At 72.4% G+C, this 57,325-nt stretch carries 48 protein-coding genes, 1 pseudogene and 1 riboswitch (2 of these 50 only partly in view); of the genes and pseudogenes, 21 read left to right on the top strand and 28 right to left on the bottom strand.

Annotated features, from left to right (window positions below; translation table 11 throughout):
• Positions 1-413 carry the 3' portion of an HAD-IA family hydrolase gene (locus QBL25_RS14590; RefSeq protein WP_409057470.1) on the top strand. It extends 253 nt beyond the left edge of the window, so the window shows 413 of its 666 coding nt (coding positions 254-666); its start codon lies off the left edge, out of view; the stop codon is at positions 411-413.
• A gap of 307 nt (positions 414-720) precedes the next feature.
• Here QBL25_RS14590 and QBL25_RS14585 read toward each other — a convergent pair whose 3' ends face one another.
• A complete protein-coding gene (locus QBL25_RS14585) occupies positions 721-1,302 on the bottom strand; it encodes a peptidoglycan-binding protein (protein ID WP_409057469.1) in 582 nt (193 codons plus the stop codon).
• Between the two features lie 946 nt (positions 1,303-2,248).
• Here QBL25_RS14585 and QBL25_RS14580 point away from each other — a divergent pair.
• Entirely contained in the window at positions 2,249-4,324 is a 2,076-nt protein-coding gene (locus QBL25_RS14580) for a DHA2 family efflux MFS transporter permease subunit (RefSeq protein WP_409057468.1), read from the top strand.
• 189 nt (positions 4,325-4,513) lie between these two features.
• On the opposite strand, the gene QBL25_RS14575 is transcribed toward QBL25_RS14580, so the two are convergent.
• The 6 genes from QBL25_RS14575 to QBL25_RS14550 form a co-directional block, all read right to left on the bottom strand.
• Positions 4,514-5,086 (bottom strand): GNAT family N-acetyltransferase, encoded by a 573-nt coding sequence (locus QBL25_RS14575; protein WP_409062650.1) that lies wholly within the window; start codon positions 5,084-5,086, stop codon positions 4,514-4,516.
• 46 nt (positions 5,087-5,132) lie between these two features.
• Positions 5,133-5,774, bottom strand: coding sequence for a LysE family translocator (locus QBL25_RS14570; protein ID WP_409057467.1), 642 nt, complete (start codon positions 5,772-5,774; stop codon positions 5,133-5,135).
• A 136-nt stretch (positions 5,775-5,910) separates the two neighbouring features.
• Positions 5,911-6,333, bottom strand: a complete 423-nt coding sequence (locus QBL25_RS14565) for a hypothetical protein (protein WP_409057466.1) — start codon at positions 6,331-6,333, stop codon at positions 5,911-5,913.
• Positions 6,334-6,530: 197 nt separating this feature from the next.
• Positions 6,531-6,860 carry an antibiotic biosynthesis monooxygenase family protein gene (locus QBL25_RS14560; protein ID WP_409057465.1) on the bottom strand — a complete coding sequence of 110 codons (330 nt, stop codon included), beginning with the start codon at positions 6,858-6,860 and terminating at the stop codon, positions 6,531-6,533.
• A gap of 92 nt (positions 6,861-6,952) precedes the next feature.
• Complete coding sequence (locus QBL25_RS14555) at positions 6,953-7,282, bottom strand: hypothetical protein (RefSeq protein ID WP_409057464.1); 330 nt, start codon at positions 7,280-7,282, stop codon at positions 6,953-6,955.
• Between the two features lie 150 nt (positions 7,283-7,432).
• Entirely contained in the window at positions 7,433-7,849 is a 417-nt protein-coding gene (locus QBL25_RS14550; protein ID WP_409057463.1) for a DUF1992 domain-containing protein, read from the bottom strand.
• A gap of 133 nt (positions 7,850-7,982) precedes the next feature.
• Here QBL25_RS14550 and QBL25_RS14545 point away from each other — a divergent pair, with 133 nt between their 5' ends.
• Positions 7,983-8,375 (top strand): hypothetical protein, encoded by a 393-nt coding sequence (locus QBL25_RS14545; RefSeq protein WP_409057462.1) that lies wholly within the window; start codon positions 7,983-7,985, stop codon positions 8,373-8,375.
• A 144-nt stretch (positions 8,376-8,519) separates the two neighbouring features.
• Here the strand turns inward: QBL25_RS14545 and QBL25_RS14540 are convergent, their stop codons facing one another.
• Positions 8,520-9,188, bottom strand: coding sequence for an O-methyltransferase (locus tag QBL25_RS14540; RefSeq protein ID WP_409057461.1), 669 nt, complete (start codon positions 9,186-9,188; stop codon positions 8,520-8,522).
• A 353-nt stretch (positions 9,189-9,541) separates the two neighbouring features.
• On the opposite strand from QBL25_RS14540, the gene QBL25_RS14535 reads away from it, so the two are divergent.
• Positions 9,542-10,642, top strand: coding sequence for a serpin family protein (locus QBL25_RS14535; RefSeq protein ID WP_409062649.1), 1,101 nt, complete (start codon positions 9,542-9,544; stop codon positions 10,640-10,642).
• Positions 10,643-11,183: 541 nt separating this feature from the next.
• Here QBL25_RS14535 and proP read toward each other — a convergent pair.
• The gene (gene proP / locus QBL25_RS14530) at positions 11,184-12,608 is read right to left on the bottom strand and encodes a glycine betaine/L-proline transporter ProP (protein WP_409057460.1); all 1,425 of its coding nucleotides are present in this window, start codon (positions 12,606-12,608) and stop codon (positions 11,184-11,186) included.
• Between the two features lie 504 nt (positions 12,609-13,112).
• Here proP and QBL25_RS14525 point away from each other — a divergent pair.
• The gene (locus tag QBL25_RS14525; RefSeq protein WP_409057459.1) at positions 13,113-15,179 is read left to right on the top strand and encodes a bifunctional glycosyltransferase 87/phosphatase PAP2 family protein; all 2,067 of its coding nucleotides are present in this window, start codon (positions 13,113-13,115) and stop codon (positions 15,177-15,179) included.
• Here QBL25_RS14525 and QBL25_RS14520 read toward each other — a convergent pair.
• Both QBL25_RS14520 and QBL25_RS14515 read right to left on the bottom strand, forming a co-directional pair.
• Entirely contained in the window at positions 15,133-16,758 is a 1,626-nt protein-coding gene (locus tag QBL25_RS14520; protein ID WP_409057458.1) for a hypothetical protein, read from the bottom strand. The genes QBL25_RS14525 and QBL25_RS14520 overlap by 47 nt on opposite strands.
• Positions 16,759-17,015: 257 nt before the next feature.
• Entirely contained in the window at positions 17,016-18,260 is a 1,245-nt protein-coding gene (locus QBL25_RS14515; protein ID WP_409057457.1) for a cytochrome P450, read from the bottom strand.
• Between the two features lie 284 nt (positions 18,261-18,544).
• On the opposite strand from QBL25_RS14515, the gene QBL25_RS14510 reads away from it, so the two are divergent.
• A complete protein-coding gene (locus QBL25_RS14510) occupies positions 18,545-19,714 on the top strand; it encodes a steroid 3-ketoacyl-CoA thiolase (RefSeq protein WP_409057456.1) in 1,170 nt (389 codons plus the stop codon).
• A gap of 114 nt (positions 19,715-19,828) precedes the next feature.
• Here the strand turns inward: QBL25_RS14510 and QBL25_RS14505 are convergent, their stop codons facing one another.
• From QBL25_RS14505 to QBL25_RS14475, 7 genes are all read right to left on the bottom strand, one after another.
• Positions 19,829-20,284, bottom strand: a complete 456-nt coding sequence (locus QBL25_RS14505; protein ID WP_409057455.1) for a transglycosylase SLT domain-containing protein — start codon at positions 20,282-20,284, stop codon at positions 19,829-19,831.
• A gap of 345 nt (positions 20,285-20,629) precedes the next feature.
• A complete protein-coding gene (locus QBL25_RS14500) occupies positions 20,630-21,478 on the bottom strand; it encodes an ECF transporter S component (RefSeq protein WP_409057454.1) in 849 nt (282 codons plus the stop codon).
• The gene (locus QBL25_RS14495; RefSeq protein WP_409057453.1) at positions 21,475-23,172 is read right to left on the bottom strand and encodes an ABC transporter ATP-binding protein; all 1,698 of its coding nucleotides are present in this window, start codon (positions 23,170-23,172) and stop codon (positions 21,475-21,477) included. Before QBL25_RS14495 ends, QBL25_RS14500 begins: the two co-directional genes overlap by 4 nt.
• Positions 23,169-24,350, bottom strand: coding sequence for an energy-coupling factor transporter transmembrane component T (locus QBL25_RS14490; RefSeq protein ID WP_409057452.1), 1,182 nt, complete (start codon positions 24,348-24,350; stop codon positions 23,169-23,171). The genes QBL25_RS14495 and QBL25_RS14490 overlap by 4 nt, the downstream gene beginning before the upstream one ends.
• A 7-nt stretch (positions 24,351-24,357) precedes the next feature.
• Positions 24,358-25,029 (bottom strand): SCO2322 family protein, encoded by a 672-nt coding sequence (locus QBL25_RS14485; protein WP_409057451.1) that lies wholly within the window; start codon positions 25,027-25,029, stop codon positions 24,358-24,360.
• A complete protein-coding gene (locus tag QBL25_RS14480; protein WP_409057450.1) occupies positions 25,026-26,243 on the bottom strand; it encodes a prenyltransferase/squalene oxidase repeat-containing protein in 1,218 nt (405 codons plus the stop codon). Before QBL25_RS14480 ends, QBL25_RS14485 begins: the two co-directional genes overlap by 4 nt.
• Before the next feature lie 144 nt (positions 26,244-26,387).
• A riboswitch (cobalamin riboswitch) is annotated at positions 26,388-26,469 on the bottom strand.
• 80 nt (positions 26,470-26,549) lie between these two features.
• Entirely contained in the window at positions 26,550-27,599 is a 1,050-nt protein-coding gene (locus tag QBL25_RS14475; protein WP_409057449.1) for an MBL fold metallo-hydrolase, read from the bottom strand.
• Between the two features lie 212 nt (positions 27,600-27,811).
• Between QBL25_RS14475 and QBL25_RS14470 the strand changes: the two genes are divergently transcribed.
• The 6 genes and pseudogenes from QBL25_RS14470 to QBL25_RS14445 all read left to right on the top strand — a co-directional run.
• Positions 27,812-29,278, top strand: coding sequence for an aldehyde dehydrogenase (locus tag QBL25_RS14470; RefSeq protein WP_409057448.1), 1,467 nt, complete (start codon positions 27,812-27,814; stop codon positions 29,276-29,278).
• Positions 29,278-29,511, top strand: coding sequence for a ferredoxin (locus QBL25_RS14465; RefSeq protein WP_409057447.1), 234 nt, complete (start codon positions 29,278-29,280; stop codon positions 29,509-29,511). The genes QBL25_RS14470 and QBL25_RS14465 overlap by 1 nt, the downstream gene beginning before the upstream one ends.
• A gap of 206 nt (positions 29,512-29,717) precedes the next feature.
• On the top strand, positions 29,718-32,399 hold the full coding sequence (lanKC, locus tag QBL25_RS14460) for a class III lanthionine synthetase LanKC (RefSeq protein ID WP_409057446.1): 2,682 nt from the start codon (positions 29,718-29,720) through the stop codon (positions 32,397-32,399).
• A gap of 44 nt (positions 32,400-32,443) precedes the next feature.
• A complete protein-coding gene (locus tag QBL25_RS14455) occupies positions 32,444-32,569 on the top strand; it encodes a SapB/AmfS family lanthipeptide (protein ID WP_383271570.1) in 126 nt (41 codons plus the stop codon).
• A gap of 177 nt (positions 32,570-32,746) precedes the next feature.
• Positions 32,747-34,516, top strand: a complete 1,770-nt coding sequence (locus QBL25_RS14450) for an ABC transporter ATP-binding protein (protein ID WP_409057445.1) — start codon at positions 32,747-32,749, stop codon at positions 34,514-34,516.
• Positions 34,429-36,066: pseudogene (locus QBL25_RS14445) on the top strand (ATP-binding cassette domain-containing protein); the annotation flags it as partial. The gene QBL25_RS14450 and the pseudogene QBL25_RS14445, both read left to right, overlap by 88 nt.
• Positions 36,067-36,351: 285 nt before the next feature.
• On the opposite strand, the gene QBL25_RS14440 reads toward QBL25_RS14445, so the two are convergent.
• On the bottom strand, positions 36,352-36,960 hold the full coding sequence (locus tag QBL25_RS14440; protein WP_409057444.1) for a LuxR C-terminal-related transcriptional regulator: 609 nt from the start codon (positions 36,958-36,960) through the stop codon (positions 36,352-36,354).
• Positions 36,961-37,171: 211 nt separating this feature from the next.
• On the bottom strand, positions 37,172-37,807 hold the full coding sequence (locus tag QBL25_RS14435; RefSeq protein WP_409057443.1) for a TetR family transcriptional regulator: 636 nt from the start codon (positions 37,805-37,807) through the stop codon (positions 37,172-37,174).
• Positions 37,808-38,028: 221 nt separating this feature from the next.
• Here QBL25_RS14435 and QBL25_RS14430 point away from each other — a divergent pair, with 221 nt between their 5' ends.
• Genes QBL25_RS14430 through QBL25_RS14420 form a run of 3 tightly spaced genes read left to right on the top strand, consistent with a single transcriptional unit; the run spans position 38,029 to position 41,206 of the window.
• Complete coding sequence (locus tag QBL25_RS14430) at positions 38,029-39,387, top strand: glycosyltransferase family 4 protein (protein WP_409057442.1); 1,359 nt, start codon at positions 38,029-38,031, stop codon at positions 39,385-39,387.
• On the top strand, positions 39,387-40,118 hold the full coding sequence (locus QBL25_RS14425; protein ID WP_409057441.1) for a methyltransferase domain-containing protein: 732 nt from the start codon (positions 39,387-39,389) through the stop codon (positions 40,116-40,118). Before QBL25_RS14430 ends, QBL25_RS14425 begins: the two co-directional genes overlap by 1 nt.
• Positions 40,115-41,206 (top strand): prenyltransferase, encoded by a 1,092-nt coding sequence (locus QBL25_RS14420; RefSeq protein ID WP_409057440.1) that lies wholly within the window; start codon positions 40,115-40,117, stop codon positions 41,204-41,206. The genes QBL25_RS14425 and QBL25_RS14420 overlap by 4 nt, the downstream gene beginning before the upstream one ends.
• A gap of 58 nt (positions 41,207-41,264) precedes the next feature.
• On the opposite strand, the gene QBL25_RS14415 is transcribed toward QBL25_RS14420, so the two are convergent.
• Positions 41,265-41,555 (bottom strand): hypothetical protein, encoded by a 291-nt coding sequence (locus QBL25_RS14415; RefSeq protein WP_409057439.1) that lies wholly within the window; start codon positions 41,553-41,555, stop codon positions 41,265-41,267.
• A gap of 114 nt (positions 41,556-41,669) precedes the next feature.
• On the opposite strand from QBL25_RS14415, the gene QBL25_RS14410 reads away from it, so the two are divergent.
• Positions 41,670-42,227, top strand: coding sequence for a hypothetical protein (locus QBL25_RS14410; RefSeq protein ID WP_409057438.1), 558 nt, complete (start codon positions 41,670-41,672; stop codon positions 42,225-42,227).
• 25 nt (positions 42,228-42,252) lie between these two features.
• Here QBL25_RS14410 and QBL25_RS14405 read toward each other — a convergent pair whose 3' ends face one another.
• The 5 genes from QBL25_RS14405 to QBL25_RS14385 all read right to left on the bottom strand — a co-directional run bounded on the left by QBL25_RS14405 (position 42,253) and on the right by QBL25_RS14385 (position 48,103).
• On the bottom strand, positions 42,253-43,263 hold the full coding sequence (locus QBL25_RS14405; protein WP_409057437.1) for an LLM class F420-dependent oxidoreductase: 1,011 nt from the start codon (positions 43,261-43,263) through the stop codon (positions 42,253-42,255).
• 109 nt (positions 43,264-43,372) lie between these two features.
• Positions 43,373-44,227, bottom strand: coding sequence for a hypothetical protein (locus QBL25_RS14400; protein WP_409057436.1), 855 nt, complete (start codon positions 44,225-44,227; stop codon positions 43,373-43,375).
• A 174-nt stretch (positions 44,228-44,401) separates the two neighbouring features.
• Complete coding sequence (locus QBL25_RS14395) at positions 44,402-45,406, bottom strand: N-acetylmuramoyl-L-alanine amidase (protein ID WP_409057435.1); 1,005 nt, start codon at positions 45,404-45,406, stop codon at positions 44,402-44,404.
• Positions 45,407-45,428: 22 nt separating this feature from the next.
• A complete protein-coding gene (locus tag QBL25_RS14390; protein ID WP_409057434.1) occupies positions 45,429-46,091 on the bottom strand; it encodes a class I SAM-dependent methyltransferase in 663 nt (220 codons plus the stop codon).
• A 278-nt stretch (positions 46,092-46,369) separates the two neighbouring features.
• Entirely contained in the window at positions 46,370-48,103 is a 1,734-nt protein-coding gene (locus QBL25_RS14385) for an MFS transporter (RefSeq protein ID WP_409057433.1), read from the bottom strand.
• A 250-nt stretch (positions 48,104-48,353) separates the two neighbouring features.
• Between QBL25_RS14385 and QBL25_RS14380 the strand changes: the two genes are divergently transcribed.
• The 3 genes from QBL25_RS14380 to QBL25_RS14370 all read left to right on the top strand — a co-directional run bounded on the left by QBL25_RS14380 (position 48,354) and on the right by QBL25_RS14370 (position 53,292).
• On the top strand, positions 48,354-50,540 hold the full coding sequence (locus QBL25_RS14380) for an acyl-CoA dehydrogenase (protein WP_409057432.1): 2,187 nt from the start codon (positions 48,354-48,356) through the stop codon (positions 50,538-50,540).
• Between the two features lie 12 nt (positions 50,541-50,552).
• A complete protein-coding gene (locus QBL25_RS14375) occupies positions 50,553-51,743 on the top strand; it encodes a lipid-transfer protein (protein WP_409057431.1) in 1,191 nt (396 codons plus the stop codon).
• A gap of 103 nt (positions 51,744-51,846) precedes the next feature.
• Positions 51,847-53,292 (top strand): MFS transporter, encoded by a 1,446-nt coding sequence (locus QBL25_RS14370; protein ID WP_409057430.1) that lies wholly within the window; start codon positions 51,847-51,849, stop codon positions 53,290-53,292.
• A gap of 114 nt (positions 53,293-53,406) precedes the next feature.
• Here the strand turns inward: QBL25_RS14370 and QBL25_RS14365 are convergent, their stop codons facing one another.
• Positions 53,407-54,012 (bottom strand): response regulator, encoded by a 606-nt coding sequence (locus tag QBL25_RS14365; protein ID WP_409057429.1) that lies wholly within the window; start codon positions 54,010-54,012, stop codon positions 53,407-53,409.
• Positions 54,009-55,256, bottom strand: coding sequence for a sensor histidine kinase (locus tag QBL25_RS14360; RefSeq protein WP_409062648.1), 1,248 nt, complete (start codon positions 55,254-55,256; stop codon positions 54,009-54,011). The genes QBL25_RS14365 and QBL25_RS14360 overlap by 4 nt, the downstream gene beginning before the upstream one ends.
• A gap of 429 nt (positions 55,257-55,685) precedes the next feature.
• Between QBL25_RS14360 and QBL25_RS14355 the strand changes: the two genes are divergently transcribed.
• Both QBL25_RS14355 and QBL25_RS14350 read left to right on the top strand, forming a co-directional pair.
• Complete coding sequence (locus tag QBL25_RS14355) at positions 55,686-56,540, top strand: MaoC/PaaZ C-terminal domain-containing protein (RefSeq protein ID WP_409057428.1); 855 nt, start codon at positions 55,686-55,688, stop codon at positions 56,538-56,540.
• A gap of 25 nt (positions 56,541-56,565) precedes the next feature.
• Positions 56,566-57,325, top strand: partial view of a Zn-dependent alcohol dehydrogenase gene (locus tag QBL25_RS14350; RefSeq protein WP_409057427.1) — the 5' portion only. The gene runs 317 nt beyond the window's last position; only the first 760 of its 1,077 coding nucleotides appear in the window; its start codon is at positions 56,566-56,568; its stop codon lies off the right edge, out of view.

Genomic DNA, 57,325 nt, shown 5'->3' with positions numbered 1-57,325 from the left:
CGGACATGGAGGGTGTCGTTCCCGTGCCGGGAGCCGCCGCCTTCCTGGCCTCGCTCCAGGGGCTCCCGCACGCGCTCGTGACGTCCGCCGACGTGCCCCTGTCCACCGGGCGCATGGCCGCGGCCGGTCTTTCCCTGCCCGCCGTGCGGATAACCGCCGAGAGCGTGGGGGCGAGCAAGCCCGACCCCGAGGGATTTCTCAAGGGGGCCGCCGAGCTGGGCTTCGACCCCGCCGACTGCATCGTGTTCGAGGACTCCGGGGCGGGCATAGCCGCGGGGCTGGCGGCGGGCATGCGGGTCGTGGGGATAGGCCCCCGGGCCGGGGAGTACGGGCCCACCGTGCATGTCGGCGATCTGACGGAGGTACGGGTGGAGGCGGTGGCCGGGGGAGGGCTTCGGCTCCACTTCGGCTGATTTTTTCTGGCCGGGGGGCCTGGGATTTTGGGTCTCGGGGTCTCGGGGCTTCGGGGGGTTGAGGGGTTGAGGGGATTGGAGCCCTGGGACCTTGGGGGCCTGGGGCTTTAGGGCTCTGAGGGGCTTGGGGTGTTGGGGCCCGCTTGGCTCCTGCTCCAAGGTCCCTGCGGGCTTTTCGGCGCCTCGCACCTTGCGGTGCGAGGCGCCTTGGCTTTTCCTCTGCCGCCTGCCGCCTGCCGCCTGCTCCTCCTGAGGGGGCGGGTGGGCAGTCTGAGCGGGCAGCCGCAGGGGGGCGGTGCCCCCTGTCCTACGGCTCCCTCGTCTCCGCCTCCAAGGCCTCCCGGGTCTCCCTGCCGTAGACGCCCTCGCCGTCGCGTTGCGTCCCCCGGGCGTACTGGAAGCGGGCCACCGCGTCCGCGACCTCCCTGGTGTACGTGCCGTGGGGCTCGCCCAGGTACAGGTACAGCTGCCGCAGGCGTTGCTGGAGTTCCTCGACCTCCGGGCCCCTGTCCCCGCGGCGCAGGACACCGCCGGACTTCGGTTCCGACGGCTCCACCGAACCCGTGGCCCGTGCCGTCGAGCGGCTCGGCGGCGGGGTGGACCGCGGCTTGCGCGAGGCCGTGCGGGACGCGGACGGAGAAGGGCTCGCCTCCCGCGACGGTGACGCCGACGAGGGTGCGGGAGCGGACGAGGGAGCGGCGGGCGACGGAGAAGCCGACGCCGACTTCGAAGGCTCGGTGGCGGAATCGGACGGGGCCGTCACCGCGCGCGTGGGCACGTCAGGCAGGGCCTCGTCCCGTTGCGGCTTGTCGGGCGAGAGCAGGACCGCCGCGAGTACTGCGACGGCCACCACGGCCGCCCCGGCGCCCATCGCCGCGTACAGGCCCACACGGCGACCGCCTCGACCATCTCGACCATCTCGATCGTCTCGACCGCCCCGACCGCGCCCGCCGCGCCGCCGGGGTCCCGGTTCGTCGTCGTACGGCAGGTCGTCGTACGGCAGAGGGAGCGGATCCCCGCCCTGCGAGGAGAGCCCCCGGCCCTGCAAGCCCTGCAAGCCCAAGCCCGGGGAGCCTGCAGGGCCCGTAGAGCCCGTAGAGCCCGAGAAGCCAGACGCGCCGGACCCGCCAGCTGCGCCCCCCGCCCCCGCCTCGAACAGCCCCACATCCGCCGACCGTGGCGGAGTCGCCGCTTCCGGCGGGAGAACGGTCGAGGGGGTCGCCGGCCCCGACCCCAGCCGTAGCCCAGACGCCACCGCGTCCCCGGGACTGCCGTCCCCGGGACTGCCGTCCCCGGGACTGCCGTCCCCGGGACTGCCGTCCCCGGGACTGCCGTACCCGGGAGTGCCATCCCCGGAAGAGCCGTGCCCGGCATCCGCGCCCGGCCCCCCAGCGCCACTCGCACCGCCCCCAGGCTCCGCGAGCGTCACGTACGGACGGATCCGCAGCGGATCGAAGTCTCCCGCGGCGGCCGCGTCCGCGGACCGAACGGCCCTTGCCGCGTCGGCGGCCCGCTCCGTACAGCCGCAGGCGGGCCCGCCGCCCGGCGCGCGAGACGTACCGCACTCCGGGCATCGCTGACCGTCCCGGGCGTCACCGCCGGGCACGTCGTCCCCGCCGGCACCCCCAGTGCCGCCCTCGCCGTCCTCGCCGCCCGCACGGCCGTCCGCATGGTTTTCGCTGCTGCTCACTCTTCGTACCCCACCCCTAGAGAACTCCAGCGATTATGCAGACCCTCGTTTCAACAGGCCATAACGGGTCACACGCACCAGGATGGATAGGGAGGAGCCCGGCGCGTGAGGTCGCGAGACCCGCGCGAGCCCTCAGGAGGTGTCCATGACTCAGGACGTCAGCGCCCGCCCCGCGGGGCCGGGGCCGGAGCCGGGTCCCGCTCCCGGGCCGCCGGAGACGCACGCGCACGGCGGCGTACTGGTCTCCATCGGCGCGTTGCTGCTCGGCATGCTGCTCGCCGCCCTCGACCAGACCATCGTCTCGACCGCGCTGCCCACCATCGTCAGCGAACTCGGCGGCATGGAGCACCTCTCCTGGGTGGTCACCGCGTATCTGCTCGCCGCGACGGCCGCGACACCGCTGTGGGGCAAGCTCGGCGACCAGTACGGCCGCAAGAAGCTGTTCCAGCTGGCCATCGTGATCTTCCTGATCAGCTCGGCGCTCTGCGGCATGGCGCAGAACATGCCGCAGCTCATCGGCTTCCGCGCGCTCCAGGGCATCGGCGGCGGCGGGCTGATGGTCCTGTCGATGGCGATCGTCGGCGACATCGTCTCGCCGCGTGAACGCGGCAAGTACCAGGGCCTGTTCGGCGCGGTCTTCGGCGCCACGAGCGTCCTGGGGCCGCTGCTCGGCGGCCTCTTCACCGAGCATCTCAGCTGGCGCTGGGTCTTCTACGTCAACCTGCCCATCGGCGTCGTGGCGCTCGTCGTCATCGCCGCCGCCCTGCACATCCCGGTGCGCTCGCAGAAGCACGTCATCGACTACCTCGGCACCTTCCTGATCGCCGCCGTCGCCACCTGTCTCGTCCTCGTCGCCTCGCTCGGCGGCACCACCTGGGCGTGGGGATCGCCGCAGATCATCGCGCTCGCCGTGCTCGGCGTCGTGCTCGCCGTGGTCTTCGTGGCCATCGAGCGCAGGGCGGCCGAGCCGGTCATCCCGATGAAACTGTTCCGGGTCAGGACGTTCACGCTCTCCGCGATCATCAGCTTCGTGGTCGGCTTCGCGATGTTCGGGGCGATGACCTATCTGCCGACGTTCCTCCAGGTCGTGCAGGGCGTCTCGCCGACGATGTCGGGCGTGCACATGCTGCCGATGGTGATCGGCATGCTGATCTCGTCGACCGCGTCCGGCCAGATCGTCAGCCGTACGGGCCGCTGGAAGGTGTTCCCGGTCGCGGGCACCGGCGTCACGGCCCTCGGCCTGCTCCTGCTCCACCAGCTCGACGAGAACAGCTCCACGGGTGAGATGAGCGCCTACTTCTTCGTCTTCGGCTTCGGGCTCGGCCTGGTCATGCAGGTCCTTGTCCTGATCGTGCAGAACGCGGTGCCGTACGGGGATCTGGGCGTCGCCACGTCCGGCGCGACGTTCTTCCGGTCCATCGGAGCCTCGTTCGGTGTCGCGATCTTCGGCACGATCTTCGCCAACCGCCTCGTCACCAAGCTCTCCGACGCCGTCGCCGGCCAGGACCTGCCGCCCGGCGTCAGCGCGGACTCCCTCACGGCGGACCCGCGGGGCATCGCCGAACTCCCGCCGACGCTGCGGCCCGACGTGATCCACGCGTACGCCTCGTCCATCACCGACGTCTTCCTGTACGCGGCGCCGGTGGCCCTGATCGCCTTCGTCCTGGCCTGGTTCCTGCGCGAGGACAAGCTGCGGGGCTCGGTCACCGCGCCGGATCCGACGCAGACGCTCGCCAGCAATCCCGTCGAGCGTTCGTCGTACGACGAGGTGGCGCGGGCGCTCTCGGTCCTCGGGACGCGGGAGGGGCGCCGGGAGATCTACGTGCGCATCACCGAGCGGGCGGGTTACGACCTGCTGCCCGCCGCCAGTTGGCTCCTGCTGCGGATCAGCCGCCACGGCCACGTGGAACCGGCGACGCTGGCCGAGCGCAGCGCCGTACCCCTCTCCGTGATCACGGCGGCGTCCCGCCAGATCGAGGAGCGCAGGCTCGCCCGGCGCCAGGGCATGGGCCTGTCGCTGACCGACGAGGGGCGAGCGGTGGTCACCAAGCTGGCCAAGGCCCGCGAGGAGTCCCTGGCCGAGCTGCTGGGCGACTGGTGGGGCCCGGACCGGCCCACCGACCTCGTACAACTCGTCGAGGAACTCGGCGCCGAGATGTGCGGCTCGGACGCGGAACGGCCGCACGACGGTAAGCCGGCACAGCGCGGGGTGGCGGCCTGAGCGGCGCCGCCATCTCGCCCGGGGGTTGCCCTTGCTGGGGCATTGGGGCATTGGGGCAGTCGGGGGGCGAGCAGTTGGGGGGTCGGGCGATCGGTCGGGCGGGAGGTCAGGGCATCGGTCGCGCGGGAGCCCAGGCGGTCGGTCGCGCGGGAGGTCAGGCGATCGGTCGCGCGGGCCGCTCCACGAAACTCAACCCCCGGTCGGCGCAAGCCTCTTGGCGAACCAGCACTCGGCGTACATCCGCTCGGTGAGCGGCTCGCACTCCTCGTAGCCGTGGCGGGCGTAGAGCGCTCTGGCCTCGACCAGGTCCAGGCGGGTGTCGAGGATGAGGCGCTCTGCGCCGAGCGCGCGGGCGGCGTCCTCGGCGACGGCGAGGAGGAGCGTGGCGCCGCCCTTGCCGCGCAGGTCCTCGCGGAGGAAGACCCGCTTGAGCTCGGCGGTGCGCAGGCCCTTCAGCTCGCCCATGAACCGCACCCCGGCCGTTCCCGCGGGCTCGCCTTCGTGACGGGCGACGAGGAGTACGCCGGTGGGCGGGCGCAGGTCGTCGCCCGTCTCCGCGGCGATCTCGCGCTCCAGCTCGTCGGGCGCGGTCCTGCGCCCCTCGTGGAGGAGGTAGTACCGGTCGCTGACCTCCGTGTAGTACGCACGCCAGAGCGCCGCGGCCACGGGGGAGCCGACGGCTTCGGGCGCGACGGTCCAGGAGGAGGACGCGACGGACGAGGAAGCACCGTCGGAGGCCGCAGCACTGCGGTCGATACGCATCATGGACGCCATTCTCGGGACATGACGGCCCTGCTCCGCAAGCGAATTAGGAGTCCTTGCGCCCGGTGGCCGCGACGCTCACGCCGAGCCCGATCATGGTGAGTCCACCGACCCCGCCGATCATCGACAGGCGTCGGGGGGAGTCGGCGAACCAGCCGCGCGCGGTGGCCGCGACCAGGCCCCACGCGCTGTCGGACGCCAGGGCGATGGCGTTGAAGACGAGGCCGAGCACCAGCATTTGCAGGGCGACGTGGCCTTGATCGCGGTCGACGAAGTGCGGCAGGACGGCGGCGAAGAACACGATGGTCTTGGGGTTGGCGACGCCGACCGCGAACCCCTCCCACAGGGTACGGAACCCACTGCGGGCGGGACCTTCACCGCTGAACGCGGCGTGCAGCGAGCCGCGTTGGCGCACCGCCTTGACCCCCAGATACACCAGATAGGCGGCGCCCAGCAGCTTCAGGGCGGTGAAGACGGCGACCGAGCGCTCGACCACGGATCCGACGCCGAGCGCGACGGCCACGACGAGCACGTACGCCCCGAGCGTGTTCCCCACCACGGAGGTCAGCGCGGCCCGGCGCCCCTGCGCCAGCGCCCGCCCGATCACGAACAGGACGCTGGGCCCGGGAACGACGATGAGCAGGAACGACATGGCCGCAAAAGCGAACACCCGATCGACGGACATCATCCCTCCATGCCACCACGCCCGCCCCGCGAATCGGTACCGCTTTTCCCGGGCGACTGTCTCCGCCATCCGGCTATCGCCCTATCCGGCTCTCGGGCTATCCGCCCCTATCCGCCTATCCGCCTATCCGCCTATCCGCCTACGAGGCGGGAGACAGCACCTTGATGGAATCCACCTGCAACTCCGGCGCGGCCGTCTCGCCTCCGATCTGGTTCTCGTACTCGATGGAACCACGCACCTCGACCTTGGCCGTGAAGCTGTCATCGGCCACGATCTTCGCGAACGCCTTTTCATCCCCGGTCAGAACGGTGTTGGTCGGGTACTCGTAGGCATAGGAGTGCCGAATACCGTCGACGTCGGCGCGCAGGGCCTCCGCGCCCGTTGCCGCATCGGACTGCGTGACGACTCCGTACACGACGTACCGCTCACCCGCGTGCGCATCGGGGTCCTTGGCGATCAGTGCCCATTCGCGTGCGGTCAGCGTTTCGTAAGTCGCGGTGGGTGCCGACCGTGCAGCTTGATGCGACATAGCCGGCAGGGCGAGTGCTGCTCTCACCGGCATGCGCGCTCGTATGCCCCTCTACGCACGCGCCCCGCATCCGGATGAATCCAGAGGCGGGGCAAGGTCACTGCGAGCGGAGAGGTGGCAGGCGGACACGATCAGCGCCGTGGTGAATCGACCGATGACGTGGGTGGGTAGGTGGCGGGCGGTGCGCTTTTTTCCCATACCGCCCGGTGATGAGCTACCCGTTGTGAGAACTATTCGCCCTTGGGTGACGCCTGCTGGACGACCTCGAAGGACCACACCGCGGCGCTGCTCGACGCGGGCTTGGGGCGCTCTTCGCCGCCTGCGCCGCCGCCCTGGTGCGCCGACTTCATCGGGCCCTCCATCCACGCCTGGAAGGACTCCTCGTCACGCCAGCGCGTGTAGACCAGGTAGTCGTCGGTGCCCTCGATGGGGCGCAGAAGCTCGAACCACTCGAAGCCGTCGGAGTTCTCGACGGCGCCGGCGCGGGACGCGAAGCGCTTCTCGAGGGTTTCCCGCTGTTCGGCGGGGACGGTCAGGACATTGATCTTGACGATGCTCATGCACTCATCCTGCCGCAAGGGCGGAAAGGGCGGACGGTCACCTTGAGGCACCCGGGGGGCGTGGCGGCTGGCGCGGTGGGGGTGGGGCGTTGTTAGGACGGTGTACGGGTGGGCCGCGTCGACGAACTCGGTTTGTCGGGTGAGGTCGGGCGGTCCGTGAAGAGGGTGAGGTGCCAGGTGCCGTTCCTCTTTACGACGCTGAACGTCTCACGGGTGTTCTTGCCGGACTTCTCCTGTGCCGTCAGCTTCACCGATCCGACGTCGGGGCCCATGTCCAGGTCGATGTCGATCTTCTTGACCGACAGCCCCCGGCCGCCCTTGTCGGCGAGGATCCGGCGGGCCTCGTCGCGGGCACGGGCGTCGTCCGGTACGCCGCCCACGTCGATCAGCCGGTCCGCGTCGCGGGTGTTCAGCGCCGTCACGTACGACTCGACCGCCTTGCGGGCTGACTCTTTTGGGGGCGGGGCGCTCTCGGCGTCTGTTCCTGAGGTGCAGGACGACAAGAGGGTCGTCGCGAGGAGCGCTGCGGCCAGGGCTGTCGATCGTGCTGGGGGGCGTCTGGGCATGGTGGCCTATGTGGTCCTGTTCTCGTGGTGGGTGCGCCACTGGTGGGCCACCTTGTCCACGTCGAAGGGCTTCAGGCCCAGGGGCGGGCCCGGAGGCGGCATGCGCAGGGCCTCGCGGATCTTGGCGTTGAGGTCCGTCACCAATCTGCGGGCCGCTTGCTCGGACGGGGCGTCGGGCGCCGCGGCCAGGACGTCCTCGGCCTCCTTGCGCAGGGCGAGTGTCGGGGGCAGGTGGGAGAGGCCCTCGCGGGCCATCTTCTGCTTGATCCACCACTGCTCGTCGTACGAGGCGGTGTCGAGGCCCCGCGGAAGCGGCTTGCCGCGGCCCGGCAGCGTGGCGAAGTCGCCCCGCTCCTCCGCCGCACGGATCTGCTGGTCGATCCACGACTCGAAGGTGACTTCCGGTGGCTTCCGTTCGGTCATGGGTTCATTGTTCCAAGGGCCCGTGCTTTCGCGCGAGGGGCGCTTTAGGATGCGGCGGCGCGGTGTGGAACGCGGGAGTGGCCTGAAACGGCTCCACGGCGCGCGTCCGGTCGTAGAGAGTGGGGGAATTTACGTGCTGGAGCTGACCATGGCCTGCTTGTCCGGGGCTGACGAAGGGGCGACGGCGGGCATGCTCATGGCCGACGCGCCGACCGCGCCGGGTTCCGTACTGCGGGTGGGGCGCGACCGCGGCCAGTGCCGCCTCGTGCCGCCCGACGACTGGCTGTTCGTCTCGCGCACGCATCTGGAGTTCCGCTGCGGGCCCGACGGCGCCTGGACCGTCACCTGGCTGCGCGGCTCGCACCCCGAGCCCGCCTCGGAAGTACGGCTCACCCTGGACGGCGTGCCGTCGCCTCTTCAGTACGGGGGCACGGCGCCGCTACCTCGGGGCGGGTCCGGGGATCTTGTCATCCAGGATCGGGCCGGGCCTCGCAGCGTGAACGTCGGTTTTTATCAGGAGGGTTGAGGTCGGAGTTGAGGCCAGGGGGGAGGGCGGCGGGGCTGGTGGGGCGGGGCTGGTGGGGCTGGGCTTCGCGGGGGTGCTGCGTGGCCGCCTGGGTGTGGCCCCGTCTTGGCGGGGTGGCGCTGGGGTTTGTGGCCTCCTGGGTGTTCAGTCCAGTACTCGGGCCAGTGCCAGGCCGTCGTAGCCCTTCGTGCCTACCGTCTGGAGTGCCGTGCCCGTCAACTTCGGGTGGTTCGCGATGAGTTCGAGCGCCTTGCGTGTGCCCTGCACGCTGGGGTCCGTGCTTTCGGCGTCGGCCACCGCGCCGCTGCGGACGACGTTGTCGACGATGATGAGGCTGCCGGGGCGGGTGAGCTTGAGCGACCACTCCACGTAGTACGGGTTGTTGGCCTTGTCCGCGTCGATGAAGACCAGGTCGAAGGGGGCCGCCTCCTCCGCCACCAGCGCGGCGAGCGAGTCGAGGGCCGGGCCCACGCGGACCTCGGTGAGCTTGTCGAGGCCGGCGCGAGCGAGGTTGCCGCGGGCCACGTCGGCGTGGACCGGGGAGTACTCCAGAGTGACCAGGTGGCCGTCCGCGGGCAGGGCGCGGGCCAGCCAGATCGTGCTGTAGCCGCCGAGGGTGCCGATCTCCAGGATGCGGTGCGCGCCTTGGATCTGGGCGATGAGCTGGAGCAGCTTGCCCTGGTTGGGCGCGACGCTGATCTGCGGCAGGCCGGCGGCGTCGCTGTCGTGCAGGGCCGCGGTCAGGGCCTCGTCGGCGGGGGTGAGCAGGTCGGTGAAGTACGTGTCCACCGCGGTCCATTGCTGCTGGGTCATGGGGGCCTTTCCGGGCGTTCTTTAGGTTCCCTAACGATGTTAGTGGGGTGGGGGTCGATTGTCAGTGGGGACTCGCATACTGGGGTCGTCGGGCCGTGATGGCGGGACGAGGGCCGTGGGCTGCGGGGGTTGAGATGACGTACGGGGACGGGGAAGGGACCGAGGCCGGGGCGGGGGACGGTCCCGTCGGTGGCGGGACCGGGGCTGGGACGGGGATGGAGACGGGGGCGGGGGCGGGTGCTGAGGTCCGGGCTGTGAAGGGGGTTGGGGGCGGGGCCGGGACTGGGGATGGGACCGGGGTGGGTTTGCCCGGCGCGGCGATCCGGGGGCTTGCCGACCGGTGGCTGCCGCTGATGGCCTCGCCGGGGTCGGTGGACGGACACAGCCGCAGTGACACCGCCGGTGCGGGGGACTTCGTGTGCTCGCCCGCCGGGCTGTGGCTGGCTCTCGCCGCCGTCGCGGTGGGTGCGCGGGAGGAGACCGCCGGGGAGCTGCGGGAGCTGCTCGGCGTCGCGGGTGAAGAGGCCGCCGGGGTGGTCACGGCGGCCGCGCGTGCGCTGTCCGCCACGGATGCGTTGGCCGTGGCCACGCGGGTGTGGAGCAGGGTTCCGGTGTACCGCGCCCATCGCGAGGCCCTGCCGGACGTGGGGTTCGGGCCGATGGACGCGGACGGCATCGACGCGTGGGTACGGGAGGCCACGGGCGGCCTCGTCGAGCGGCTGCCGGTGGTGATCACTCCGGATGTGCTGATGGTGCTGGTCAACGCGCTGGCGCTCAAGGCCCGTTGGGAGATCCCCTTCGAGGGGGCTGGTACCCGCGACCAGGATTTCACCGACGCGCTCGGCGTGCGGCACCGGGTGCCCACGATGCACCGGCCCGTTCCGCTGAACTGCGCTTGGACCGTGGGCGGTGCGAGCGTCGTCGAGCTGAAGTGCCGGTCGGAGGGTGGGCGGGCGGCGGCCCGATCGCCGGTCCGGGCGCCGGCCCGGGTGCGGTTCGTCCTGGGTGAACCGGGGGCCGGGGCCGCCGAGGTGCTGCCGCTCGCGTGGGCGCCGGAGGGGCGTTGGACGGGGATCGACGCCGAGCAGATCAACATGGCGTTGCCTCGGATGTCCTTGCGGACGCGGGTGGACGCGACGGAGCAGTTGGGTGCGATGGGGGTGCGGTGGGCCATGAGCGAGGGGGCCGACTTCTCCGGGATGTCTCCGGAGCGGCTCGCCATCTCGCAGGTGGTGCAGGAGGCCGTGGTGCGGGTTGCGGAGGAGGGGGTTGAGGCGTCGGCGATTACGGCCGTGCCGATGGCCCCTGGCGGGGGGTTCGTCCCTCGACGGATCGAGTGGATCGCCTTTAACCGGCCGTTTGGGGTGGTGGTGCTTGATGGGGGGTCCGACGGGGGTGCCGGGGGTGGGGACGTGCCTCTTTTTGTCGCCTGGCAGGCGGGTGTGCCGGGCTGAGGGGGCGCGTTGGGGGCCGGACCTGGAGCTGGAGCTGGGGCTGGGGCTGGGGCTGGGGCTGAGCTGGGCTGGCGCTGAGCTGGGCTGGGGGTTGGGGTGGGGAAGGGCGGGCCCTGCGGGGCTTTCCCCAATCCCGCCCCTTCCCGAAACCATGGGGCTCCGCCCCCTGGACCCCCGAAAAGACGGCCTCAAACGCCGGCCGGGCTGGAAAGAACGAGGTGGCCTCAAACGCCGGCCGGGCTGGCGGCTATACGGCGTCAAGCGCCGGGCGGGCTGGGGGCAAGACGACCGCAAGCGCGGGCCGGGCTGGGGGTGAGGCGGCCCGGAATGCGAGGCGGGCTGCGGGCAATACGGCCTCGCGCGCCGGGCGGGCTGGGTGTTCCCCCAGGTACGAGAAGGCCCCAAGCGCCCGCCGGGCTGGAAAGACGAGACCGCCCCAAGCGCCCGCCGGGCTGGAAAGACGAGACCGCCCCAAGCGCCCGCCGGGCTGGAAAGGCGGCACCACCCCAAGCGCCGGCCGGGCTGGAAAAACGAGACCGCGTCAAGCGCCAGCCTGGCCGGTCTTGCTCAAGCTCTGCTTTTCCACCGCCGGGCGTGAGCCCGGTAGTGGTTGGCCTGCGGATTCTGTCAGGAACCACACCGCCACTCCGCCCACCACGGCCGCCGCCATCATGTAGTACGCGGGCATCATCATGTTGCCCGTCGCTCCGATCAGTGCCGTCACCACCAGCGGCGTCGTGCCTCCGAAGACCGACACGGAGATGTTGAAGCCGATGGAGAGCGAGCCGTAGCGGACCTTCGTCGGGAAGAGGGCCGGGAGCGTCGACGGCATCGAGGCCGTGAAGCAGACCAGGAGCAGGCCCAGCGCCGCCATGCCGAGGCCGATCGCCCAGAGCGAGCCCTGGCGGATCAGGAGCAGGGCGGGGACGGAGAGGAGCAGGAAGCCCGCGCAGCCCGCGGCGATCACCGGGCGGCGGCCCACCCGGTCGGTCAGCGCGCCCGCGAACGGCTGGACGCACATCATCAGCGCCATCACGGCGAGCACGACCAGGAGCCCGTGCGTCTCGTCGTACTTCAGCTCGCTCGTCAGATAGCTCGGCATGTACGACAGCAGCATGTAGTCCGTGACGTTGAAGACCAGGACCAGGCCCATGCACAGGAGCAGCGCCTTCCACTGGCCCGTGACCATGTCGCGCAGGCGGACCTTCGGGCGGGACCGCTCGTCCTTGTGCGCCTTGGTGAGCTCCGCGGCGAACGCCGGGGTCTCCTCCAGCTTCATCCGCAGGTACAGGCCGATCAGGCCCATCGGGCCCGCGATCAGGAACGGGACGCGCCAGCCCCAGGAGAGGAGGTCCTCGGTGGAGAGCAGGGCCGTCATCAGGGTGACCAGGCCCGCGCCGCCGATGTAACCGGCGAGGGTGCCGAACTCCAGCCAGCTGCCGAGGAAGCCGCGCTTCTTGTCGGGCGCGTACTCGGCGATGAAGGTGGACGCGCCCGCGTACTCGCCGCCGGTCGAGAAGCCCTGCACCAGGCGGGCCACGAGGAGCAGGACCGGAGCGCCCACGCCGATCGTCGCGTACGACGGGATCAGGCCGATCGCGAACGTGCCCGCGGCCATCATGATCATGGTGAGGGCGAGGATCTTCTGCCGGCCGATGCGGTCGCCGAGCGGGCCGAAGACCATGCCGCCGAGCGGGCGGATCAGGAACGCGGCGGCGAAGGCGCCGAAGGTGGAGAGCAGCTGGGCCGTGGGGTTGCCCGAGGGGAAGAAGACCTTGCCGAGCGTCACGGCGATGTAGCTGTAGACGCCGAAGTCGAACCACTCCATCGCGTTGCCGAGTGCCGCCGCCTTCACCGCCCGCTTGACCAGCGCCGGGTCGACGACGGTGACGTCGGCCGGTGCGGGCGCGGACGGAGGGGCCTGGGTCTGCGGGGCTACGGGTGCGACGGGTGCGGCTGCCGGCAAGGGTTCGCTCGCCTGCCTCTCGGTGGACGACAAGGACAGAGCCGCCCGGCGAGGGGCGGCCCGGAAGCGACCATAGGTGTAGGCAGCACCGTTACGGTCGGTGGCCGGTCGAGCGCGTATTGCCCCGAATGTGCCCCTGTCCAGGGTGAATGGTTCCGCCTCCGGTGGTGGCGAGAAGCCGCTCTTGTGATCTATGTCGCGGTTCGTGCGGGGAACCGCCCCGCGAGGTCCGGGCCGTCGTTCCATGGTGGATACGTGTGTACGGGGAGTGTGCGACCCGTGGAGATCGGCGACTTGTGGACAAAATGGTCTGGTTAGGAAGTCTGCGCAAAAGCCGGTAGAAAGCGGTGTGGCCGCCAGGTGGAATGGGGGTGGCGCGCGTCTTCCCTCACGGCGCGAAAAGGAACCGTCGGAGAACTCCCGGTAGCGGCCGGACGTTGGAACCGATGGGAACCGAACAGAACCGAAAAGAGACGAAGAGCGAGGCGGGAGGGCCGACGGCACGTGGCGAACGTTGAGCACGGAGGACCGGGACATGCCTTGGGGACGGGAGTGCCCGGCGCACCCGGGACACGGATCGGGACGGCCCGCGTCGTCCTCTGGCTGGTGGCCGCCGTCCTCGCGGTGCGGCAGGTGGCCGCCGTCCTGAGTACGCCCAGGGGCGAGCGGCTCACCGACCTGGAGACCTGGATCGGCCCCGAGGGCGTCCTGCACGTGAACGGATCGTTCTACGACGCGGACAAGTTCACCGGCACCCCCTTCGCCGGTCTCGTGCTCAAGCCGTTCTCCCGCGCGGCCGAGCAGGCACTGGGCTGGGGCTGGACGTTCGGCACGCTGTTCCTGGTCGTGGTCCTCGGCCTCGTCGCCGCCCGTGCCCTGCCGCAGCCCGTCTCCCGGCGCACCTCGCTGCTCGCCGCGCCCGTCGCGATATGTCTTCTGATGCTGTCGCTCCCGGTGCGCAACACCCTGTACCTGGGCCAGACCAGCATCTTCCCCGTCCTCCTCGTCCTGCTCGGCTGCTTCGCGGTCCGCGGACAGCGCGCCAGCGGCATCCTCATCGGCATCGGGGCCGCGCTCCAGCCCACGCTGCTGCTGTTCGCCGCCCTCTTCTGGTTCACCGGCCGCCGGCGCGCCACGGCGTCCACCGCCGCCACCTTCCTCGCCGTCACCGCCCTCGCCTGGGCCGCGATGCCGCACGACTCGTGGACGTACTGGATCCACCACCTGGCGGGCGCGGGCCTGGGCGCGAGTCCGGCCGGGCTCGCCAACCAGTCGCTGCACGGCGCCCTGCTCCGGTTCGGCCTCGAAGGGCCGCTGGAGATCGGGCTCTACGTGACCCTGAGCGCGGCCGTGGTCTGGTTCGGCGTGCGCCGCGCCGTGCGCTACGCCAAGGACGGGCAACTGCTTCTCGCCGTCGCGATCACCGGCTGCGTCGCCGTCGCCGTGTCCCCGACGACCTGGCAGCACCAGCTCCTGTGGGTGCTGCTCGCGGTGGTCGGCCGGGTCGGCAAGAAGCAGTCCGACCGGTACATGTGGCCGGTGGCCGTCGTCCTAGTGTCGACGCTGCCGGCGAAGATGATGCTGCCGAACATGCCGGTCGTGGAGCCCGTCAGGGACAACGTCGTGCTGATCGCCGCGCTCGCCGCCGCCACGGTCGTACCGTTCCTTTCGCGCACGGCGGCGGAGTACCAGGCGCCCGTCCCCACCGACTACGCCGCGCCCGTGCCCGCGCGCTGGAGCCGGGTGCCGCTGCTCCCGTTCTGGCGCCGGGTCACCACCCGGCCGAACCTCCTGCTCGAACTGCTCCTGATCCGCGTCGGCTACTCCGCCTACCAGCAGGCGCGGCTCGCCGCGACGGGCGGCACCAACTCGGGCGGACGCGCCACCGCCGAGCACCACGGCGAGCAGGTCCACGCGATCGAGCAGTTCCTGCGCATCGACGTCGAGCACTGGGTCAACCACACGGTGGTGAAGGTCGACTGGCTCAAGGAGTTCTTCAACTTCTACTACACGTCGTTCCACTTCGTGGTGCCGCTGAGCGTCCTGGCCGTCCTGTACGTCCGCCGCCCCGCCGACTACCGCTGGGCCCGCTCGGCGCTCGGCTTCGCGACGCTCCTGGCGCTCGTCGGGTTCTGGCTCTACCCGCTGGCCCCGCCGCGCCTCATGCCCGAGCTCGGCTTCATCGACACGGTCCACGGCGTGCAGGACTTCAGCAAGCCGGAGTACGGCACGCTGACCGCCCTCACCAACCAGTACGCGGCGATGCCGTCCCTGCACTTTGGCTGGTCGCTGTGGTGCGGCGTGGTGATCGTGGCCCTCGCCCCGAAGCCCTGGATGAAGGCGCTCGGCCTGCTGCATCCGCTGTTCACGGTCTCCGCGATCGTCGCCACCGGAAACCACTGGATCCTGGACGCGGTGGGCGGCGCGGCCGTCGTCGGCGCGGGCTTCGGTATCGGCCACCTCCTGGCGGGACCCCGCGTGGGCGGCACCCTGAAGGTGGCGACCGGGGCCGAGCCGCCGCCGGTCATCGACATGACGAAGGACTCGGCGAAGGACCGTACCCCGAAGTGATCTTGTAGGTCCCCGGTGCGGACGCCGTGAGCCGGGTGAACTCGCCGTTCCGCTCCAGGCAGGCCCCCTCGGCCCGGAGCCACGGCGAGTACACCAGGCGCAGCGTCACCGGCGCACGCGTGGGGACGCGCACCACCATGGCCGACCCGGTGGACTTCACCACGCTCGCCGGCTTCGACGCGATCGGCACCGCGTCCTTGACCCGGAAGACGCGCCAGTGGGCGTCCCGCCACACCGGTTCCAGCCACTTCGGGCCACTGGCGACCAGGGCGGCCTCGTCCTCGGCGAACCCGTCCGGCTTGCCGGAGGGCAGCACCACGTAACCGACGGCCCACTTGTCCAGCCAGGCGCGGTAGGTCGCGGCCGAGAACGACCCGTCGTAGAAGAGGCGGCCGCGCTCGATGTCGAGCTGCCGGTTCCAGCCGCGGGCCATGTTCACGTACGGAGCCAGGGCCGTGGCCTCGCGGTGGTTGCGGGCCGGGACCACCTCCACGCGCCCCCGGTCGGCGCCGAGCCGCTCCAGCTCCTCCACCACGCCCCGGGTGTCGGCGGCCCACTCCGGCACGGCCGTGGACACCGTCAGGTCGTCCGCCGTCTTCTGCGTCACCCAGGCCGTGGACAGCACGAGCGCCACGACGAGCACCACCCGGCGCGCACGGGTCAGCGCCGGCACAAGCAGGGCGCCGAGCAGCGCGGTGGGCGCGAGCAGCTCGGCGAGGCGCTCCACGTTCGTGCCGATGGGCGAGGGGACGAGGTACGTCAGGACCGTCCCCGCCGCGTACACGGCCGCCCCCCACCGCAGCACCCGCCACTCGCGCGGGGCCGCCACGATCAGGGCCAGGCCGAAGAGGACCGGCGGGAAGATGCGGTCGAACGGCATCAACTGCTCGCCGTCGAACGGGAAGAGCACGGTGGTCGCGCCCACGACCACCACCGGCGGCACGATCAGCGCCGCGGCCCGCCCCCAGTCGCGTACGAGGAAGTAGGCCGCGCCCGCCACCACCAGGAACAGCCCGGCCACCGGGCTGGACATCGTGGCCAGGGCCGCGAACGCCACGGCGGCCCGCACGCGCCGCTCCCGCACGAGCATCAGGCAGGCCGCGAACCCGAAGGCGATGCCGAGCGCGAACGTCGTGCGCCCCGAGGCGACGTTGCACCACACCGCGAGGGAGGCGAGCACCGCGGGCCACAGCGGGCGCCGCAGCCCGGTGCGTTCCACCAGGGCGGCGACCAGCCAGGCACCGGCGACTCCCGACACCACCGTTACGGTCTTCACGCCCACGGCGGCCATCAAGTAGGGAGAGATCAGGCTGTAGTTGGCAGTGTGCATGCCGCCGTACCAGAACAGGCCGTACGCGGACGCCCCGTGCTCGGAGGCGAAGCGCGCCCAGGCCTCCTGTGCCGCGAGGTCGCCGCCGCCGGTGGCGAGGAAGGCCGCCCACACCGCGTACAGCGGCAGGGTGGGCAGCGTGGCGAGCAGCGGGACCCGGTGGCGGCGCCAGAACTCCCGGAGGTTTCCCTTCCGCTCCGTGGGCGTGCTGCTGCCCGAGGGGGCGAGAGGAAGACCGGCGGAGACCACGGCAACCGTTTCCGTTCGAAGTCTTGGAGAGGCAAGGTTTGCCCCTCAAGACGCGTCAGGCAACGGGAACGTTGGCTCGCGCCACGCGATGGCCGGATATTCAGCCTGATGGCGCAGAGTCGGCCCGCGGGCGGCCCCCAGGTGGCCTCCAAGTGGCCCCCGGGTCCAGCACGGGCCGCGCACGGGCCATGCGAGGGGCCAGGAGGAGGCAGGGGCAGGGCGTGGGAGAAGATGTCCCTGCCTCCCCGGCCGCCAGGTCAGCCGGTGCTGACCTGTAGTTCCTTGACGCCGTTCAGCCAGGCCGAGCGGAGCCTGCGGGGGTCGGAGACCAGGCGCAGATCGGGCAGCGCGTCCGCGATCGCGTTGAAGATGAGGTTGATCTCCAGGACGGCGAGCGACTTGCCGAGGCAGAAGTGCGGACCTCCGCCGCCGAATCCCAGGTGCGGGTTCGGGTCGCGGGAGATGTCGAACTTCTCCGGCTCTTCGAACACCTCGGGGTCGTTGTTGGCCGACGAGTAGAAGATGCCGACGCGGTCGCCCTTCTTGATCTTCGCCTCCCCGATCTCGGTGTCCTGGGTCGCGGTGCGCTGGAAGGAGACGACGGGCGTCGCCCAGCGCACGATCTCCTCGGCGGTGGTCTGCGGACGCTCGCGCTTGAAGAGCTCCCACTGCTCGGGGTGGGTGAGGAAGGCGTGCATGCCGTGGGTGATGGCGTTGCGGGTGGTCTCGTTGCCGGCCACCGCGAGCAGGATGACGAAGAAGCCGAACTCGTCGGAGGAGAGGTTGCCTTCGTCCTCGGCGGCCACCAGCTGGCTGACGATGTCCTTGGCCGGGCACTCCTTGCGGGCGGCGGCGAGGTTCATCGCGTAGGAGACGATCTCCATGGCCGCCTCGGCGCCGACCTCCTCGGTGATCGCGTACTCCGGGTCGTCGTACGCGGCCATCTTGTTGGACCAGTCGAAGATCTTCGTCCGGTCGTCCTGGGGGACGCCGATGAGTTCGGCGATGGCCTGGAGGGGAAGTTCCACGGCCACGTTCGTGACGAAGTCGAAGGATCCGTCCGCCGCCGCGTTCGCCAGGGCCGTCTCGACGATGGAGCCCGCGCGGGCGCGCAGGGCGTCCTCCAGGGACCGGATGGCGCGGGGGGTGAAGCCGCGCTGCACGATCTGGCGCACCCGGGTGTGCTCGGGCGGATCCATGTTCAGCATGATCAGCTTCTGGACCTCGATCTGGTCGCGGCTGATCGTCTCGTTGAAGCGGATGACCGCGGTGTTGAGGTTCGAGGAGAACAACTCCGGGTGCGTGGAGACGTACTTGACGTCCGCGTGCCGGGTGACGGCCCAGTAGCCCGAGTCGTCGAAGCCGGAGATGCGCGGCGGCTGGGCGATCCAGCGCACCGGTTCCGTCTGCCGCAGCTGGGCGAACTCCGGGTGGGGCACGCGCTCTTGGAGCAGGTCGGGGTCGGTGAAGTCGAACCCGTCGGGCAGCGCTGGACAGGGCATCGGCAACTCCAGGAGTTCAGTTCCGGGTTCTGAGTCTCGGATCGGGGTTTCCGTCCCCTGATTCTGACGGTCCATCAGGAGATGCCCCGCAAGGTAGTAACGGGTTCTACAAGAGGCAAGGCCCGCGACGGGATCCCTTTCGTGCAGGTAGTGCGCAAGGTGCGTGCACGCCCCTTGCGGTGCCGGGGTCGCGCTCAGCAGACTGCATGCAGAACTAGAACGCGTACTAGTTCTCCGCGTGGGTGCCGGGACGCTCCCGCGGGATGTGGATGGAGAGGACGCCCATGGCCGCGGAACCTGTCATCGTCGAAGCCGTACGCACCCCCATAGGCAAGCGCGGCGGCGCGCTCGCCAATCTCCACCCCGCCTATCTGCTCGGCGAGACCTACCGCGAGCTCCTGGGGCGCACGGGCATCCACGCGGACTGCGTCGAACAGATCGTGGGCGGCACGGTCACGCACGCCGGGGAGCAGTCCATGAACCCGGCGCGCACGGCCTGGCTCACCATGGGCCTGCCGTACGAGACCGCGGCGACGACGGTGGACTGTCAGTGCGGCTCCTCGCAGCAGGCCAGCCACATGGTCGCCAACATGGTGGCGGCCGGTGTCATCGACGTCGGGATCAGCTGCGGCGTCGAGGCCATGTCGCGGGTGCCGCTGGGGTCGGGCTCCAAGCACGGGCCGGGCAAGCCGTTCCCCGAGGAGTGGAACGTCGACCTGCCCAACCAGTTCGAGGCCGCCGAGCGGATCGCCCGCAACCGCGGTCTGACCCGCGAGAACGTCGACTCGCTCGGTCTCATCTCGCAGGAGCGCGCGGCCACGGCCTGGGCCGAGGAGCGCTTCAAACGCGAGACGTTCGCCGTCCAGGTCCCCACCACGGAGGAGGAGCAGGCCGCCGGGCAGGGCATGTGGCGGCTCGTGGACCGGGACGAGGGGCTGCGGGACACCACCATGGAGGGCCTGGAGCGGCTCAAGCCGGTGATGCCGACCGCCGTGCACACCGCGGGGAACTCCTCGCAGATCTCGGACGGCGCGGCGGCGATCATGTGGGCGTCGAAGCGGATGGCGCGGGCCCTGAAGCTGCGGCCGCGCGCCCGGATCGTGGCACAGGCCCTGGTGGGCGCCGATCCGCACTACCACCTGGACGGGCCGATCGACGCGACGCGGGCCGTCCTGGGCAAGGCGGGCATGTCCCTGAAGGACATCGACCTCGTGGAGATCAACGAAGCCTTCGCCTCGGTGGTCCTGAGCTGGGCGCAGGTCTTCGAGCAGGACCTGGAGAAGGTGAACGTGAACGGCGGCGCGATCGCCCTCGGGCATCCGGTCGGGGCGACCGGGGCCCGGCTGATCGCCACCGCCCTGCACGAGCTGGAGCGCCGCGACAAGGAGTTCGCACTGATCACGATGTGCGCGGGCGGGGCGGTGGCGACGGGGACGATCATCCAGCGGCTGTAGGGCCAGGTTCCTGGGTCGCGCTTGCTCGGTACGACGAAGGCGGCCACCCCGGGAGAGGGGTGGCCGCCTTCGTGTGGCCGGTGTGGCCGGTGTGGCTCAGGGAGCCCCGGTGGCTCAGTACGAGCCGTTGGCCTGCCAGTGGTTCCAGGCACCGACCGGGCTGCCGTAGCGGTCGTTCATGTAGTCGAGGCCCCACTTGATCTGGGTCTCGGGGTTGGTCTTCCAGTCCGCGCCGGCCGAAGCCATCTTCGAGGCGGGCAGCGCCTGGACCAGACCGTAGGCGCCCGAAGAGGAGTTCGTCGCCTTCGGGTTCCAGCCGCTCTCGTGCTCGACGATCTTGCTGAACGCCTTGTACTGCGCGGGGTCCGGGATCAACTTCTTCGCGATCGCCTGCGCCGAGGAAGGAGCCGCGGCGGGGGCGGCGGCCGGAGCGGCGGCCTTCGCGGCGGTGGGGGCCGCGGCCTGGGCCGGGGCGGCCATGAGCACCATGCCGGTCGTGGCGGCTGCCACGGCGGCACCGGTGAGGGCCTTCTTCGGAGTGGCGATACGGCGGAGGAGCGTGGCGGACAAAGCGTGGCCTTCCGTGGGGGACATGGTGTCGCGGGCATGCCGTGGGCCACGGGAGTGTGGCTGTGGGAATGCGTCCGGCCGGTGGCCCTGAGGCCGTCGGCGCCGTGCGACTCGAACCAGAGAAGCAGGGCTGTTACGTCGCCGCAATGACCCCTTTTACTAGTTGCTGTCGCATGTGCGCGAAACGTCCCTCGTGTGACGTGGCTCTCAATCCCCAGGTCGGAGCATGCATTGGCGCGTCCGCGTCAAGCGGAATGATCTACGACCCCGCTTCGTAGAGGACCTAAGTCCTGTGGGCCGCCTCACCACGAAGGGACCTCCATGTAACGGAGAGCCAGGATCCGCCTACGGCTTCGGGCCCTCGAATGTGACCTGGGCCTCGAAGGCCGCCCGGCGCGTGGCCCGGCGCAGCGCCTTCAGGACGGCGGGCCCCAGGGCAAGGCTCAGCAGGACGGTGACGACGGCCCGGGGGAGGTCCCAGCCCAGGGAGGTCGCCAGGCAGTACGCGACGAACCGGGCCAGGTTCTCGCCGACGGGGTCGCCGGGCACGAAGGAGACTCCGGTCGCGAGGCCGCCTAGGTAGGGCCACCCCTGGAGATTCATGACGGTGCCGTACAGGACGGACGAGACGGCCCCATAGGCGGCGAGCAGCCACAGCTCGCCGCGCCCGCGCAGGGTCTCGGCCCCCGGCAGCAGCCCCGCGCCCATGCAGACCCACCCCATGGACAGCATCTGGAACGGCATCCACGGGCCGACCCCGCCGGTCAGGAGCGCGGAGGCGAACATGGACACGGCGCCGAGCACGAAACCGAACCCGGGTCCCAGCACCCGCCCGCTGAGCACCATGAGGAAGAACATCGGCTCGATCCCGGCCGTCCCCGCCCCCAGCGGCCGCAGCGCGGCACCGGCGGCGGCGAGCACCCCCAGCATCGCGATGGCCTTGGCGTCGAGCCCGACGTCCGCGATGGTCGCCACGACGACGGCGAGCAGCAGCGGCAGCAGGGCGGCGAACAGCCAGGGCGCGTCCTGGGCGTGCGCGCCGAGCCCCGAGTCCCCGCTCGCGATGAGCGGCCACCCGAAGGCCACCACGCCGACCGCGCTGACGAGGGCGAGGGCGCCGACGGACCGCGGGCCGAGCCGTACGGGGCGGATCCGGCGCGCGCCGGCCGGGCGGACCGGGGGAGCGGGGCTCACGCGATGCCGTCCTCGGCGCCGGCGGCCAGCGCCGTCCGTACCTCCGTGACCGTCAGCCATTTCTGCGGGGCGAGGATCTTGGTGGTCTGCGGGGCGAAGGAAGGGGAGGAGAGCACGATGTCCGGGGTCGGGCCGTCGGCGACGATCTCCCCGTCGGCGAGGATCGCCACCCGGTGGGCCAGCTCCGCCGCCAGCTCCACGTCGTGCGTGGCGAGGACGATCGCGTGGCCGTCGGCGGCGAGAGCGCGAAGCAGCACGACGAGCCGGGCCTTGGCCGCGTAGTCCAGGCCACGGGTGGGCTCGTCCAGGAGCAGCAGCGGCGGGCGTGCCGTCAGGACGATCGCCAGTGCCAGGGTGAGGCGCTGGCCCTCCGAGAGGTCGCGGGGGTGGGTGTCGTCCGCGATGCCCGGGAGCAGCTCGGTGACCAGGGCGCGGCAGGTGCCGGGGTCCGCCCCCGCGTCCTGGTCGGCCGCGGCGCACTCGGCGGCCACCGTGTCCGCGTAGAGGAGGTCGCGGGGCTCCTGGGGGACCAGGCCGACGTGGCGGATCAGCTCGCGCGGGCCGGTGCGGTGCGGGGCCACGCCGCCGACGCGGACCGATCCCGCCGCCGGTTCGAGCAGGCCCACCAGGGTCGAGAGGAGCGTGGACTTCCCGGCGCCGTTGCGTCCCATCAGGGCCACGGTCTCGCCCGCGCGGACGGTGAGGTCCACGCGGCGCAGGGCCTCCACGCGGCCCCGGCGGACGGCGAGGGACGACACCTGGGCGGCGGCCGCTCCGGGCGCGTCCGCCTTCGTGCGTCCGCGGAGCCGGGCCCAGCCCGACGTGGGGCGGCCCTCCTCGGGGCGCGGGACGGCGGGGGTCTCCTCGCGGGGGCCGGCCGCGGCCAGGCGTTCCCGCAGGGCGCCCGCCTTGCGGCGCGCGTCCCGGACGGTCAGCGGCAGCGGGGTCCAGCCCGCGAGGCGGCCGAGGCCCACCACCGGCGGGTAGACCGGCGAGCGTGCCATCAGCGCGGCGGGGTCCCCGAGCACGGGCGGCTCGCCCGGGGCCGGGAGCAGCAGCACCTGGTCCGCGTACTGCACGACCCGCTCCAGGCGGTGCTCGGCCATCAGGACCGTGGTGCCCAGGTCGTGCACGAGGCGCTGGAGCACGGCGAGCACTTCCTCGGCGGCCGCCGGGTCGAGGGCCGAGGTCGGTTCGTCCAGGACGAGGACCTCGGGGTGCGGCGTGAGCACCGAGCCGATGGCGACGCGCTGCTGCTGGCCGCCGGAGAGGGTGGCGATGGGCCGGTCGCGCAGCTCGGCGAGGCCGAGCAGGTCCAGGGTCTCCTCGACCCGGCGGCGCATCACGTCGGGCGCGAGCCCGAGCGATTCCATCCCGTACGCCAGCTCGTCCTCGACGGTGTCCGTCACGAAGTGCGAGAGCGGATCCTGGCCCACCGTGCCCACCACGTCCGCGAGCTCGCGCGGCTTGTGGGTACGCGTGTCGCGCCCGGCCACGGTCACACGGCCCCGCAGCGTGCCCCCGGTGAAGTGCGGCACAAGGCCGCTCACCGTGCCGAGCAACGTCGACTTGCCGACCCCGGAAGGGCCGACGAGGAGCACCAGTTCCCCCTCGGGCACGGCGAGATCGACCCCGCGCACGGTGGGCCCCTCGACCCCTTCGTACGTCACGGAGACATCCTCGAAGCGGATCATGAGGACTCCTTGGAGCGAGCGGAGGAGGGGGCGGGGGAGCGGACGGGAGCGGTGGAATCGGCGGGCACCGGCGCCACGAAGGCGGGCAGCAGCCCGATCAGGACGGCCGCCGCGGGCCACAGCGGCAGGGCCGGCGCCGTCAGGGGGACGACCCCGGGGTGCAGGGCGGCGGCGTCGTACGAGGCGGCCCAGATCATCAGGCCCGCCACCGCGATCCCCGACCCGGCGACGAGCCAGGCGCGCACGCCCCAGGGGTCGGGCCGGTAGCGGGTGCGCACGGAGCGCCGGCCGCCGAGGCGGAGCCCGGCGAGGGCCGCGACGAGCCCGGCGGCCAGGACGGGCAGCCCATAGCCGGTGCCCTCCGCGGAGAGCAGTCCGTACGTGCCCACGCACACGCCCATCAGACCGCCGAGGGTCAGGAACGCCGTGGCCCTGCGCACCCCGGCGGGCACCGGCGCGCTGCGGCCGAAGCCGCGCGCGTCCATCGCGGCGGCCAGCGCCACCGACCGCTCCAGGGCGCCCTCCAGGACCGGGAGCCCCACCTGGAGCAGTCCCCGGATGCCCTTGTCCGCCCGCCCGCGCAGGCGCCGCGCGGCCCGCAGGCGCTGGACGTCGATGATCAGGTTCGGTGCGAAGGTCATCGCCACGACGATGGCGACCCCCACCTCGTACAGCGCGCCCGGCAGCGACTTGAGGAGCCTCGCCGGACTGGCCAGGGCGTTGGCGGCGCCCACGCAGATGAGGAGCCCGGCCAGGCGCACCCCGTCGTAGAGCGCGAAGAGCAGCCCCTCGGCCGTCACCCGGCCGCCGATCCGCACACCCTGCGCCCAGTCGGGCAGCGGCACCTCGGGGAGCGTCACGAGGACGTGCGTACCGGGGATGGGGGAGCCGAGGACGACGGCGAAGACGAGCCGGATCGCGATCACGGCCAGGCCCAGCTTCACGAAGGCGCCGTACGACCGCGCCCACGGCGCCGACGTCCTGCGGGCCGCCACGACATAGCCCGCGACGCCGATCAGCATCCCGAGGAGCAGGGGGTTGGTGGTGCGGGACGCGGCGACGCCGAGGCCGAGCGCCCATATCCACCAGGCGCCCGGGTGCAGCGCGTTGCTCCGGTGCGCCGCGGGGGCCAGGCGCCGCCGCAGCGCACCGGGAGCGGTGCTCGGCTGTTCGGTCATCGCGCGGTCAGCCGCGTCGGCGGCGTGCCTGCCAGACGGCGGCCCCGCCGAGCAGGGCGATGGCGGCGACGCCCGCGATCAGGCCGACGGAGGGGCCACCCGAGTCGCCGCCCTCGTCGCCCGCCGCGCCCGGGTCCTGCTTCTTCCCGGACCGTCCCTCGCCCGCGACCTGCTCGCCGCAGCCCGACTTCGGGTAGCCGGCGATGGCGCACAGCAGGGCATTGCTGTCGTACCGCAGGGGCTTGGCGACGGCGGCGAGCGCGTCGGCGCTCGTCGCGTCGTCGGCGATCCGCGCGCAGGCCGTACGCGCCTTCGGCGGGTTCTCCCCGTCCGGGGCGTCGCCCGGTGTGCCGAAGTCGACGACCAGGGCGATCCGCTTGCGGCCGTCCTCGGCGGGGGTCTTGGCGCAGATGGTGTCGAAGTCCGCGGCGCCGCGCGGCTTCGCGGCGTCCTTGGAGTCCTCGGACACCGAGAACCGGAAGCCCTGCACGGCACCGTCGTCGGGCCGCGCGGTGCTCGGCCCCTGGCTGGCGTAGGCCCACCGGGAGCCGTCCCGGTCCCAGAAGGACCAGTAGCGGTACCCGGCGGCCTGGGCGGGGGCGGCGGCGAGGACACCGAGCAGGGCGGCGAGGAGCGCCCCGGTCACCAGGCGCCCGTACCGCACGCGACCCCGCGTCACAGCTGCTGCTTCTTCTTGTTGCCGCTGTACAGGAAGCCGATGCCGATGCCGGCGACCATGCCGACGCCGATGATCCACCAGATGCTCGCGCCGCTGCCGTCGTCGTCCTTCTTCTCGTCGGCGGCCTGCTCGGTGGCCTGCGGCGCGGGGCCCGTGGCGTTCAGCTTCTTGACCAGGTCCGCGCCGCCGAAGTCACGCGCGTCCAGGCCCGCGGCGCGGGCGGCGAAGATCAGCTGGGCGTAGGCGGCCGGGCCGGACTTCTCGGCCCACTCGGCGGAGTTCTTCGACAGCCACTCGGCCGACTTCCGGGCCTGGTCCGGCTGGCCCGCCGCGGCGAGCGCGAGCACGGAGTCCGCGGTGTTGCCGAGGTCGGGCATGTTCTTGGCGCCGGGCATCGAGGACATCAGGTGGTCGTCACCCTTGGCGAGGGTCTTCAGGAGGTAGCCCGTGCCGTTCGCCGCCGCCTGCTCGGCGGTGTCGGCCTTCTCGCACTTCGGGGCGGCTGCCTTCTTCTTCGCCTCGTCGACGACCAGGCCCTTGCCGTGGGCGCCGAGCACACCGGCCGCCGTGGCGTCCGCGTTCGGCGAGAGCTTGCCGGACTTGACGTCCGCGAGGCCGAAGGCGCCGCCGTCCTTCTCGCAGCTCATGGAGAGGGCGGGCAGCGCGTCGTACGGGGACTTGCCGTCCTGGTTCTTCACCGACTGCGGCTTCTCGCCCGCCGCGGTGAGGGCGCCGATCACGATGCCGGTGGAGTTGGCGTCGGAGGCCATGCCGGGGCTGTAACCCCAGCCGCCGTCCTTGCCCTGCACCGACTTCAGCCAGTCGACGCCCTTGCCGACGGCCTTCTTCTCGCCGCCGAGCGCGGCGAGCGCCTGGACGGCGGCGGCCGTCGCGTTGCTGTCGAACATCGTCTTGGAGTCGCAAGGCTCGCCCGCGTCGGCGCGGTAGGCGGCGAAACCGCCGCTCGCGCACTGCTGTCCCGTCAGCCAGTCGACGGCCTTCGCGGCGGGCTTCACACCGGCCGAGTCCTGGGCCAGCAGGGCGTACGACTGCCGGAAGACCCCGTCGAACTTGGGGTCGGCGTCGCCGTAGAGACCGGAGGGGAGGGCCGCGGAGGGCGACGGTGACGCGCTCTCGGCGAAGGCGACCGGGGCGGCGGCCGAACCGAACACGGCGACGGCGGCCAGGACCGCTGCGCTGCGGCGTACGTTCATGATGCGGCGGGTGCCTCTCACTGCGGGGAGCGGGGCAGCACGGGCGCGCAGCGGGCACGGGCACCGGGCGGCTCCGGCTCCGTATACCTCGACGGTGCCGGTCATCGGCGGTTCCGATGACGCGAGCCGGTCACGCTCCGCGCGGGGCAATCCGGCTCTCCGCCAGCTCTGCTGGAGCTGCGGTCTCACGGCTGCGGGTCAGCGCCGGATTCGCACCGGCTTCCCCCCGTACGGGCATGATGACGACGGGGCCACTCTACCGGCCCGTAGGGAGAGCGGCCCGGGGCGCCCGCCGCCGGCCGGAGGTCACACCGCCCGGTAGCGCACCGGATCGTGGCCGACCGCCTCCGCGCGCCCCAGCTTCACCAGGCGCCGCACATGGGCCTCGGCCTCGGAGACGGCGATGTTCCGCGAGCCGTAGCGGATCTCGGCCCAGGGGCGGTTCCACTCCATCTGCTCGGCGAGCTGCCAGGGGGTGAGGGGCTCGGCGAGGAGGTCGAGCAGATCGGTGAGCCGCTCCTCGTGGTGGGCCAGGATCTCCCGCACACGGGCCGGGGCGTCGGTGAACGCGTACTGGTGGGCCGGGAGCACTTCGGCGGCGCCCAGGCGGCCGATGCGCTCCAGGGAGTCGAGGTAGTCGCCGAGGGGATCGGTGACGGTCTCGTCGTCGGGGTCCTCGTACAGGCCGATGTGCGGGGTGATCCCGGGCAGCAGATGGTCCCCGGAGAAGAGGCGGCCGTGGCCCGGCAGCCGTGCCGGGTGCTCCTCCTCCAGGTGCAGGCAGACGTGGCCCGGGGTGTGGCCCGGGGTCCAGATCGCGCGGAGCCTGCGGCCCGGCAGTTCGAGCAGCTCGCCGGGGGTGATGCCGCGGTCGGGGAGGGCGGCGGCCAGGCCGGGCAGCCGGGGTGCGCGGCCCGCGTCACGGGCCGCGACCAGGGGGGCCAGGTGGTCGGCGGGGGCGCCGGCGGCCGTCAGCTTCTCCACCATGTAGTCGAACCAGCGCGCGGGCGGGCCGGTCCGGGTGCGGCGGACGACCGAGGCGTCCGCCTCGTGCATGGCGATCCACGCCCCCGACGCCTCGCGGACCTTGGCCGACAGGCCGTGGTGGTCGGGGTGGTGGTGGGTGATGACGACGCCGTGCACCGCGTCGGCGGAGGTGCCGCAGGCGGTGAGTCCCGCGGCGAGGGCGTCCCAGGAGGTGGGGTCGTCCCAGCCCGTGTCGATGAGGACCGGGCCGGCGTCCGTGTCCAGGAGGTGCACGAGGGTGAAGCCCAGGGGGTTGTCCGGGATGGGGACCTTGATGCTCCACACGCCCCCGCCGTGGTCGGTCACCTGCGGATCGGTCACCTGCGTCATCGGGCGTCCTCATCTCTCGTCGGCCGCGCGGCCTCGGCCGCGGCCGTCCTCACCATAATTAGAACTAGTTCCAATGATCGCCTAAGTCGACTGTTTCGACAGGTTACTTGCTCCGTGCTCTCCGTGGACTACTGGAACTAGAACTGGTATCAGTTCTGAAACAGTGTCAGAAAGCGTGTCGCGCAGCGGAATCCCGCAGGAGGCAGTCAGCCATGACCGAGCTCGTGGAACACGGACAGCTGTTCATCGGCGGGGAGCTGGTGGATCCCCTCGGCAAGGACGTCATCGAGGTCGTCTCGCCGCACACCGGCCAGGTCTTCGCGCGGGTGCCGCACGCCGCGCCCGCCGACGTGGACCGGGCCGTCGCCACCGCGCGCAAGGCGTTCGAGGAGGGCCCCTGGCCCCGGATGACCCTCGACGAGCGGATCGAGGTCGTCACGAGGATCAAGGACGCGTTCGCCGTACGGCACGAGGAGATCGCCCGCGTCATCAGCTCCGAGAACGGCACCCCGTACACGTCGAGCGTGATGGTGCAGGCCCTCGCCTCGATGATGGTCTGGGACTCGGCGCTCACCGTCGCGAAGAACTTCACGTACGAGGAGGCGCGCGACGGGGCCCTCGGCAAGATTCTCGTGCGGCGCGAGCCGGTCGGTGTCGTGGCGGCCGTGGTCCCGTGGAACGTCCCGCAGTTCACCGCCGCCGCCAAGCTCGCGCCCGCGCTGCTCGCCGGATGCCCGGTGATCCTCAAGACCTCGCCCGAGACGCCGCTCGACGCCTACATACTCGCCGACATCGCCACCGAGGCGGGGCTGCCGCAGGGCGTGCTCTCGATCCTCTCGGCGGACCGCGAGGTGAGCGAGTACCTCGTCGGGCACCCCGGTGTCGACAAGGTGTCCTTCACCGGTTCCGTCGGCGCGGGCAAGCGCGTCATGGAGGTCGCCGCCCGCAACCTCACGCGCGTGACCCTGGAGTTGGGCGGCAAGTCGGCCGCCGTGATCCTGCCGGACGCGGACGCCTCGGCCGCGGTCGCCGGCATCGTCCCCTTCGCGTGGATGATCAACGGGCAGGCGTGCGTGGCCCAGACGCGGATCCTCGTGCCGCACGCGCGCCACGACGAGTTCGCGGAGGCCTTCGCCGCCGCGGCCTCCGCGCTCAAGATCGGCGACCCGCTCGACCCGGAGACGGAACTGGGCCCGCTGGTCGCAAAACGCCAGCAGCAGCGCTCGCTCGACTACATCCGCATCGGCCAGGAGGAAGGCGCCAAGATCCTGACGGGCGGCGGGCGTCCGCCCGGACTCGACCAGGGGTGGTACGTCGAACCGACGCTCTTCGGCGGCGTCGACAACTCCATGCGCATCGCCCGCGAGGAGATCTTCGGCCCGGTCATCTGCCTCATCCCGTACGGCGACGAGAGCGAGGCCGTGAAGATCGCCAACGACTCCGACTACGGGCTCAGCGGCAGCGTGTGGACGGCGGACGTGGAGCGCGGCATCGACGTCGCCCGGCGGGTGCGCACCGGGACGTACTCGGTGAACACCTTCAGCCTCGACATGCTCGGTCCGTTCGGCGGCTACAAGAACTCCGGTCTGGGCCGGGAGTTCGGACCCGAGGGGTACGGCGAGTACTTCGAGCACAAGATGATCCACCTGCCCGCGGGCTACGAAGGGGCCGGTGCCTGATGGGGGACCGCTGGCACGTCGAGGTGGACCGGTCGGTCTGCATCGGCTCGGGGATGTGCGCGATCACGGCGCCGGGCGGCTTCACGCTCGACTCCGCACGCCAGTCGCACCCCGTGGACCCCGAGACCGACGCCAACGAAAAGGTGCTCGAAGCGGCCGAGGGCTGCCCGGTCGAGGCGATCGCCATCACGCTGTCCGGAAGTGGGGAGCCCGTATTCCCTCCGGAGGACTGATGTAGTCCTCCTGGGCGGCGGAATTTTGCATCAGTGACGCCGCCCAAACCGGATTGTGTACCTCCTGTGCGCATTATGTGTGCTCGAAAGCGTGCGAACAGGACTTTACCCATGCGTTCCGCATGTCGGATCGATGACATCCGTGACTGTCCGTCCCCTTTGCGGCCTGGAAATCTCTCACCCAGACGACATGGGGAGGGGACGCAGTGGACAAGCGGTACGAGGTCTACTGTCTGGCTGACAGGCACTTCTACGAGACTCCGGACCGCTTGTCCGCGGGCAAGAACGCCCCCGGGTTCACGACGGCGGGGCGCCCGGTCCCGCAAGGATGGCGCTCGTCCCGCGAGGGCGACTGGCTGACCTTCGTCCCCCTCGGCGACGACGGGCGGGCCCGGCCGGCGCCCCAGCAGGGCTGGAAGATCCATGTGTCCGCCACGCTGGAGAACGCCGACCGGACCGCCGCCGCCGTGTGGGACCACTGTGTGCCGGACGCCGTCCCCTTCAAGTTCATCGCGGGACCGCACCTGCTCCACCTGCGCAACAGCAAGTACGCGGGACGTGACGGCAGCGGCAAGTTCGCGACGCTCTACCCGGCCGACGAAGAGCAACTGCACGCGATCCTGACGGAGTTGGGCCGCACGCTCGAAGGCTCCGAGGGCCCCTACATCCTCACCGACCTGCGCTGGCGCGAAGGCCCGCTGTACGTCAGGTACGGCGCCTTCACCCGCCGCATGTGCGTCGACGAACGCGGCGGCCTCGTGCCCGCGGTCGAGGACGACCAGGGCCGCCTCGTCCCCGACTCGCGCGACCCCGCCTTCAAGGTCCCCGCGTGGGTGACGCTGCCGTCGTTCCTGGAGTCGGAGCTCGCGGCGCGCAACAACACGACGGTCACCGACCTGCCGTACCGCATGGAGAAGGCGCTGCACTTCTCCAACGGCGGCGGGGTCTACGTGGGCACCGACACCCGCGACGGCCGCAAGGTCGTCCTGAAGGAAGGCCGGCCGCACGCGGGCCTGGCGTCCGACGGGGCCGACGCCGTGGCCCGCCTGGAGCGCGAGCGGGACGCGCTGGAGAAGCTGTCGGGCCTCGGGGTCGCGCCGGAAGTGCGCGACTGGTTCGAACTCGGCGGCCACCGCTTCCTCGTCATGGACTTCCTGGAGGGCAGCACCCTCAACTCCTTCTTAGCCGACCGGCATCCGCTGCTGGTCAGCGAGCCGGACGCGGACGCCGTCGCCGCGTACACGGCCTGGGCGCTGCGGATCCACCGCGCCGTCGAGGACGCCGTCACGGCCGTCCACGAGCGGGGCGTCGTCTTCAACGACCTGCACATGTTCAACGTCATGGTCGCGCCCGACGAACAGTCCGTCTCTCTCCTCGACTTCGAGGCGGCGACCCGGGTCGGCGAAGGCGGCCGGCAGGTCGTGGCCCACCCCGGGTTCATCGCTCCCGCGGACCGCGAGGGCGTGGACGTCGACCGCTACGCCCTCGCCTGTCTGCGGCTCGCCCTGTTCCTGCCCATCACCACGCTCCTCGCCGTCGACCGGGGCAAGGCGGCCCACCTCGCCGCGGTCATCGCCGCCGAATTCCCGGACGTGCCCCGCGCGTTCCTCGACGAGGCCGTGGCCGAGATCGAGCGCGGCGGGCAGGGGCACACGGGGGCCACGGGGGCCACGGGGGCTACGGGGGCCACGGGGGCTACGGGGGCCACTGCGGCCACGGGGGCCGTGCGGCAGGTCTCCGGGTCGGCCGCCCCGCTCGTCGACCTCGCCGACTGGCCCTACAGCCGGGACTCGATGGTCAAGGCCATCCTCGCCTCGGCCACCCCCGAGCGGGACGACCGGCTCTTCCCCGGGGACATCGCGCAGTTCGCCGACGGCGGCGGGCTCGGCCTGGCGCACGGCGCGGCCGGAGTGCTGCTCGCCCTCGCCGAGAGCGGCGCCGAACGCTACGAGGACGGCGAACGCTGGCTCCTGAAGCACACCGAGCCCGCGCCGCCCGGCCTACCCCTGGGGCTCAACGACGGCCTCGCGGGCATCGCCCACGTCCTCGAACGGCTCGGCCACCGCACCCGCGCCCTCGACCTGATGGAGCTCGTCCTCAAGGAGAACTGGCAGCGGCTCCCCTCCGACCTGCACGGCGGTCTCGCCGGGCTCGGCCTCGCCCTCGACTCCCTCGCGCACCGCACCGGCGAGGAGGAACTCGCCCGGCACGCCCTGCGGGCGGCGCAGATCATCGGCGAACGGCTCACGTCCGATGACCCGCCCAAGGGGAAGCCGCGGGCCGGGCTGCTGCGCGGCGCCACGGGCCCCGCGCTCCTCTTCCTGCGGCTCTACGAGCGCAACGGCGACCCCGCGCTCCTCGACCTGGCGGCGCACGCCCTGCGCACGGACCTCGCCCGGTGCGTGGCACGGCCGGACGGCAGCCTCGGGGTGGACGAGGGCTGGCGCACCATGCCGTACCTCGGCGACGGCAGCGTGGGCATCGGCATGGTCGTCGACGACTACCTCGCGCACCGGGACGACGCCGGGTTCGAGGCGGTACGCCCGGGCATGCTGGCCACCGCGCGCTCACGCTTCTGCGTGCAGCCGGGCCTTTTCCAGGGGCGGGCCGGCTTCCTGCTGCACCTCAACCGCAGCACGGCGCCGGGCATCACGCCCCGGGACATCACCGAGCAGATCGCGGGACTCGGCTGGTTCTCCATGCCGTACGCCGGTCAACTCGCCTTCCCCGGCCACCAGATGCTGCGGCTCTCCATGGACCTGCACACCGGAACGGCGGGGTGCCTCCTGGCCCTCGCCGCCGCCCTCGGGGACGGCGGAGCACACGTCCCCTTCCTGCCGCCCCTCGGGCGGCCCCAGAGCCGGTCCCGCCACATGGCGGGGTCGTGACACCACCCATATGGACAACACGTCCCCAAATGAGAGGGAAGATCATGGCGCTTCTCGACCTGCAGAGCATGGAGTCCGACGAGATGACCGGCGGCGGCCACGGTGGCGGCGGCAGCAACGTGAGCCTGCTGCTGTGCTGGAGCGACGCGAGCGTCCTGCTCTGTCTGTGACGTCGATCCGTGCCTGAGCGGCACGGTTCATGAGGGACCGGGCGGCGCCTCTCCCCAGAGGCACCGCCCGGATCCATCCCCGGCCCCACCCCCGTGGCGGCGCTCAGCCGCCCCGCCGCGGACGCTTTGCCACGGACCTTCCGCCACGGACACGAGGACTGCGAGGACCCGGACCGCATGGCGACCACGACCAACCGTCCTCCCCGGCCCGGCCACGACGCGGACCCGCCGGGCACGGCCCCGGACCCGGCCCCGTCGGACGCGGGCCTGCTGAAAGCGGCCACCCGCCACAGCGCGGCCCGCTGCGCGGCCCTCGTGCTGTGCAGCGTCGCCGGAGCGGGCGCGAGCCTCCTCCTGCCGTTCGCGATCGGCCGGGCCCTCGACGCCGTCCTCGCGGGCCACGCGGCCGGCCACGTCGGCGCCGACGCCACCCGCTGGATCCTCCTCTGCGCGGCGCTCATCGCCGCGAGCGCGCTCCTGGACGCCTGCGACGGCGTCCTCACCGGCACCACCAACGCCCGGACGACGGCCTGGCTGCGCGGCCGCGTCGGGCGCCACGTCCTTGCCGTCGGCCCCCGCGCCACCGCGCGCTTCGCCCCCGGCGACCTGGTGGCACGGCTCGTCGACAACGCGGCCCACGCGGGCGTCGCGCCCGCCACCCTCGCCGCGCTGCTCGCCGCCCTGGTCGCGCCCGTCGGCGCCGTGGTGGCCCTCGCCCTGATCGACGGCTGGCTCGTCGTGGTGTTCGTCGCCGGGGCGCCCCTCCTCGTGCTGCTCCTGCGGTGGTTCGTGCGCGTCTCCTCCGACTGCGTGGCGCGCTATCAGGAGGTCCAGGGGACCATCGCGGGCCGCCTCAGCGAGGCGATCGGCGGGGCACGGACCATCGCGGCCGCGCACACCGAGGACCAAGAGGCCCGGCGCGTCCTGGGCGCCCTGCCCGAACTCTCCCGGCAGGGCCACCGGATGTGGCGGGTCCAGGGCCGCTCCCAGGCGCAGGCCGTCGCGGTCGCGCCCCTCCTCCAGCTCGCGGTCGTGGCGGTCGCGGGCCATCTGGTCCTCCAGGAGCGCATCAGCGTCGGCGAGTTGCTGGCCGCATCCCGGTACGCGGTGCTCGCCACCGGGATCGGCATGCTCGTCGGACAGCTGGGCGCCCTGGTACGGGCGCGGGCCGCCGCACGCCGCCTGGGGGAGGTCCTCGCCGAACCCGAGACCTCGTACGGGAGCGGACACCTCCCGCCCGGGGACGGCCTCCTGGAGCTGCGCGGGGTCTCGGTGGCCCGCGGCGGACGCACGGTCCTCGACGGCGTCGACCTGACGGTGCCCGCGGGCGGCACGCTCGCCGTGGTCGGACGCTCCGGCGCCGGGAAGTCGCTCCTCGCGGCGGTCGCGGGCCGGCTCGCCGACCCCGACGAGGGGGACGTACGGCTCGACGGCGTCCCGCTGCGGTCCCTGGGCCGTGAGGAGCTGCGCCGCGAGGTCGGCTACGCCTTCGAGCGGCCCGCGCTGCTCGGCACGACCCTGGAGGGCACGATCGGCTTCGGGGCGCCGCGCCCGGCACCGGCCCGCGTCCGTGAGGCGGCCCGCGCGGCCCACGCCGACCCCTTCATCACCCGCCTCCCCGAGGGGTACGACACCCTGTGCGCGCAGGCCCCTCTCTCCGGGGGAGAGGCCCAACGCCTGGGTCTGGCGCGGGCGTTCGCGCGGGGCGGGCGGCTCCTGATCCTGGACGACGCGATGTCGAGCCTGGACACCGTGACCGAGCACCACGTCGCCGAGGCCCTGCTCCACCACACCCCGCACCGCAGCCGCCTGATCATCGCCCACCGGGCGGCGACGGCGGCCCGCGCGGACGGGGTGGCATGGCTGCACGAAGGCCGGATACGTGCGGTGGGGACGCACGCGGAGCTGTGGCAGCGGGCGGAGTACCGGGAGGTGTTCGGCGCGTGAAGGACCCCGTGGAGCGTCGCGTGAAGGACCCGGTGGAAAGCCCCGTGAAAGCCCCCGTGAACGACCCCATGGAAACCTCACGGGCCCCGCGGGGGACCTACCGCCGGGGTGTCCGGTTCCTCTGGCGCAGGTGGCCGGTGGTGCTGCGGCTCGCGCTGTGGTCGGTCCTGGAGACCGGGCAGACCTTCCTCACCGGGTACGCCCTCGCGCGCGCCCTGGACGACGGGTTCCTCGCGGGGCGCGAGGCGGTGGGCCTTGCGTGGCTCGGCGCGGCGGGGCTCGGCGTGGCCGTGGCCGCGTACGGCACCGGGCGGGTGTACCGCGCGGTCGCCGATCTGGTCGAGCCGCTGCGGGACACCCTGGTGCGGCAGGTCGTCGGCCGGGGGCTGCGGGACGCGGACAGCTCCTCGGTGTCCCGGCTCACCCAGCAGGTGGAGATCGCCAGGGACACGTTCGCGGGCCTGGTCCTGGTGTCCCGCTCCTTCCTCTTCACGGCGGCGGGCGCGCTGATCGGCCTGTTCTCGCTGGCCCCGCTGCTCCTCCTGGTCGTCGGGCCGCCCCTGCTGGCCGGTGTCGGCCTGTTCGTGGCGAGCCTGCGTCCGCTGGCCCGGCGCCAGGAGCGGTTCCTCGCCGCCGACGAGGGCATCGCGGGCCATCTGGGCGCGGTGGCGCCCGGCCTGCGGGACGTGGCGGCCGCGGGCGCCGAGCAGGACGTCGCCGAGGACCTGGACCGGGGCATCGCCACGGAGTACGCGGCGTCGCGTTCGCTCGCCCGCTGGGGCGTCCTGCGTACGGCGGCCCTCGCCACCGGCGGCCAGCTGCCTCTCGTCCTGCTCCTCGTGACGGCGCCCTGGCTCCTGAACGGCGGCGTGACGCCGGGCGCCCTGGTGGCAGCCATCGCCTACGTCACCCAGGCCCTGCTCCCTGCCCTGCACAACCTGATCCACGGCCTGGGCACGAGCGGCGCCCGCCTGGCCGTAGTGCTCCGCCGGCTGACCAGTGACCCGGCGACGACCGGGACCGACCGGGACGCGGACCTGCCGGAGGCGGCCCAGGCCCCCTCCGCAGCCACCGTCCCCGTCCCCGTCCCCGCCCCCGCGCCCGCCTCCGACGCACCGCCCCCCGCCCTCCACCTTTCCTCCGTCACCTTCGCCTACGGGCCCCGGGCCGAGCCCGTGCTGCGGGAGCTCTCGCTCACCGTGCCGCGCGGGGGGCATCTGGCCGTCGTCGGGCCCAGCGGGATCGGGAAGTCCACCCTCGCCGGGCTGGTGGCCGGGCTGATGGAGCCCGCCGGCGGGGTCGTCCGCGTGGACGGGCGGTCCGTACGGGAGCAGGGGGCCGTCGGGCGGCGGGTCCTGATCCCGCAGGAGGCGTACGTCTTCAGCGACACGGTGCGCGGGAACCTGGAGTACCTGCGGCCCGACTCCGTCGGCGACACGGAGCTGCTCGCCGCCGCCCGGGCCGTGGGGCTCGGCGAGGTGATCGACCGGCTCGGCGGTCTCACCGCCCCCGTCGACCCCGCCGCGCTCTCCGCGGGCGAGCGGCAACTGGTCGCGCTGACCCGCGCCTACGTCTCGTACGCGCCGCTCGCGCTGCTCGACGAGGCCACCTGCCATCTGGACCCGGTGGCGGAGGCCCGCGCCGAGCGGGCCTTCGCCGCGCGGCCCGGCGGCACCCTCGTGGTGATCGCCCACCGCATCAGCTCGGCACGCCGCGCCGACCGGATTCTGGTGATGGACGGGACGCACACCCTGTGCGGACGCCACGAGGAGCTGCTCGAAGGATCGCCCCTCTACCGGGAGCTCTCCGGCAACTGGGGCCCGGTGGACGGCACTTCACACCCACCCCTCGCCGCGCGAGATCCGTATGGCGTCGATCCTGTTGCGGGCCCCGGTCTTGCGGGTGATCGCCGCCATGTAGTTGCGCACCGTCCCGTTGGTCAGATGCAGGCGGTGCGCGATCTCGGCGACGGGCGCGCCCCCGGCGGCCAGTGACAGGACCAGTAACTCCCGGTGGGTCAGCGGCATCTGAGCCGCTTTCAGGAATCCGAAGCCCAGGGAATCGTCCACGAACCGCTGGCCCGCCGCCACCTGCCTGATCCCCGTGAGCAGCCGGTCCGGCGGGCTCGCCTTGTCCACGTAGCCGAGCGCACCGGCCTCCATGCAGCGGCGCAGGAGCCCCGGCCGGTTGCCGGAGACCAGGACGAGGAGCGGGCAGCCGAGGCCGCCGCTCACCGGATGGGACTGCTCCCCGAACTCGGCGGAGGCATAGGCCGTGTCACCGTCGGGGTCCACCACGCACACGTCGGGGCGCACCGCTCCCGTACGGTCGAGTGCGTGGCGCCACGGTGCGTGGAACACCTCCAGATCGGGCTCGCGGGCGAGACGTTCCGCCAGGGCCGATCTCAAGAGACAGGCATCGTGCACGAGAAATACCCGGGTCACGCGCGGCTCCTCAAGGGTCCCGCTCCGGGTACCCATGGCTTCGGACAGCACGCAGACCATTAACGGCCACGGTGGCCGCCATGTGTACGCGGAGAATTGGCCAAGCGGGACCGAGACGAGGCTAAGGGGCGCAATTGCCACATGAGTGTGCGCCCCCCCATGCACCGATTTAGGGGTTGCGAAAGGCGTGGCCCCGGGGGTGTGTGACGGGCTACGCGGTCTCGGGAGTCGTCAGGTCGATCAGGCGGCACACCATCTCGATGTCGATCTTGACCTGCGCGATCGAGGCCCGCCCCGACAGCCAGGTGATCAGCGCCGAGTGCCAGGTGTGCTCGATGACCCGGACCGCGGAGAGCTGCTCGGGCGTCGGTGCGTCCGCCAGGCCCATCGCGTCCAGGATGATCGCCGTGGTCAGCCGCGAGACCGTGTCCACCTCGGGGCTCACGGAGCGGTCGGCGAAGGTCAGCGCCCTGACCATCGCGTCCGCCAGGTGCGGCTCGCGCTGGAGGGCGCGGAAGGCCCGCATCAGCGTCTCGGCACACCGCTCGGCGGGCGTCTCGCCCGCGGGCGGGCGCTTGCGGATCGTGGTGTGCATGTGCTGGAGCTGGTCCTGCATGGTGGCGACCAGGAGATGCACCTTGGAGGGGAAGTAGCGGTACAGCGTGCCGAGGGCGACGCTGGAGGACTCGGCGACCTCGCGCATCTGCACCGCGTCGAACCCGCCCCTGCTCGCGAGTTGGGCGCTGGCGTGCAGGATGCGGCGGCGGCGCGCCTCCTGCCGCTCGGTCAGGGGCGGCGACGCCGGATCAGCTGCTGCGACTTCCGCTGCCTTGGCTTCCGCTGTCATATGTCCCGTTGTTCCGTCGTCCCGGTCCGGTCACGTGGTGGGCCAGCATGGCAGGGGCGCCGCCGTGGCGCGAATCACCTGATCCGGGCCTTACAGCGCGGCTACCTGCCGGTAGATTCAAAGCTCGTTCAGCGATCATTCAACGATCAAGTCTGAAACTTGTTCTAGATTACCGTCCCGGCGTAACCTCGCGGACAACCGCAGGGAGAAGGGGGCCGAGAGTGACCGCTGAGGCCATGGAGGCGGGCCCCCGGACGGGGCCGACCGCCGATGGTGACCGTCCGTTGCGCATCGCTCTCCTCACGTACAAGGGCAACCCGTTCTGCGGGGGACAGGGCGTCTACGTGCGCCATCTCTCCCGGGAGCTGGCCCGGCTCGGCCACAGCGTCGAGGTGATCGGCGCCCAGCCCTACCCCGTCCTGGACGAGGGCCTGGAGGGGCTCAAGCTCACCGAGCTGCCGAGCCTCGACCTCTACCGCTCGCCCGACCCCTTCCGCACGCCGAAGCGCGACGAGTACCGCGACTGGGTCGACGCGCTCGAAGTGGCGACGATGTGGACCGGCGGTTTCCCCGAGCCCGCCACGTTCAGCCTGCGGGCCCGGCGTCATCTGCGGTCCCGGCGCGGCGAGTTCGACGTCGTGCACGACAACCAGACCCTCGGGTACGGCCTCTTGGGCGACCTGGGCGCCCCGCTCGTCTCGACGATCCACCACCCCATCACGGTGGACCGCCGCCTCGACCTGGACGCGGCGGCGAGCTGGCGCCGCCGCATGTCCGTGCGCCGCTGGTACGCGTTCACGCGCATGCAAAAGCGCGTGGCCCGCCGCCTGCCCTCCGTGCTGACCGTCTCCGGCACCTCGCGCCAGGAGATCATCGACCACCTCGGCGTCCGCGACGACCGCATCGACGTCGTCCACATCGGCGCCGACACCGACCTGTTCTCGCCCGACCCGTCGGTCGCCGAGGTCCCGGGCCGGATCGTCACCACGTCCAGCGCGGACGTCCCGCTCAAGGGCCTCGTCCACCTCGTCGAGGCGCTGGCCAAGGTCCGCGCCGAGAACCCCGCCGCCCACCTCGTCGTCGTCGGCAAGCGCGCCGAGGACGGACCGGTGGCGCAGGCGATCGAGCGCTACGGCCTCGCGGGCGCCATCGAGTTCGTCAAGGGCATCAGCGACGCCGACCTGGTGGACCTCGTCCGCTCGGCCGAGGTCGCCTGCGTCCCTTCGCTGTACGAGGGCTTCTCGCTCCCCGCGGCCGAGGCCATGGCCACCGGCACCCCGCTGCTCGCCACCACAGGCGGCGCGATCCCGGAGGTCGCGGGCCCGGACGGCGAGACCTGCCTCGCGGTGCCGCCCGCCGACGCCGACGCGCTCGCCGCCGGCCTGAGCCGCCTGCTCGGCGACCCGGAGCTGCGGGCCCGCCTCGGCGCGGCCGGACGTGAGCGGGTTCTCGCCAACTTCACCTGGGCCCGCGCCGCCCAGGGCACCGCAGAGCTGTACCGCGCGGCGATCGCCCGCGACGCCCGCCCGCAATCCGGCCGCCCCGCGGCCACCCCGACGTACTCCGGGAGCCCTCGCTGATGCTGACCGTCGACTTCACCCGCTTCCCGCTCGCCGCGGGCGACCGCGTCCTGGACCTGGGCTGCGGCGCGGGCCGGCACGCCTTCGAGTGCTACCGGCGAGGGGCTCGGGTGGTGGCCCTCGACCAGAACGCCGAGGAGATCCGCGAGGTCGCCAAGTGGTTCGCCGCGATGAAGGAGGCGGGCGAGGCTCCGGCGGGCGCGAGTGCCACCGCCATGGAGGGCGACGCGCTCAACCTGCCGTTCCCCGACGCCTCGTTCGACGTCGTCATCATCTCCGAGGTGATGGAGCACATCCCCGACGACAAGGGCGTCCTCGCGGAGATGGTCCGGGTGCTGAAGCCCGGCGGCCGCATCGCCGTCACCGTTCCGCGCTACGGCCCCGAGAAGATCTGCTGGGCGCTCAGCGACGCGTACCACGAGGTCGAGGGCGGCCACATCCGCATCTACAAGGCGGACGAACTGCTCGGCCGGATGCGCGAGGCGGGCCTGAAGCCGTACGGCACCCACCACGCGCACGCCCTGCACGCCCCGTACTGGTGGCTGAAGTGCGCGTTCGGCGTGGACAACGACAAGGCGCTGCCCGTGCGGGCGTACCACAAGCTCCTGGTCTGGGACATCATGAAGAAGCCGCTGGCCACGAAGGTGGCGGAGCAGCTGCTCAACCCGGTCGTGGGCAAGAGCTTCGTGGCGTACGCGACGAAGCCGCACCTGCCGAAGACCGACGCGTGACGAGCCCGGAGCGGACCGAGCACCTGATCCTGCCGGGCGTCCTGACGGCCGATCAGGCCGTGCGGACGGTACGCGGAATCCTCGACGTCCAGCGCGAGGACGGCGCGATCCCGTGGTTCCGCGGCCACCACCTGGACCCGTGGGACCACACCGAGGCCGCCATGGCCCTGGACGCGGCCGGCGAGCACGCGGCGGCCGCCCGGGCCTACGACTGGCTCGCGCGGCACCAGAACCCGGACGGCTCCTGGTACGCGGCGTACGCCGACGGGGATCCGCACGACGTGACGGACCGGGGCCGCGAGACGAACTTCTGCGCGTACATCGCGGTCGGCGTCTGGCACCACTACCTCTCGACCGGCGACGACACGTTCCTGGACCGCCTGTGGCCGACGGTGGTGGGTGCGGTGGAGTTCGTCCTCGCGCTCCAGCAGCCCGGCGGCCAGATCGGCTGGAAGCGGGAGCAGGACGGCACCCCGGTCGACGACGCGCTCCTGACCGGCAGTTCGTCGATCCACCAGGCGCTGCGCTGCGCCCTCGCGATCGCCGAGCAGCGCGAGGAGCCGCAGCCGGACTGGGAGCTGGCCACGGGTGCGCTGGCCCACGCGATACGCAGCCACCCCGAGCGCTTCCTGGACAAGGACCGCTACTCGATGGACTGGTACTACCCGGTCCTCGGCGGCGCGCTCACGGGCGCGGAGGCCAAGTCCCGCATGGAGGAGGGCTGGGACCGCTTCGTGGTGCCGGACCTCGGCGTGCGGTGCGTCATCCCCAACAACTGGGTGACCGGCGGCGAGAGCGCCGAACTCGCCCTGTCCCTGTGGGTGCTCGGCGAATCGGACCGCGCCCTGGAGATCCTCCAGTCGATCCAGCACCTGCGCGATCCGGCGACCGGACTGTACTGGACGGGCTATGTCTTCGACGACCAGGCGATCTGGCCGGAGGAACTGACGACGTGGACGGCGGGCTCCCTGCTGCTCGCCGTCGCGGCACTCGGCGGCGACGAGGCGACCTGCGCGGTGTTCTCGGGAGAACGCCTGCCGCAGGGCCTCGCCCCGGAATGCTGCGGCGCCGCCACCGGGGGGCAGTAGCGGCGCCGCAGCGGCGCGCCGCTGCCGGGGGGTGACAGCGGCGTCCGCGGTGAAGCGGTCAGTAGCGGCGCAGCCGTCCCGCGATGGCGTGGCCGACCAGGAGGTACACGAGAGCCGCGAGGCCGTAGCCGCAGACGACACGGGCCCAGGCCTCGTCGAACGTGAACAGGTCGTGTGACCAGCCTGCGAGCCAGCTGGCCACGTCGTGGATGAACTGGACGAGGTCGTTGGCGCGATTGGCGTCCAACAGATACATGAGGATCCACAGGCCGAGGATGATGGCCATCACGTCTGCGACGATGACGATGACCCTCGCTGCGGTGCTACCACGTGCTTGTCGGGTGGACATGAGGACCGTTTGACCCCGATCCCCCCGTTGAAACCCGTACGGGCCCGCCCGAGTGGCGGGCCGTGCCGGACGGGGTGAGGCTGCCGGGAGAGCTGTCCACTCCTGGAGGTCCCCGTGTTGCCGTCCGCCGCGACCGTCCGCCGGTCCCTCGTCGCTCCCGTGCTGTGCGGTGCCCTCCTCGCGGGGCTGACCGGGTGCGGCGGCGACGACGCGGACGCCGCGTCGTCGAAGGCCACGCCGTCGGCTTCGAGCTCCGCCGAGAAGCAGAAGTTCGCCAAGACGCGGTTCGTCGCGAACGCGGGCATCGCCGCCGGAGCGACGTACCAGTGGATCGTGAAGCCCTTCCGGGCCGGGAAGTTCAAGAAGGGCGCCGACGGGCGCAAGTTCGCGCTGATCAAGGCGGGCCTCGCCGGCACGCTCGCCTACAACCGCCTGAAGGCGGCGACGAAGAACGCCAAGGGCGACCCGACCCTGTCCAAGGCGGTCGCCCCGCTGACGGCGGGCATCGACGCGCTCAAGGACCTCCCCTCGAAGCTCCGCAAGGGTGAGTCGACGGACTCGGTGGTGAACGCCTTCGACGACGTCATCAACCAGGTGAAGGACGCGGGCAAGGGCGCGGGCGCGGAGGTCAAGGACCGCGTGCCGTCGGCGGGTGAACTGGCCAAGGGATGACCCCGCCGACGGCACGCGGGCTCCGCTAGCCGTTCAGCTCGGCCAGGACCCGCAGCGTGTGGCGGTCCGGGGCCAGGACCAGGAGGTCCGTCACCGGGCCCTTGCGCCACAGTTCGAGGCGCTCGGCGATCCGCTCCCGGGGGCCCACGAGGGAGATCTCGTCGGCGAAGGTGTCCGGGACGGCGAGGACCGCCTCCTGCCTGTTCCCCGCAAGGAACAGCTCCTGGATCCGCCGCGCCTCGTCCTCGAACCCCATCCGCGCCATCAGATCCGCATGGAAGTTTCGCGCGGAGTGCCCCATTCCGCCGATATAGAACCCCAGCATCGCCTTGACCGGAAGCAGGCCCTCCGCAACGTCGTCGCAGACCTTGGCCCGGGCCATGGGGGCGACCATGAACCCCTCCCGCGCCTCCGCCAGCGACGCCTCGTACACGTCCGACCGCATCGGCGACCAGTACAGGGGCAGCCAGCCGTCCGCGATCCGTGCCGTCTGCGCGATGTTCTTGGGGCCCTCGGCGCCGAGCAGCACCGGCAGATCCGCCCGCAGCGGATGCGTGATCGGCTTCAGGGGCTTGCCCAGGCCGCTCCCGTCCTCGCCCTGGTAGGGATGCGCGTGATAGCGGCCTTCGAGGGCCACCGGCCCCTCGCGCCGCAGCACTTGGCGGATCACGTCCACGTACTCGCGGGTGGCGGTCAGCGGCGACTTCGGGAAGGGGCGGCCGTACCACCCCTCCACCACCTGCGGCCCGGAGAGCCCGAGCCCGAGCATCATGCGCCCGCCGGACAAGTGGTCGAGGGTGAGCGCGTGCATGGCGGTGGTGACCGGCGACCGCGCCGCCATCTGCACGACCGCCGTGCCCAGCTTGATCCGCGAGGTCTGCGCCGCGATCCAGGTCAGGGGGGTGAAGGCGTCGGAGCCCCAGGCCTCCGCCGTCCACACGGAGTCATATCCGAGCCGCTCGGCCTCCTGGGCGAGGGCCACGTGGCCGGGGTCGGGGCCGCGCCCCCAGTAGCCGAGTGCGAGTCCCAGGCGCATGCGCGATCCCGATCCCTTCTGACGGCCCGTCAGTTGTCGTACAGGACGGCGACTGTACGACAACGGCCCCCCGCCCGGAAGGGCGAGGGGCCGCGAGGTGCGGGAGAGCTCAGCCGCGCTGGATCCCCGTGGTGTCCTGGAGCACGCCGCGACGGCCGTCCTGCGTCTGGGCCACCAGACCGGGACCGCGCTGCTCGACGGCCAAGTACCAGGTGCCGGGCGCCAGTTCGGCGATCGGCGTCGGCGAGCCGTCCTCCGCGTACAGCGGACGCGGCACCGGCACGGCGAACCAGAACGGTGAGAAGTCACCGGTGGCCTGCGCGGCCCCGGGCGGCGGCGTCTGCTGCTGCGGCTGGCCCTGCTGGGCCCCGAACGGCTGCCCCTGCTGCGGCTGGCCGGGCTGGGCGCCGTACGGCTGCCCCTGCTGCGGCTGGCCCGCGCCCGGGTATCCGTACCCACCCTGCGGCTGGCCGCCGTAGGGCTGGGGGGTGGGGCGGGGGGAACCCATCAGGGGGGCCTTGAGGGCCGGGACCGTCAGGGTGAGGATGGCCGCGACGGCCAGGATCAGCGTGGCGATCAGCGACAGGATGAGGCCGACGCCGGCGTCGACACCGGAGTCGCCCGAGCCCGAGCCCACGTTGTCGTACCCGCTGGACGGGTCGAAGATCTGCCCGAGGGCGCTCCAGGCGGCGGCGACGGTGAAGGCGACACCGAAGTGTCCGAGGTCCAGGCCGAGCACCTTCGGGGGCGTCGGCAGACCGCGCGAGACGACGATGCAGACGGCACCGATGATCCCGGCCAGGGTGACGCCCATCAGTACCGGACCGCTGTTCCAGGCGTTCGGCATGTCCAGCGAGTCCGGAGCGCCTTCGGCGTCGAAGATGTCCAGGAACGAGGCGATGAACAGCAACACCGCTGCCCCGATCACCACGCCGTCGCCTCGAGTGAGAGAGCGGATATTCACTTCAGGTCCTTCGTCAGTCGTCTCGTCGGTGGAGGCGTCGCTCGCCCCAAGGTCGTGGTGCTGAGCGCGGGGATGGCCCCCCATCGTACGGAGGACATTATCGTTCCCCTACGTGGGGTGTCTGCTGGGGATAAAGACCGACCAGCCCACTGCCCCCGCCCGACCTATCGGTCATCACCGCAGGAAACTGGCGATTCCGTCCGAGATCCCCTGGGCCGCCTTCTGGCGCCAGGCGCCACTCGTGAGCAATGCCTCGTCCTTCGCGTCCCGCATGTTGCCGCACTCGATGAACACCTTGGGGACGGTCGACAGGTTCAGACCCCCCAGGTCCTTGCGCACGTCCAGGCCGGTGCCGTCGCCGATGTAGTTGGACGGGGCGCTGCCCGTCGCGCTCAGGAACTTGCCCGCGATGCGCTCGCCCAAGTCGCGTGACGGGACGACGATCTTGGAGGTGTCCGCCGAGCCGGACTTCACCGATGCGGGAAGGATCACGTGGAAGCCGCGGTTGCCCGCCGCCGATCCGTCGGCGTGGACGGAGACCACGGCGTCCGCGCGGGCGTTGTTGCCGATGCGGGCGCGTTCGTCGACGCAGGGCCCCCAGGGCCGGTCGCCGTCCTGGGTGAACTTGACCGTGGCGCCCTGCTTCTCCAGGAGCGTGCGCAGACGGCGCGAGACGTCCAGGGTGAACTGGGCCTCGCTGTAACCGTTGTTGGTGGAGGTGCCGGTGGTGTCGCACTCCTTGCGGTGCGTGCCGACGTTCACCAGGCGGTTGATCTCGGCGGTGTGCCTGCCGTTGCCCGTGTTGTGACCGGGGTCCACGACCACGACCTTGCCCTTGAGGGGCCCGGAGGCGGCGGGACGGCCCGAGGACTCCGCCGGCTTCGGGGACTTCGGCGGCTTCGTCGTGCCCGGCCCGTCGCTCGCGTCCCCGTCACCCTTGGCGTCGTCCTTGCCGGAGCCCGACGGGGAGGCCTCGGGCGAGGAGGAGCCCTGCGCGGACTCGCTCACGGAGGGGAGCGTTCTCGGTGGCTCGCTCCCGCCGGGGCCGCTCGTCGCCTCGTAGATGAGCCACCCGGCCAGGCACGTCGGCACCAGTGCGGCGAGCGTCACGGTGAGAGGACCGCCGGTGAAACGGCGGGGCGGGCGCGGGGGCTGGCCTTCGGGACCTACGTACGACACGAGAGCGACTCTAACCGGGAGGTCAGATCCCCGCTCCCGTTCGCCGCAGGACGCGCAGCGAGTCGGTTGCCGAGACCTCGGTGAACGCGCCGGACCCCAGGGCCCGGAGATAGACGCGGTACGGGGCCTGACCCGTCATGATGTCCGCCGGGTCCGGGAACACGTCGTGGATCAGGAGCAGGCCGCCCTCCGCGACGTGCGGGGCCCAGCCCTCGTAGTCGCCCGTCGCGTGCTCGTCCGTGTGGCCGCCGTCGATGAACACCAGGCCCAGCGGCCCGCCCCACGCCTTCGCCACCTGCGGCGAGCGGCCGACGATCGCGATCACGTGGTCCTCAAGGCCCGCGTGGTGCAGCGTGCGGCGGAAGGTCGGCAGGGTGTCCATGCGGCCAACCTCCGGGTCGACCGTCTCCGGGTCGTGGTACTCCCAGCCCGGCTGCTGCTCCTCGCTGCCGCGGTGGTGGTCCACGGTGACGGCCGTGACGCCCGCCTTCCGGGCGGCGTCGGCGAGCAGGATCGTGGAGCGCCCGCAGTACGTGCCGACCTCCAGGAGCGGCAGTCCGAGCGCCGCGGCCTCCGTCGCCGCCGCGTACAGGGCGAGCCCCTCGCCGGCCGGCATGAAGCCCTTGGCCGCTTCGAAGGCGGCGAGAATCTCCGGCTCGGGCGCCGGGGCCTGCGTCGCGGCCATGGGGGTCCTCCTGGGCTGGTGAACGGCGGTGGATGTCCGCCGTGGGCCGACCCATGCTGCCGTATGGCCCGGCCGCGCGTGGCGGCGGGGCGGTGCGTCGGCGGCGACCCCGCCGAGGTGCTCGGGACCGCGTCGCGGGTCTGGCGGTGGGGGACGGGTCCCGGCGGCGGTCGCCGGACGGGCTGGGCTGGTGCTGATCCAGTGCTGAGCGAGTGCAGATCAAGTGCCGAGCGAGTGCTGGGTCGGCACCGTCGCCCGTCCGGCGTCCATGCCACGCGTCACGCCAGGACGTCGCTCCCGCCCGGCAGCAGCAGGTCCATCTCCACCGCCGAGTCGTCCCCGCGGTGCGCCGCCGCCGAGGCCAGCGGCGCGTGTCCGGAGGCGGTCGCCGCCAGGACGTACGAGCCGTCGCCCGGGACGGCGAGGGCATAGCGGCCGACGTCGTCCGTGAGGGCCGAGCCCGCCTGCCGCCCCCGGCGGTCGATCAGCGTGACCTTGGCCCGCGCGACCGGGGTCCCGGAGGGGCTCAGCACCCGGCCGTGGAAGCCGGCCAGGGCCTCCGTCGCCGCGCGCAGGTTCGCGTCCTCCTCGCTGCTGGCCCGGAGCTGGGTCTTGACCGAGCGGCGGGCGGAGGGCAGGAAGAGGGCGAAGACGAGGCCCAGGGCGACCGCGCCCGTGGCGATGAGGAAGGACGTGCGGAAACCCGTCATCGTGGGGACGGCGACGCCGCCCACGTGGTCCGCGGTGTTGGCGAGGACCATGCCGATCACGGCGCTCGACACCGAGGTGCCGATGGAGCGCATCAGGGTGTTGAGGCCGTTCGCCGCGCCCGTCTCCGACGGCGGCACGGCGCCGATGATCAGCGCGGGGAGCGAGGAGTAGGCGAGGCCGATGCCCGCGCCGACGACCACCGCGATGATGATCGTCTGCCAGGCGGCGCTCATCAGGCCGAGACCGGCGCCGTAGCCGATCGCGATGATCATCATGCCGAGGATGAGGGTGACCTTGGGGCCGTACTTCGCCGAGAGGCGGGCGTAGACCGGGGCCGTGAACATCATCGTGAGGCCGAGCGGCGCCACGCACAGACCCGCGACGACCATGGACTGGCCGAGGCCGTAGCCGGTGGCGGTCGGCAGCTGGAGCAGCTGCGGCAGGACCAGCGAGATCGCGTAGAACGCGACACCGACCATGATCGAGGCCAGGTTGGTGAAGAGGACCGCGGGGCGGGCCGTGGTGCGCAGGTCGACCAGCGGGGCCTTCAGGCGCAGTTCCATCACGCCCCACAGGACGAGGACGACCGCCGCCGCGGCGAACAGGCCGAGCGTCATGCCCGAGGTCCAGCCCCAGTCGCTGCCCTTGGTGATGGGCAGGAGGAAGAGGACGAGTCCCGCCGAGAGGCCGAACGCGCCGGGCAGGTCGAAGGTGCCCTGCGCCTTCACGGTGCTCTCGGGCACGAAGACGACGGTCAGGAGCATCGACACGACGCCGAGGCCCGCGGCGCCGAAGAACAGGGTGTGCCAGTCGGCGTGCTGCGCGGTCAGGGCCGCGAGGGGCAGCGCGAGGCCGCCGCCGACGCCGATGGACGAGCTCATCAGGGCCATCGCGGAGCCGAGCTTCTCGCGGGGCAGCTCGTCGCGCATCAGGCCGATGCCGAGCGGGATGGCGCCCATCGCGAAGCCCTGGAGGGCGCGGCCGACGATCATCACGACGAGGTCGTCGGTGAAGCCGCAGACCAGCGAGCCCACGACCATGACGGCGAGGCTCGTCAGGAGCATGCGGCGCTTGCCGTAGAGGTCGCCGAGGCGGCCCATGATCGGGGTGGAGACGGCGCCGGCGAGCAGGGTCGCCGTCATGACCCAGGTGGCGTTCGACGGCGAGGTGTCGAGCAGCGTGGGCAGGTCCTTGATGACCGGCACCAGGAGCGTCTGCATCACCGCGACGACGATGCCGGCGAAGGCGAGTACGGGGACGACTCCGCGGGTGCCGCGTTGGTGGGTCGTCGACTGCGTCATTGCGTGGGGCCTCCGGGGGCGGTGCGGTGTCTGGCAGGGGGTACGTGCAAGACGAACCTGTTTCCCGGGGCGACTATTCCGACGGATGTCGTACGAGGGGAATTCTTGACCTGTTGTTAACCGGGTGCTGGGGGAGCCCGGTCGTCGCCGGCTGGGCGGCCGAGTATCTGACCTCCCGTCAGGCTTCCCTCGAATTGGAACGTGTTCTAGTCTGTCGCCGTCCCGGAAGCTGCTACCGGCGAGGACGCGCATGGGCATCGGAATCACTCAGGAACAGCGGGAGTTGGCGTCGGCGGTGCGGGGCTGGATCGCCCGCGCGGTGCCGCCCGAGGAGATACGCAAACTGCTCGACGCCCCGCCGGCCGCGGGCGGCAGGCCCGCCCACTGGGACGGCCTCGCCGAGCAGGGGCTGCTCGCGGTGCACCTGCCCGAGGAGTGCGGCGGCGGGGGCGGCGACCTCGTGGACCTCGCCGTCGCCCTGGAAGAGGCCGGGCGGGCCGCGCTCCCCGGGCCGTATCTGGCGAGCTCCCTGGCCTCGGTCGTGCTGCACCGGGCGGGAGCCACCGGGCTCGCCGCCGACCTCGCGTCGGGGGCGCGCGTCGGCGCCGTCGCGCTCGGCGCGGGCACGGTGACCGCGGTGTCCGTGGCGGACGGCTGCCTCCTCGACGGCACCGCGCCGCCCGTGCTCTCCGGGGGCGACGCCGACCTGCTGATCCTGGCCGCCGGGTCCGCGCGCGGAACCCGGTGGCTGGCCGTCGACGCGGCCGAGCTCGCCGTGCGTACGCACGAGGGCGCGGACCCGACGCGGCCCACCGCCGACGTGACGGCCCAGGGGGTGGAGGTCCCGGCCGGGCGGGTGCTCGACGTCGACGCGGCGCTCGTGCGCGACCTGGCGTGCGTGCTGTACGCGGCGGACGCGTGCGGGGTCGCGGCCTGGGCCCTGGAGACCGCCGCCGCGCACGCGAAGGTGCGCGAGCAGTTCGGGCGGCCCATCGGGCAGTTCCAGGCGGTCAAACACGCTTGCGCGGACATGCTGGTGCGCCTGGAGCAGGCGCGGGCGCTGACCTGGGACGCGGCGCGGGCCGCGGACGACCCGTCGCCGGACGTGCGGGGCCTGGTCTCCGCACTCGCCGCCGGGTCCGCGCTGGACGCCGCGTACTCCTGCGCCAAGGACGCCATCCAGATCCTCGGCGGCATCGGCTTCACCTGGGAGCACGACGCCCATCTGTATCTGCGCAGGTCACTCGTGGCCCGCCAGCTCCTGGGCACCGGCGACGCGCACCGGCTGCGGGCGGTGCGGCTCGCGGAGGCCGGCGCCCGCCGCGAGCTGCGGACCGAGCTGCCCCCGGAGGCCGACGCCTACCGGGCGCGGGCCCGCGAGGCCATCGCCCCGATCCGCGGCCTCGACCCGGCCGCCGCCCGCACGGCCCTCGCGCCCACCGGCTACGCGGCGCCCCACCTGCCCGAGCCGTACGGCCTGGGCGCGGGCCCCGTCCAGCAGCTCGCCGTCCAGCAGGAGCTGGCGGCGGCCGGGGTGCGCGTCAGCGACCTGGGGATCGCCACCTGGGTGGTGCCCTCGCTCATCGCGTACGGGACGCGCGAGCAGCAGGAGCGGTTCCTGGCGCCCACCCTGCGGGGCGAGGTGCTGTGGTGCCAGCTGTTCAGCGAGCCCGAGGCCGGTTCGGACCTGGCGTCCCTGCGGACGCGGGCCGAGCGGGTCGAGGGCGGCTGGCGGATCAACGGCCAGAAGGTGTGGACGAGCGCGGCCCAGTGGGCCGACCACGGGATCCTGCTGGCCCGCACCGACCCCGACGCCCCCAAGCACAAGGGCCTGACGTACTTCCTCGTCGACATGAAGCGCGCCGCGGGCATCGACGTCCGCCCGCTCAAGGAGATCACCGGGGACTCCCTCTTCAACGAGGTCTACTTCGACGACGTCCTGCTGCCCGCCGACGCGGTCGTCGGCGAGGTGAACGACGGCTGGCGGGTCGCGCGCCACACGCTCGGCAACGAACGCGTCCACATGGCCGACCAGCTGACCTTCGACACCGGCCTGGAAGCGCTCATCGCCCGCGCCGACCAGCTCGACGGCGCCTGCCTCGCGCGCCTGGGCGCCCTGGCCGCCGAAGCCCACGCGCTGGCCTGCATCGGCCTGCGCACGACGATGCGGCAGGTGGCGGGGGCGGAACCGGGCGCCGGGGCCTCCGTCCGCAAGCTCGTGCAGACCCCGCACCAGCAGAAGGTCGCCGAGCTGGCCCTCGAACTGCTCGGCCCGGCGGGCGCGGTGCGCGAGGGCGCCGGGGAGCGGGCCCTGCACGGCTTTCTGATGTCGCGCTGCCTGACCATCGCGGGCGGGACCACGCAGGTGCAGCTCAACGTCGTCGCGGAGCGGCTCCTCGGCCTGCCGAGGGACCCCGAGCCGCACCCCACCATCTGAAGGAGACGGCTCGTGAAGGCATACATCGTCGGCGTCGGCATGACGAAGTTCGAGAAGCCCGAGACCCGGGACTGGCAGTACTGGGACATGGCGAAGGAGGCGGGCACCAAGGCCCTCGACGACGCCGGGATCGCCTACGAGCAGGTGGAGCAGGTCCCGGTCGGATACTGCTTCCAGGCCTCGACGGCGGGCCAGCGGGCCGTGTACGAACTGGGCCTGACCGGCGTCCCCGTCTACAACGTGAACAACAACTGCGCCACGGCGTCGACCGCGCTCATGATGGCCCGGCAGTTCGTCGAGGGCGGCCTCAACGACTGCGTGCTCGCGCTCGGCTTCGAGAAGATGGCGCGCGGCGCGCTCGGCGGCGGATCCGACGGAGGGGACTTCAAGACGTCCCCCGTCGCCCGGCACTACGGCGTGATGGCCGCCCGGCACGGCTTCGAGATGACCCCGCCCACCGCCCAGATCTTCGGCGACGCGGCGCGCGAGCACATGGAGAAGTACGGCACCACCGAGGCGCAGCTCGCGGCGGTGGGCGCGAAGAACCACCGGCACTCGGTGAACAATCCGTACGCCCAGTTCCAGGACGAGTACACCGTCGACGAGATCCTCGCCGCGAAGACCATCCACCGGCCGCTCACCAAGCTCCAGTGCTCGCCGACGTCGGACGGTTCGGCCGCCGCCGTGGTCGTGTCGGAGCGGTTCGTCGAGCGGCACGGCCTCCAGGAGCGGGCCGTGGAGATCGCCGCGCAGGCGATGACCACGGACACGGAGGAGTCCTTCGCCTCCGGCTCGTGCATCGACGTCGTGGGGCAGCCGATGTCACGGGCCGCCGCACGGCAGGTGTTCGAGACGTCGGGCCTGGGCATCGAGGACGTCGACGTCGTCGAGCTGCACGACTGCTTCTCCGTCAACGAACTCCTCACCTACGAGGCCCTCGGCATGTGCGCGGCGGGGGAGTCCGGAAAGCTCGTCGAGAGCGGCGCCACGACGTACGGCGGGCGGTGGGTGGTGAACCCCTCGGGCGGCCTGATCTCCAAGGGACATCCGCTCGGCGCCACGGGAATCGCCCAAGTGGCGGAACTCACATGGCAGTTGCGGGGCCAGGCGGACGCCAGGCAGGTGGCGGGGGCGCGAGTGGGCCTCGCGCACAACATCGGCCTGGGCGGGGCTGCGGTGGTGACACTGCTGCGCAAGGACTGACCCCGGGGACGGACGAGGTCCCGGAGACCTAGGACGCACGACCGAGGCCCCCTGCGCCGAAACCCCGATGCAGGGGGCATCCGGTCCTGAGAGCATGACCGTCATGGTCCAAACGCCCCCTGACACTTACATAGCCGCGCCGCGGAAGTCCGCACCCCTGTGGGCGGTGCTCCTGGCCGCCTGCGCCGGGCAGTTCCTGGTCGTCCTGGACGTGTCGGTGGTGAACACCGCGCTGCCGTCCATGCGCTCCGACCTGGGCATGAGCGCCGTCGGGCTGCAATGGGTGGTCAACGCCTACTCGATCACCTTCGCGGGCTTCATGCTGCTCGGCGGGCGGGCCGGGGACCTCTTCGGGCGCAAGCGGATGTTCCTCGTGGGGCTCGGCCTCTTCACGGTGGCCTCGCTCGCGGGCGGCCTCGCCCAGGACGACTGGCAGCTCCTCGTGGCGCGGGCCGTGCAGGGCCTGGGGGCGGCGGTCCTCGCGCCGTCCACGCTGACGATCCTCACCTCGGCGGTGCCCGAGGGGCCCGCGCGGATCCGGGCCATCGGGACCTGGTCGGCGGTGGGCGCGGGCGGCGGCGCCGCGGGCGGCCTGGTCGGCGGGGTCCTCACCGACCTGCTCTCCTGGCGCTGGGTGCTCCTGATCAACGTGCCGATCGGCGCCCTCGTCATCGTCGCGGGCATCGCCTGGCTCACCGAGAGCCGGGCCGGCGAGGCCCGCCGCCTCGACGTGCCGGGCGCGGTCCTCGTCACGGCGGGGCTCGCCACGCTGGCGTACGGGATCGTGCAGACCGAGGAGAAGGGCTGGACGGCCGCGGCGACCCTGGTCCCGCTGGCGGCGGGCCTGGTGCTGCTCGCCCTCTTCGTCCTCGTCGAGGCGCGCGCGAAGGTTCCGCTGATGCCGCTGAAGCTGTTCCGGGTGCGGTCCGTCTCGGCGGCCAACGCGGCGATGTTCGTGTGCGGCGCCGGCATGTTCGCCATGTGGTTCTTCATGACGCTGTACGCGCAGAACGTCCTCGGCTACTCGGCGCTGGAGGCGGGCCTGGCCCTGATCCCCTCGTCGCTGACGATCGTCTTCGGCTCGAAGCTCGCGCCGCGCCTGATGCCGGTGCTCGGGGCCAAGAACGTCTCCCTGCTCGGGATCGTCGTGGCGGCGGCCGGCTTCGGCTGGCAGTCCACGATGACCGCCGACGGCGACTACGTCACCTCGATCATGCTGCCCGGCATCGTGATGATGTTCGGCGCGGGCCTCGCCGCGACCCCGCTGGCCTCCCTCGGCACGTCCGGGGCCGACCCGGGCGACGCGGGCCTGGTCTCCGGGCTCATCAACACCTCGCGCACGATGGGCGGCGCGCTGGGGCTCGCGGTGCTCTCGACGGTCTCCGCGTCGCGGATGGGCGGCTCGACGACTCCGGAGGCGCTGACGGCCGGGTACGCGATGGCGTTCCGGACCAGTGGGTGCATCTTGCTGGCGGGGGTGCTGGTGCTGCTGCTGTGGATGCCCGGTGAGAAGAAGGAGAGCAGGGCGGAGGAGGCGGAGAAGGTCTAGAGGGGCCGGAAGGGGCTGGCGGCGGAAGGGGCTGGAGGCGGAAGGGACTGGACGGGGAAGGGACTGGACGCGAAGGGGGCTGGACGCGGAAAAGGCTGGACGCGGCCGGTGGGCCTACAGCCACCCCCGCTGTCTCGCCTCCCGCACCGCCTCCATGCGGTTCCGTGTCCCCGTCTTCCCGATCGCCGCCGAGAGGTAGTTGCGCACCGTCGACTCCGACAGGTGCAGCTTTCCGGCGATGTCCGCGACCGTCGCCCCGTCCACCGAAGCCTTCAGGACGTCGGCCTCACGGCCGGTCAGCGGGCTCGGCCCCGCGCTGAGGGCGGCCGCCGCCAGCGCGGGGTCGATCACCGTCTCGCCCCGCAGCACCTGCCGGATCGCCTCGGCGAGGTCCTCCACCGGGCCGTCCTTGACCAGGAAGCCCACCGCGCCCGCCTCCATGGCCCGGCGCAGATAACCGGGCCTGCCGAAGGTCGTGAGGATGAGGACCCGGCACTCGGGGCACTCCTCGCGCAGGTCCGCCGCCGCCTCCAGACCGCTGCGGCCCGGCAGCTCGATGTCCAGGAGCGCCACGTCGGGGCGGGCGTTCAGCGCCGCGTCCACGATCTCGTCGCCCGCGCCGACCTGCGCGACGACCTCGATGTCCTTCTCCATCCCGAGCAGCAGCGCGAGCGCGCCCCGCATCATGCCCTGATCCTCGGCGAGCAGGACTCTGATCATGGGATGCGCTCCTCCAGGACGGGGCCGGGACCCGAGCCGGTGCCCGGCTCGGTGACCGGCAGCTCCGCCGCGACCCGGAAACCGCCGCGCGGCGCGGGGCCGGACTCCAGAAAGCCGCCCGCCGCCGCCAGGCGCTCGGCCAGGCCCGTCAGCCCGCTGCCGGGCGGTGCCGAGCCTACGCCGCGGCCGTCGTCGGTGATCAGCAAGCGGGTCCGTTCGGCGGTGCCCGCCACCTCGATCTCACAGCGGGTCGCCCCGGAGTGGCGTACGACGTTGGTGGCCGACTCCCGCACCACCCAGCCGAGCAGCGCGGCCGTCTGCGGGGCCAGCGGCGGCCCCGACTGGCGCACGAGCGCCTCGATGCCCGCCGCGTCCAGGAGGTCGCGGGCCCGGTCCAGCTCCGTGGCCAGGCTGCCCTCGCGGTAGCCGGTGACCGCCTCGCGGATCTCGGTCAAGGCCTGCCGGCCCACGGACTCGATGTCGGCGACCTGGCCGAGCGCCGCGTCCAGGTCGCGGGGGGCGAGCCTGCGCGTCGCCTCCGCCTTCACGACGATCACCGAGAGCGTGTGGCCGAGCAGGTCGTGCAGGTCCCGCGAGAAGCGCAGCCGCTCCTTCTCCACGGCGCTGCGGGCCAGCTCCTCGCGGGTGGAGCGCAGTTCCTTCACCGTCTCGGAGAGGGCCAGGATCGCCGCCGTCACCATGACGGAGAGGAACGTGCCGTACGCGATGCCCGCAGCGTCCCAGCCCTCCTTCAGGCCGCCGACGATCGCCGCCGAGACGCTCAGGGCGAACCCGGCGGGGATGAGCTGCTTGCCGCGCAGCACCGCGCCGGTGGCGAGGCCGAGCAGCGGGAAGAACATCAGCCAGCTGTCGCCGTAGCCGATGGCCAGGGCGAAGGTGACCGCGGTGAGCGCGAGCAGCGAGCGCCTGGTGACGCGTGCCTCCCGCGCCTGCCGGGTGAAGGCGCGGAACACCACGTTGATGTAGAGGGAGTTGAAGACCAGCAGGCCCAGGCCCGCGAGCCACGGGTTGCCCGTCTTGCCCTGGAGGAGGTTGGAGAACGAGCCCATGCCCATCAGGAGCCAGGGCAGCATCGCGAAGCCGTTGGGCGGGCCCAGGTCCTCGGGCCTGCTCCGCGCTGACCTCTCCTTCGCCCGCATCTCGGCGAGCTGGTCCCTGCTGGTGCGTGACCAGCCCGCGAGCCGGACGTTCCGCCGCCAGAAGTCCTGCACCGACGTCTTCATCGGCCCCGCCTCTCCCGTCGTCCCGTCGTCTCGTCGAGCCCCGTCGGTTCCGTCGGCGCCGTCGCCGTCGCCGTCGGCGGCACGGAGCGGGCCGGAGGCCCTGTCCACGGAAGTAAACGTCACGGCCCGCTCGGCGGGAGCTGTCTTCGTCATGGCTTTGACCGTACGAACACGGCCCCGTACGGCGGCAGATGTGGTTGTACGGACTCGGCCGGTACAAATGTCACACGGCCGGCCGGAGGCGCCGCCGGGCATATCTGACGTGACGTCAGGAGTCTTCACAACTCCCGGGCGCTCGGCTATACATGGGATCGCCGGACTGGAACGCGTTCTAGAACGGGCTCCTCCGGCCCTGTTGCGACCTCGGTGCGACCGACGGTGCGGACGGCCGCGCCGAGGTCTTCAGACCGGCCAAGGAGCTGCCACCCCATGCCCATCGATGCCGCGAAAGCACTGGCCGCGGAGCCCAGGTCGGCCGAGATCGCCTGGGATCACAAGGACATCCAGCTCTACCACCTGGGCCTCGGCGCGGGCGTCCCCGCCACCGACCCCGACGAACTGCGCTACACCCTGGAGTCCAAGCTGCACGTCCTGCCCAGCTTCGCGACCGTCGCGGGCGCCGGCATGGGCGTCGTCGGCGGCCTCTCGGCCCCGGGCATCGAGGTGAACCTCGCCGCGGTCCTGCACGGCGGCCAGAGCATCACGCTGCACCGCCCGATCCCGGTCAAGGGCGCGGCCGTCACCACCTCCAAGGTCGCCGCGGTGTACGACAAGGGCAAGGCGGCGATCCTCGTCCTGCGCAGCGAAGTGGCCGACGCCGAAGGCCCGTTGTGGACCAGCGACGCCCAGATCTTCGTACGCGGCGAAGGCGGATTCGGCGGCGAACGCGGCCCCTCCACCCGCCTCCCGGCCCCCGAGGGCGAGCCCGACAAGACCGTCGAGCGCCCCGTCCGCGAGGAGCAGGCGCTGCTCTACCGCCTCTCCGGGGACTGGAACCCCCTGCACGCCGACCCCGAGTTCGCCAAGCTCGCGGGCTTCGACCGCCCCATCCTGCACGGCCTGTGCACCTACGGGATGACGCTCAAGGCGGTCGTCGACACGGTGCTCGGCGGCGACGTCTCGCGCGTGCGGGGCTACAGCACGCGCTTCACCGGGATCGTCTTCCCCGGGGAGACCCTGCGGATCCGGATGTGGCGCTCCGAGGGCCGGGTCCACGTGGCGGTGACGGCGGTCGAACGGGACGACGCGCCGGTCCTCGCCGACACGATCGTCGAACACGCCTGAATCTTCGTCCGAGGGGAGCCGCACCATGCGCGCAGCCGTACTGCACGAGATAGGCCAGGACAAACTGGAGGTGCTCGACGACGTCGAGACGGTGGGCTTCGGCCCGGGCAAGGTGAAGATCCGGATACGGGCCACCGGCCTGTGCCACTCCGACGTCTCCGCGATGAACGGCGTGCTGCCGCAGCCCGCGCCCTTCATCCCCGGCCACGAGGGCGCGGGCGAGATCGTCGACGTCGGCGACGGCGTGAGCGGCGTCGGCCAGGGCGACCGGGTCCTGGTCTGCTGGCTGCCCGCCTGCGGCCAGTGTCCGGCGTGCAAGCGCGGCCAGAGCCAGCTGTGCCTGGCCGGGTTCATGAACGCGGGCACCCCCAACTTCAAGCGCCCCGGCGGCGACGTCTTCGGCTTCGCGGGCACGGGCACGTTCACCGAGGAGGTCGTGGTCGACGCGGGCTGCGCCGTGCCGATCCCGGACGACGTGCCCTTCGACATCGCGGCCCTGATCGGCTGCGGAGTGACGACCGGGCTCGGCGCGGCCATCAACACCGCCGACGTGAAGGCCGGTTCGTCGGTCGCCGTCATCGGCTGCGGCGGCGTCGGCATCTCCGCGATCCAGGGCGCCCGGCTCAAGGGAGCGGCGCAGATCATCGCCGTCGACCCGGTGGCGTCGCGGCGCGAGGCCGCGCTGCGGTTCGGCGCGACGGAGGCGGTCTCCCCGGACGAACTCGCCGACGCCAAGCAGCGGGTGACCGCCGGCGAGGGCTTCGACTACGTCTTCGAGGTCGTCG

Origin of the sequence: Streptomyces sp. SYP-A7185 (genome assembly GCF_046103685.1) — a bacterium.
Lineage (GTDB): Bacteria > Actinomycetota > Actinomycetes > Streptomycetales > Streptomycetaceae > Streptomyces.
The sequence above is the reverse complement of the archived record's forward strand: the minus strand, read 5'-3'. Positions and strand labels throughout refer to the sequence as shown.

Excerpts from the sequence above, each read along its gene's own strand:
- QBL25_RS14490 (WP_409057452.1), bottom strand. The coding sequence starts at position 24,350 with ATGACCGAACAGCCGAGCACCGCTCCCGGTGCGCTGCGGCGGCGCCTG.
- QBL25_RS14355 (WP_409057428.1), top strand. The coding sequence starts at position 55,686 with ATGCCCATCGATGCCGCGAAAGCACTGGCCGCGGAGCCCAGGTCGGCC.
- QBL25_RS14535 (WP_409062649.1), top strand. The coding sequence starts at position 9,542 with ATGGCCTCGCCGGGGTCGGTGGACGGACACAGCCGCAGTGACACCGCC.
- QBL25_RS14385 (WP_409057433.1), bottom strand. The coding sequence starts at position 48,103 with ATGACGCAGTCGACGACCCACCAACGCGGCACCCGCGGAGTCGTCCCC.
- QBL25_RS14510 (WP_409057456.1), top strand. The coding sequence starts at position 18,545 with ATGGCCGCGGAACCTGTCATCGTCGAAGCCGTACGCACCCCCATAGGC.
- QBL25_RS14470 (WP_409057448.1), top strand. The coding sequence starts at position 27,812 with ATGACCGAGCTCGTGGAACACGGACAGCTGTTCATCGGCGGGGAGCTG.
- QBL25_RS14435 (WP_409057443.1), bottom strand. The coding sequence starts at position 37,807 with ATGACAGCGGAAGCCAAGGCAGCGGAAGTCGCAGCAGCTGATCCGGCG.
- QBL25_RS14380 (WP_409057432.1), top strand. The coding sequence starts at position 48,354 with ATGGGCATCGGAATCACTCAGGAACAGCGGGAGTTGGCGTCGGCGGTG.
- QBL25_RS14465 (WP_409057447.1), top strand. The coding sequence starts at position 29,278 with ATGGGGGACCGCTGGCACGTCGAGGTGGACCGGTCGGTCTGCATCGGC.
- QBL25_RS14575 (WP_409062650.1), bottom strand. The coding sequence starts at position 5,086 with ATGCGTATCGACCGCAGTGCTGCGGCCTCCGACGGTGCTTCCTCGTCC.
- QBL25_RS14455 (WP_383271570.1), top strand. The coding sequence starts at position 32,444 with ATGGCGCTTCTCGACCTGCAGAGCATGGAGTCCGACGAGATGACCGGC.
- QBL25_RS14565 (WP_409057466.1), bottom strand. The coding sequence starts at position 6,333 with ATGCCGGTGAGAGCAGCACTCGCCCTGCCGGCTATGTCGCATCAAGCT.
- QBL25_RS14570 (WP_409057467.1), bottom strand. The coding sequence starts at position 5,774 with ATGATGTCCGTCGATCGGGTGTTCGCTTTTGCGGCCATGTCGTTCCTG.
- QBL25_RS14560 (WP_409057465.1), bottom strand. The coding sequence starts at position 6,860 with ATGAGCATCGTCAAGATCAATGTCCTGACCGTCCCCGCCGAACAGCGG.
- QBL25_RS14540 (WP_409057461.1), bottom strand. The coding sequence starts at position 9,188 with ATGACCCAGCAGCAATGGACCGCGGTGGACACGTACTTCACCGACCTG.
- QBL25_RS14580 (WP_409057468.1), top strand. The coding sequence starts at position 2,249 with ATGACTCAGGACGTCAGCGCCCGCCCCGCGGGGCCGGGGCCGGAGCCG.
- QBL25_RS14365 (WP_409057429.1), bottom strand. The coding sequence starts at position 54,012 with ATGATCAGAGTCCTGCTCGCCGAGGATCAGGGCATGATGCGGGGCGCG.
- QBL25_RS14370 (WP_409057430.1), top strand. The coding sequence starts at position 51,847 with ATGGTCCAAACGCCCCCTGACACTTACATAGCCGCGCCGCGGAAGTCC.
- QBL25_RS14415 (WP_409057439.1), bottom strand. The coding sequence starts at position 41,555 with ATGTCCACCCGACAAGCACGTGGTAGCACCGCAGCGAGGGTCATCGTC.
- QBL25_RS14405 (WP_409057437.1), bottom strand. The coding sequence starts at position 43,263 with ATGCGCCTGGGACTCGCACTCGGCTACTGGGGGCGCGGCCCCGACCCC.
- QBL25_RS14515 (WP_409057457.1), bottom strand. The coding sequence starts at position 18,260 with ATGCCCTGTCCAGCGCTGCCCGACGGGTTCGACTTCACCGACCCCGAC.
- QBL25_RS14425 (WP_409057441.1), top strand. The coding sequence starts at position 39,387 with ATGCTGACCGTCGACTTCACCCGCTTCCCGCTCGCCGCGGGCGACCGC.
- QBL25_RS14390 (WP_409057434.1), bottom strand. The coding sequence starts at position 46,091 with ATGGCCGCGACGCAGGCCCCGGCGCCCGAGCCGGAGATTCTCGCCGCC.
- QBL25_RS14480 (WP_409057450.1), bottom strand. The coding sequence starts at position 26,243 with ATGAACGTACGCCGCAGCGCAGCGGTCCTGGCCGCCGTCGCCGTGTTC.
- QBL25_RS14475 (WP_409057449.1), bottom strand. The coding sequence starts at position 27,599 with ATGACGCAGGTGACCGATCCGCAGGTGACCGACCACGGCGGGGGCGTG.
- QBL25_RS14550 (WP_409057463.1), bottom strand. The coding sequence starts at position 7,849 with ATGACCGAACGGAAGCCACCGGAAGTCACCTTCGAGTCGTGGATCGAC.
- QBL25_RS14495 (WP_409057453.1), bottom strand. The coding sequence starts at position 23,172 with ATGATCCGCTTCGAGGATGTCTCCGTGACGTACGAAGGGGTCGAGGGG.
- QBL25_RS14360 (WP_409062648.1), bottom strand. The coding sequence starts at position 55,256 with ATGAAGACGTCGGTGCAGGACTTCTGGCGGCGGAACGTCCGGCTCGCG.
- QBL25_RS14450 (WP_409057445.1), top strand. The coding sequence starts at position 32,747 with ATGGCGACCACGACCAACCGTCCTCCCCGGCCCGGCCACGACGCGGAC.